The following is a 55,582-nucleotide window of genomic DNA, read 5'->3' as shown; positions in this document are numbered from 1 at the left end:
GGGGCGCAATCGCCATGGCCGCGGCGCCGGCCGCCGCCTGCTGGTCGCCGCCTGCTGGCGCGCCGGCGCGCAGCCTGCCCAAGCCGCGGGCTGCCGCCCGGGCCGGGCAGATCGGGACGCGGCCTCCCCGCCTCAGGCCACCGGCTGGTCCTGCCGCGGCAGCATCGCTTCCAGCGCCGCCTGGGTTTCCGCCGCCACCGCCAGCAGCACCGCCCGCCGCGCCGAGACCTCGGCCACCGGCAGGCTGCGCGCCTCCGACTGGAATTGACGTGCCACCGCCGCCAGGCGGCTGGCGCCCAGGGTGGCGGCGGACCCGGCCAGCCGATGCGCCGCGGAGAGCGCCTCCGCCATATCCTCCGGCGCCGTCACCCGCAGCCGTGCCGTCTGGTCGACGATCTCCTGCAGGAAGACCGGCGCCAGCCGCCGCGCCGTTTCCGCATCCAGCCCGGGGATGGCCAGGGCCCCGCCGCCGCGCCGCGCCAGCAGCGGCAGCGCCTCCGGCGCCGCCTGGTCGGCCGGGTCCTCCGGCTTGGTGGCAGGCTGGCCACGCACCAGCCGGGCCAGTGCCGCCACCAGCGCCTCCCGCTCAATCGGCTTGGCAAGATGCGCATCCATCCCGGCGGCCCGGCAGGCGGCGATATCCTCGGCGAAGGCGCTGGCGGTCACTGCCAGGATCGGCACCCGCCCGGCCGGGCCGGGAAGGGCGCGGATGCGGCGGGTCGCCTCCAGCCCATCCATCCCCGGCATCATCACATCCATCAGCACCACGTCGAAGCGGGGCACCGCCGCGGCAAGGGTCGCCGTCTCCCCCTCCTGGGCCACCGCCTCCAGCGCCGCCAGCGCCAGGGCGCCATCGGCCACGCAGGTCACCGTATGCCCGGCCGATTCCAGCAGCGCCCGCGCCACCGCGAGATTGGCCGGCACGTCATCCGCCACCAGCACGCGCAAGGACCGCTGCGTCACGGCGGGACTGGCGGCGGCGGCCGGCAGCGGCATCCGCACCCCCTGCAGCGGCAGCTCCACCCAGAAGATCGCGCCGGGGCTGCCGGGGGATTGCGGGTTGTCGGTGCAGCCGATGCTGCCCTCCATCTGGGCCGCGATCCCCGCCGCGATCGCCAGGCCCAGCCCGGTGCCGCCCGCCCGCTCATCCCGGGCGAGCTGGACGAAATCGCCGAAGACCGCGCGGCGCTTGGCCTCCGGCACGCCCGGCCCGGTGTCCCGCACCTCGATCCGCAGCATCGACCGGCCGTCCGGCAGCGGCCCGCCCACCGCCCGCGCCAGCAGCACGACGGAGCCCCCGGCCGGGGTGAATTTCACCGCATTGGACAGCAGGTTCAGCAGCAGTTGCCGCAGCCGGGTCTGGTCCAGCAGCGCCGCCTCCGGCAGCCCCTCGCCGAGCATGACCTGCAGGGAGACCTGCTTCTGCTCGGCCGCCGGGCGGACCAGCGTGGCGCTGCTGTCCAGCAGCGCATCCAGCCGTGCCGGCGCCAGCCGCAGCTCCAGCCGCCCGGATTCCACCTTGGCGAGATCCAGCACGTCATTGGCCACGGCCACCAGGTGGCGTCCGGCATCCTCCAGGGTGCGGGCCCGCGCCTGCTGCTCGCCGGTCAGCTTGGGGTCGCGCGCCAAGGCCTGGGCCAGGCCGAGCACGCCGTTCAGCGGCGTCCGCAGCTCATGGCTCATCTGCGCCAGGAAGCGGGACTTGGCGGCGGTGGCGGCGGCGGCCGAATCGCGCGCCTGGGCCAGCTCCGTCATCGCCCGCTTCAGCGCGGTGATATCGGTGCGGATGCCGACGGTGCCGCCGCCCGGCGTCTCCCGCTCCGTCACCATCAGCCAGCGGCCATCGGGCAGCAGCCGCTCCATGCTCGGCTGGTTGCTGCGGTGCCAGGCGGTGATCTCGGTGACGAAGCGCTCGATATCCTCGCCGACCTGCGGATATTGCCCGCGCCTGGCACCCTCCCGGATGATATCGGCGAATTTCGCCCCCGGCTTGATGAAGGGCGCGCTAACCGCATAAAGGTCGAGGTAGCGCTGGTTGCAGACCACCAGCCGGTCCTCGGCGTCGAACATGACGAAGCCGTCCGGCATGGTCTCGATCGCCCGCTCCAGCACGGCGCGGGCCCGCATGCGCTCGGCCTCCACCTTCTCGCGCTGCCGCAGCGCCAGGTGCAGCGCCAGGGCGAGGGCGGCCAGCAGCACGCCGAGGCTGCTGGAAACCAGCAGCAGGCGGCGGCGGTCCATCTCCCAGGCGGCGAAGGCCGCTTCCTCGTCGTAGCTGGCGACCACGAAGATGTCCCGGTAGAGGATGGGCCGGGCGGCGGCCAGCACCCGGCCGTCGTGGAAGCGGCCGTCGATGGCGACGGCGCTGCCATCCGTCGGCAGCGACCCGGCGACCCGCGTCAGCGACCGGCCCATGCGGGTCTCGTCATGCGGCAGCACGGTCAGCACCCGGCCATCGGCTCGCTCGACCGAGATCCGCACGCCCGGCAGCTCCCCGATCGGGGCCAGCAGGGTGGCGATCAGCGGCACCGGCACCTCCGCCACCGCGACCAGCGGCCCCACCCCCAGCAGTTCCATGGCGCGGAGGAACATCAGCGACCATTCGCCGGTCAGCGCATTGCGCGCCGGCCCGCTGAGCACCGCCGCCCCCATGGTCGCCGCCGCCGCCAGGACGCTTTCGTCGATCGGCAAAGCCCGGCTGCGGGAGGCGGCGAGCGCCGCCGCCCAGGGCCGCCCATCCGGCCGTACCACCACCAGGTCGCGGAAGCTGAAATTCTGGAAATTCAGTTCCCGCAGCATGCGGTTGGCCGAGGCCACGTCCACCTGGCCATCCCGCGCCAACTGGCCGAGCACCGCGGGCAGTCCCGCCAGCATCCCGTCCACCGCGAGGAAATGCCGGTTCACCGTGCTTTCGGCGACGCGGGTCACCCGCTGCACGGTCTGCCGCGCGGCCTGTTCGGCCGTGCCATGCAGGCGGTCCAGCAGCAGGGTGGTGCCGCCGGCCAGCGCCAGCAGCAGCAGCACGGCCACGAAGACGACGGCGAGGCGAATGCGACGAGGCTGCATGGCTAGATCCGGCGCCTGTTCCGCATGATGAGTCTCACGGGCCTATCCCTCGGGGGCAAGGATGCCCCGGACGGGGGCGATGGTAGCATTCCAGGCTTCGGCGCACTCGCTGCCGCAGCGCCGGACCCAGGCAGGCAATACCGCATCGCGCAGCAACTCGTCGCGCCGCCGCCGCTCCTGCGGCGAATCCTCGAGGAGAACCATGTGGCCGGGGGTGCCCAGCCGGCATTCAGGCCGGCCGGCGTTGCAGGCGAAGCCCTCCTCGGTCTCCTGCCCGGCCGCCTGCCAGATCTCCTCCTCCAGCTGCGCCAGGCCGCCCTGCAACTGGTCTCGCACCAGCCCCGGCAGGCCCTGCCAGATGGTCCGGTTGGCCCCGAAGGCGGTGACTCCCCAGCTGATGGCCTGGCGGGACAGATGCGAGGTGATCGTCTGTAGCCCCAGCGCATTGCCGGAAAGTGATCCGGTCACCGCGCAATCCACCACCTGGCGACGCATCGCCGGCATGATCTCGGCAAAGGGGATCACCACCGGAATCGCCCCCACCGCCTCCAGCAGCTCCGCCTGGCCGACCGAGGAGACGCGCACGCGGCGGCCCCGCAGGTCGTCCAGCCGGGCGAAGGCCTCGCGGCAGAAGACCACCTGGGCCGGATAGGTATAGACCGCCAGCAATTCCACCCCGTAGCGTTCGAGCAGCAACCGCGCGATCCGCGACCGCCAAAGCGCCAGCGACTGCCGCAGCGTGGCGAGGTCCGGGTTGAGCACCGGCAGGTCGATCGCATTCAACTCCGGCTCGTCCCCCGCCGCCATAGCCAGATGGATGTTGCCGAAGGGCACCACGCCCAGCCGTATCAGCGCCGGCATGTCCTGGCTGCGGATGCCGGAGCGGTCGAAGGGGGCGATCTCCGCCTGGACCCGGCCCTGGGTGAGGCGCGGGACCTGGGTGGTCCAGAAGGGTGCCTCGTAGCGGTCGTATTGCACCAAGCCGGCCAGCCCGCCGGCGACCTTCAGCAGGATCGGCGCTGCCTCCTGAGCCATGGCCGGCAGCCAGCCGGCCAGCAGCAGCAGCGCGGCGGCAAGCGCCGCCAGGCGGGATTTCGCTGGCCTGCGGCCCCGGGGGCTCCGGCCGGGCTGGTCCGGGATGGACGGCGGCATGACCATGGGTGCTGCACCTTTGCCGGCAGAAGGCCTGCGCCCCAGGGGGCCTTGTTCGGTGACCGCCGCAGCGGCGGCATGCCGATCAAGCAACTTGGCTCAATCCCTGGTTGTTTATCATTGCGTAAATCCAAGAGTTCAAGTTGCGGCCGTCTTCATGCCACAACGATCGCGGGAGCGGTCCAACACGGCTCTGAGAGCCCGCAGGGCATCCCCGGCCGTGGCCGCGGCTTCCGGTTCGGTCTCCGGCGGCAGGGCGCGGCCATTGGCCTCGGCCAGCAGCGCATCCAGCATGGCCAGGAGCCCGGTCGCCGCGCGCTCGATTTCCGCGGCATAGCCATGCGACCGGTGCCGCGCCGGCAGGTCCTGCTGCATCAACTGGGCGAAGCCGATGATCGGCGTCAGCGGCCCGCGCAGGCTGGCCGAGAGCATCGCCATGGGCGGATCGGCCGCCCGCGCCGCCGCCTGGCCCTGCAGCCAGCCCGGCCTTGCCGTGGCCGGCGTCCGGTCCGTACCCGGGCCCGGCCCGGCGATATCGAGCCCGGCGATATCGAGCAAGGTCACGTCCAGCCGCGTCGCGTCCAGCCAGGTAGCCGGCGCGGGGCACGGCGAGGGACAGGGGAGCGGCGGCGCTCCCGCCAGGGCGAAATCCTGCAGCATCACACTCTCCTGGTGGTCGCCGCGCCTCGGGGGGGAGGGTGCGGCGAAGCCTTTTGCTGCGGGCATCACCGCAAGGCCCGTGCCAGCCCCGGCTTGCATCCTGCGGCGCAGACTGCGACCGCGAGGCTGCTTACGGCGACAGGCGGACCCCGGTGCGGGCCACCACCTCGCGGTATTTCGCCACCTCCGCCTGGATGAAGCGGGCCGCTTCCGGCAGCCCATTGGGCGCCCGGAAGGCATCGTGCCCCGCCGCCATCAGCCGGTCGCGCAGCGGGTCCTCCGCCAGCGCCGCCACCAGGGCGCGGTTGAGGGCGCCTGCCACCGCCGGCGGCATGGCGGGCGGCCCGATCAGGATGAACCAGGTATCGAAGTCGAAATCCGGCACGCCGCTTTCCGCCATGGTCGGCAGCTCGGGATAGGTCGGGAAGCGGCGCGGGCCGGTGACGGCGATGCCGCGCACCAGCCCCTCCTTCACCATCGCATTGGCCGAGGCCAGGGCGGCGATGCCGAATTGCGCCTCCCCGGTATGGATCGCCTGCAGCATCTGGGCGCCGCTGCGATAGGGCACGTGCACGAAGCGGGTGCCGAGCTGCACCGCCAGCATCTCGGCCGCCAGATGCAGCACGCCGCCGACGCCCGAGGTCGCATAGGTGATGCTGTCGGGCGGCGCGCGGCGCAGCGCCTCCACCACCTCCGCCCCGCTGCGGGCGGGGAATTGGTTGTTCACGATCAGGATCAGCGGCGGGATGCCGATGATCCCGAGATGGGTGAAATCCGCCACCGGGTCATAGCGGTTCCAGCCGATCAGCGCATTCGGCGCGATGGCATGGGACCCGGTCTCGGCGACCATCAGGGTGAAGCCATCCGCCGGCTGGCGGCGGAGCCATTCGCTGGCGACGGCGCCCGCGGCCCCGGGCCGGTTCTCCACCACGATCCGCGTGCCGGTGCCGAGATGCGCCGCCAGCCTATCCGCCAGCAGCCGCGCCGCGATGTCGGTGGACCCGCCGGGCGAATAGCCGGTGACCAGCGTGATGGGCCGCTCGGCGAAGCCCTGGCCTTGCGCCAGGCTTGGCAACAGGGCAGGCGCCAGCAACAGGCTGCGGCGATGCATTCTTGTTTCCTCCCGGGGTCGTTGCCCGGGAGCAAAGCATGCCGCGCGCCCTGGGGCGAAGCGGAATCAGGCCCCCGGCAGCGCCACCCCGGCCGCGGCCCGCTCGCCGTAATTGGCGCCGGAGTATTCCTCCATGAACTGCGGATAGGTGAAGGGCCGGTAGCGGGCGGGGTTCTCCGCCGTCACGGTGGTCGGCACCGGCGCCATCACCGCGTCGTAGTCGCAGTCCATGAAGAAGGGGATGGCGTAGCGTTCCAGGCCGCTGCGGTTCGTCACGCGGTGCGGCGTCGCCAGGAAGGTGTGGTTGGTCCAGCGCCGCAGCATCATCCCGCCATTGACCAGGAAGCAGCCCTCCAGCGCCGGCGCATCGATCCAGCGCCCGCCCGGCAGCCGCAGCGACAGGCCGGGCACCTTGTTCTGCGCCAGGATGGTCATGAAGCTGGTATCGGCATGCGGCGCCAGGCCCCATTCATCCTCGGGCGAGGTCGCGTCCTGCTGCGGATAATGCGTCATCCGCAGGGTGAACATCGGCTCGCGGAACTTGTCCTCGAACCAATCCGCCGGCAGCCCCAGCGCCACGGCGTAGATGGGGACCAAGCGGCGTCCGAGATCCTCCATCGCCCCGGCATAGGCCAGCGCCGCCTCGCGGAAGCCGGGCAGGTTTTCCGGCCACTGGTTCGGCCCGCGGAAGCGCCGGCCGGAGCTGCGGTCCGGATGGTCCGGCGGCAGTTCGCGCTTGAAGAACACAGCCTCGTTGGCATTCGGCTTCTTGATGCCCTCCACCGCATTCATGCGGGAGGTATTCCCGCGCATCGGCAGGTAGCCGATGTTGTCGCGGTTGAAGGGCATGGCCAGCTTGGCCTCCAGCGGCTGCGCATGGAAGCGCGCCGCAGCCTCGAAACCGCTGTCGATCACCGCCTGCGGCACGCCATGGCCGCGGATGAAGTAGAAGCCGACCTCGGTGAAGGCACGGCGCAATTGCGCGCCCAGCGTATCGAGCGCACCCGGTGCGCCGGCGAAATAGGGCGCGAGATCGAGGATCGGGATTTCATCGGCCATCGGCGGGGTTCCCTGCAGCAGGCGGGAAGCCTAGGACGGGCATCGCTGCGCGGGAAGCGGGCAAGTGCCGCTGCCGTGCCCCTCGCCGGGGCAACGCCGGCGCCACTGGCGCGGAAAGCAGCGACGCGCCCCCTTGCGGGCCGGCCGCCCGGCGGCTTCACTCCCGGCCAAGAGAGCTTCGGGAGACCCGATCATGCGCCTTGGCGCCGCCCTGCTTGCCGCCGCGCTGCTCGCGGCCCCCGGCCTTGCCCCGGCCCCTGCCGCCGCGCAGCAGCAGCGCCCCATGGTCTGGGGCGATTCCCTGGTCGGCACGCTCGACCCCCATGCGGTCTTCGACGTGCCCAGCCAGTTCATCCTGCTGAATGCCTATGACGGGCTCTATCGCTACCAGGGCACCGAGCTGGTCCCCTGGCTGGCCGAGAGGCACACCACCTCGCCGGATGGCCTGACCTGGGAATTCACCCTGAAGGAAGGCATCAAATTCCACGACGGCAGCGCCATGACCGCGGCCGACGTCGTCTACAGCTTCCACCGCCTGCTGGCGATGAACCGCGCCCCCGCCGCCGCCTTCGCCCCGGTGCTGAAGCCGGAGGGCGTGACCGCGCCGGACGCCCGCACCGTGCGCTTCGTGCTGACCACCGCCTATGCGCCCTTCCTTTCGGCGCTGCCGCTGGTCGCCATCGTCAACCAGAAGCTGGTCGAGGCGAATGTCGCGGCCGGCGACTGGGGCGCCGCCTGGCTGGCGGCCAACGACGCCGGCTCCGGCGCCTACATGGTCGATTCCACCACCTACCGCGCCCGCACCGCGCTCGACCTCAACCGCTTCCCCGACCACTTCCTCGGCTGGTCGCACAACCGCCGCCCGCTGGAGCAATCCCGCACCCGGCCGATCATGGAGACCAGCACCCGCGTGCTCGCCCTGCTGCGCGGCGAGATCGACGCCGGCGACAGCTACCTGCCGACCGACCAGGTGGAGCGCGTCGAGCGCAATGCCCGCACCCGGGTGCAGCGGGACGAGACCATGCGGGTCTTCACCATCCGCATGAACAATCGCAAGCCGCCTTTCGACAACATCGACGCGCGGCTCTGCTTCGCCCATGCCTTCAACTACGAGGGCTTCAACAACGTCATCCTGAAGGGCCTCGTCGCCCGCAACGCCGGGCCCAACCCGAACAACCTCTGGGGCAACCCGCCCGACCTCGCCCCCTATACCTATGATCTCGCCAAGGCCAAGGAGCATTGCGACCGCGCCCGTGCCGCCGGCGCGCCGCTGGGCCGCGAGATCGAGATCCATATCCAGTCCGAGCTCGAGCAGACCGTGCAGGCGGCGCAGATGTTCCAGGCCGACCTGCGCAAGGTCGGCGTCACCTTGAAGATCGTGCCGAATACCTGGGTCAACATCACCGCTTCCACCGGCCGGCCGGAAACGACGCCGGATACCTGGATCCACTGGGTCAGCAGCTACTTCATCGACCCGGAGAACTGGATCGGCCAGATGTACGACAGCCGCTTCCACGGCACCTGGAAGGCCAGCAGCTGGTACGCCAATCCGGAGGTCGACGCCCTGCTGACCAAGGCCCGCGGCAGCCTGGACCAGGCGGAGCGCACCCGGCTGTATCAGGAAGCCACCCGCATCGTGGTGCGGGAAAGCCCCGACATCTGGGTCTACAACACGGTCAACCTGCGCGGCATGTCGCGCCGGGTACAGGGCTACAACTTCTCCCCGGTCGGATCGGGTGGGGAGCTGCGGACCATCTGGCTCGAGAATTAGGTGGCCCGCTACATCCTGCGCCGGGTGCTGCTCGCGCTCCCGGCGCTCTTCGGCCTCATCATCCTCACCTTCGTCCTCACCCGGGTCATCCCCGGCGATCCGGCCGCGACGCTCGCCGGCGACGCGGCGACGCCGGCGCAACTGGCCGAAATCCGCGCCCGCTACGGCCTCGACCGCCCCATCCTCGAACAGGCCTTCGTGCATGTGCGGCAGGTGCTGACCGGCGACCTCGGCAGCTCCATCTTCTCCGGCCGCCCGGTGATGGAGGAGATCGTCTTCCGCCTGCCCGCGACGCTGGAGCTGACCTTCGCCGCGATGTTCCTCTCGATCGGCATCGGCATCCCGCTCGGCCTGCTGGCGGCGCTGAACCACAACGGGCCGATCGACCACCTCATCCGCGTGGTCAGCGTCGGCGGCCTGGCGGTCGCCTCCTTCTGGCTGGCCATCATGTTCCAGCTGCTGTTCGCGATGGAATGGGACGTGCTGCCGCTGCGCGGCCGCTCCGACCTCGCCTATGGCGCGCCGCCATTCCATACCGGCTTCTACCTGATCGACAGCCTATGGGCGGGGCAGGGGGCGCTCTTCCTCGACAGCCTCTGGCACCTGATCCTGCCGGCCATCACCCTCTGCCTGCCCGGTCTTGCCAGCATCGCCCGCTTCACCCGCTCCGGCGTGCTGGAGGCCCTGCAGAAGGACTACGTCCTCTATGCCCGCGCCGCCGGCTACGGCCGCTTCCGCCTCGCCGCCATCTATGTCCTGCGCAACGCCATCACCGTCACGGTGACGCAGATCGGGTTGCTGTTCGGTGCGCTGATCTCCGGCGCCGTGGCGGTGGAGGCAATCTTCGACTGGCCCGGCCTCGGCACCTATGCGGTACAGGCCATCCTTTCCGCCGACTACAAGGCGCTGCTCGCCGTCACCCTCGTCGTCGGCGTGGTCTATGCCGTCATCAACGTGCTGGTCGACGTGCTGCAGGCGCTGATCGACCCGCGCGTGGCGGAGGACATCCGGTGAGCGCGCTGCGCCGCATCCTGCGCGACCCGGTGGCGACACTGGGCCTGCTGCTGGTCCTTTTCGCCGCCCTGGTCGCCCTCTTCGCCCCCTGGCTGGCGCCCTATCCGGACGACGCCTTCGACAGCCACCTGCTGCAACGCCTGCAGCCACCCTCCGCCGAATTCCCCTTCGGCACCGACAACCTCGGCCGCGACATCCTTTCCCGCGTCATCCTCGGCACCCGCAGCGCCATCACCGTGGCGGTCTCGGTGGTCGGCGTCTCGATGCTGATCGGCGTCCCGGTCGGCCTCTGGGCCGGCTGGCGCGACGGCTGGGGGTCGGAGGCGCTGATGCGTGTCACCGATGTCTTCCTCGCCGTGCCGCAGCTCATCCTGGCGCTGGCCCTCGGCCAGCTCATGGCGCCCGGACTCTTCACCGCCATGGTGGCGCTCTCGCTGACCTACTGGCCCTTCTTCGCCCGCACCGTGCATGCCGAGACCCGCCGCCTCCGCACGTCCCTTTTCGTCGATGCCCTGGCCGGCATCGGCGCCAGCACGCCGCGCATCCTGCTGGCGCATGTGCTGCCGAATGCCGCGCCGGCCATCCTGGTGCGCGCCACCATCGGCATGGGCTTCACCATCCTCACCGCCGCGCTGCTCGGCTTTCTCGGCGTCGGCGCCGCGCCGCCTTCGCCGGACTGGGGCTTGGCCGTCTCCGAAGCCCGCCAGCACCTGCCCGAAGCCTGGTGGTTCCCGACCTTCCCCGGCCTCGCCATCCTGTTCCTGGTGCTCGGCTTCAACCTGCTCGGCGACGGCCTCCGCGATGCGGCCGATCCGCGCCTGCGGCGTAGCAGACATTGACCCCCGTCCTCTCCATCGAGAACCTCTCGGTCCACATCGGCCCCGCCCGCATCCTGCAGGACGTGAGCCTGCAGGTGCCCCGGGCCGGCACGCTCGGCATCGTTGGCGAAAGCGGCTGCGGCAAGTCGACGCTGCTGCGCGCCGTGCTCGGCATCCTCCCCGGCGGCGCCAGCATCCCCAAGGGCGCCATCCTCTTCGACGGCGAGGATATCCTGACCGACCGCGCCGCCACCGTGCGCGGCCGCATCGGCTATGTCCCGCAGGACCCCTATCTCTCGCTCAACCCCGTCTTCCGCGCCGGCGACCAGATCTTCGAGGTCATGCGCCGCCACGCCCGCGGCACGCACGTCGACCACAAGGCCAAGCTGATCGAGTTGCTGCGCGCCGTGCAGCTGCCCGACCCGGAAGCCGCGCTGCGCAAATACCCGCACCAGTTCAGCGGCGGCCAACGCCAGCGCCTGCTGATCGCCGCGGCGCTGGCCTGCGACCCCGCCCTGGTCGTGGCGGACGAGCCCACCACCGCGCTCGACGTCACCACGCAGCGGGAGATCCTCGGCCTGCTCCGCCAGCTCACCGTGGAGCGGGGCCTCTCCCTCCTCTTCGTCACCCACGACTTCGGCGTGCTGGCCGCCGTCTGCGACCGGGTCGCCGTGCTTTACGCCGGCCAGGTGGTGGAACACGGCCCGACCCGCGCCGTGCTCGACGACCCGCAGCACCCCTATGCCCGCATGCTGCTCGCCTGCCACCCGGACCGCGCCACCGACCTCGGCGGCATCCCCGGCACCGTGCCCGCCGCCACCACCCAGCCGCCCGGCTGCCGCTTCCACCCCCGCTGCCCCCTGGCGCGCCCCGCCTGCGCCGAGGCCCCGCCACCCATGCTGCCGCTCATGTCCCCTGGCGGCGCCGGCCGCAGCGTCGCCTGCCCCTACCATGCCGAGGCCTTCGCCGATGCCTGAGCTCATCGGCGCCTCCCGCCTCACCGTCGAGCTCGGCGCCCGCCAGGGCCTGTTCCGCCGCCGCGCCGGGGTGCGCGCGGTGGATGGCGTCGACCTCTCGGTCCAGGCCGGCGAGATCTTCGGCATCGTCGGCGAAAGCGGCTGCGGCAAGACCACGCTGGCCCGCACCCTGCTCGGCCTGCAGCGCGAATCCGCCGGCGAGATCCGCCTGGAAGGCCACGGCGTCTCCGGCCAGGCCCCGTCGCTCGCCCGCCAGGCCCGCGCATCGGTGCAGTACGTCCACCAGGACCCCGGCGCCGCGCTCGACCCCTGGTGGAGGGTCGGCGCGACCCTGGCCGAGGGCCTCTCGATCCACGGCATCACCGACCGCGCCGAGCAGCGCGCCCGCATCGCCGAGACGCTGACCGCGGTCGGCCTCGATGCCGCCTTCGGCGACCGCTACCCGCATGAGCTCTCCGGCGGCCAGCAGCGCCGCATCGGCCTCGCCCGCATCCTGCTGCTGCGGCCGAAGCTGGTGATCCTGGATGAGCCCACCGCCGGCCTCGACCTCTCGGTCCAGGCGGCGGTGCTGCGGCTGCTGCGGGACCTGCGCGGGCGCTTCGGCCTGACCTACCTCTTCATCAGCCACGATCTCTCCGTCGTGCGCCGGGTCTGCGACCGGGTGGCGGTGATGTACCTCGGCCGCATCGTCGAGCAGGGCAGCGCGGCCGAGCTCTTCGAGGCCCCGCGCCATCCCTATACCCGCGCCCTGCTCGCCGCCGCGCCGCGGCTCGATGGCGCCGCCGCCGGGCCCTCGCTGCCGGGCGACCCGCCCAGCCTTCGCGCCATTCCCAGCGGCTGCCGCTTCCACCCGCGCTGCGCCCTGGCCGATGCCCGCTGCGCGGCGCAGGATCCGCCGGTGACGGAGATCGCGCCCGGCCATACCGTCGCCTGCCACCATTGGGATAAGGCCGCCTGATGCTCTGCGATCCCGTCTCGCTCGAGATCATCCGAGGCGCCGCCCGCGCCGCCCAGGCAGAGATGGAGGCGCTGCTGGAACGCACCGCCATGTCCGCCTTCATCCGCGAGAAGAAGGATTTCTACACCGCCCTCTTCGATGCCTCCGGCGCCATGGCGGTCGGCTCCGACCTGCCGATCTTCGGCGACATCGTCGGCCCGGTCACCGCCCGCTATCCGCTGGAGACGATGCAGCCCGGCGACCTCTACTGGTACAACGACTGCTACGGCAGCCGCGGCGCCGTCTCCCATTCCAACGACCAGGTCTTCCTCGCTCCCATCTTCCTCGGCACCACCCGCGTCGGCTTCGTCATGGGCTGGGCGCATTTCTCCGATATCGGCGGCCTCCGCCCCGGCTCGCTCAGCCCCGATGCCACCGACCACTTCCAGGAAGGCATCATCATCCCCCCCGTCCGCCTGGTCCGCGGCGGCGAGACCAACGAGGACCTCCTTCGCGCCTTCTGGCGCAACAGCCGCTTCCCCGTGCAGTCCCAGGGCGATACCAGCGCGCTGATGGCCGCCGTCCGCCTCGGCGAGAAGCGGGTCGAGGAGATCGCCGCCCGCTTCGGCGCCGAGGTCCTGGCCGATGCCTTCGCCCAGCTCCTCTCCCGCACCGAGACGCTGATCCGCGCCAAGCTGCGCGCCGCCTTTCCGATCGGCACCACCCGCTTCGCCGATACCATCGATACCGACGGCCACGGCAACGGCCCCTTCACCCTCCGCCTCGCGCTCACCCGCACGCCGGACGACCGCTTCATCCTCGACGCCACCGAGACCGACGACCAGGCCATCGGTCCGGTGAACCTGCTGATGCACCCGGACGTGCCCGGCATGGCGCTCGGCCTCTACTTCCTCCAGGGCGAGGCCGGGCAGGTGCTCAACGCCGGCGGTCCCCGCGCCATCGACGAGGTGCGCTTGCGGGAAGGCTCCCTCCTCTGGCCCCACTCGCCGGCACCGCTCGGCCTGCGCGGCATCACCATGATGCGGCTGCTGGCCGCCCTGCACGGCCTCGTCGCCGTCGCCCGCCACGGCGAGGCGCCGGCCGCCCATTCCGCCTATGTCATCATGGCGCTGCGCGGCGAGCATGACGGCAAGCGTTTCCTGATGACCGATGGCGTCGCCGTCGGTTATGGCGCCCGGCCCTTCGCCGACGGCGTCGATGCCGTCTACTTCGTCGCCCAGGAAAACTACCCGGTCGAGTTCATGGAACTCGCCTATCCCGTGCGGCTGCTCGCCTATGGCATCCACCGCGACAGCGGCGGCGCCGGCCAGCATCGCGGCGGCTGCGGCGTGGTGCGTGAATACGAGGTGATGGCGGAGACCGCCCAGGTCGCCATCCGCATCGACAGCGTGGTGAACCCACCCTGGGGCGTCGCCGGCGGGATGTGCGGCGGCAGCGGCCGCGCCGTGGTCAACCCCGGCCGCGCCGACGAACGGGTGCTGCCGCCGCTCTCCGACGGCACGGTGCTGAAGCGCGGCGACGTGCTGCGGCTGGAGACCGGCGGCGGCGGCGGCTGGGGCCATCCCTTCGACCGGCCGGAGGACCTGGTCCGCGCCGATATCCTCGGCGGCTTCATCACCGCGGAGGCCGCCGCCCGCGACTATGGCGTGATCCTGGACGACCCCGCCGCCACCGCCCGCCGCCGCGCCGACCGTGCCCCCACGAAACTCTTTCACCGCCGGGGCTACGTCGATGAAGTCGCCTGACCTCCTCGTCGCCGTCGACATCGGCGGCACCTTCACCGACATCACCCTGCAGGATGCCGCGACCGGCGAGGCCTGGACCGCCAAGACCCCCTCCACCCCGCGCGACCCCTCGGAAGCCTTCCTCACCGGCGTCGGCTTGGCGCTTGCCGGCGCCGGCCGCGATGCGGCGGAGATCGGCCGCGTCCTGCACGGCACCACCGTCGCCACCAACCTGATCCTCGAGGGCAAGACCGCCCCCACCGCCCTGCTGACCACGAAGGGCTTCCGCCATGTGCTGGAGATCGGTCGCGCCGACCTGCCGCGCCGCGACAACCTCTGGTCCTGGCAGAAGCCCCGCCGCCCGGTCCCACCCGCCCAGGTCTATGAAATACCCGGCCGCATCGCCGCCGATGGCAGCGAGCTCACCCCGCTCGATGAGGCCGCCGTCACCGCCGCCGCCCAGGCCGCCGTCGCCGCGGGTGCACGTGCCATCGCCATCTGCTTCCTGCACAGCTTCGCCAACCCGTCCCACGAGCGCCGCACCCTGGCGCTGGTCCAGGCCGCCGCCCCCGGCATCGCCGTCACCGCCTCGGCCGACGTGCTGCCCGTGGTCCGCGAATACGAACGCAGCATGGCGACCGTGCTGAACGCCGCCGTCATGCCCGCCGTCTCCACCTATGTGGAGAAGCTCGAGGCCCGCCTCGCCGCCGGCGGCATCGCGGCGCCGCTGCTGCTGATGAAATCGAATGGCGGCGTCGCCGGCGCCCCCGCCATCCGCCGCGCCCCGGTGCAGACCGCGCTCTCCGGCCCCGCCGCCGGGGTGGTCGGCGCTGCGGCGCTGGCCGTGGCCGCCGGCGTGCCCGACATCATCACCGTCGACATCGGCGGCACCAGCGCTGACATCGCCCTCATCGCCGGCGGCAAGCCGGGCCTGACCCAATCCGGCAAGGTCGGCCCCTGGCCGCTGCCGCTGCCGATGGTCGACATGGTCACCATCGGCGCCGGTGGCGGCTCCATCGCGCGTGTTACTGGCGGCGCCCTGACCGTCGGCCCGCAGAGCGCCGGCGCCGACCCCGGCCCCGCCTGCTACGGCCGCGGCGGCGAGGAACCGACCGTCACCGACGCCCATCTCGTCCTCGGCCACCTGCCGCCCGCCCTGCTCGGTGGCCGCATGGCGCTGGACCCAGCCCTGGCCGAGGCCGCCATCCGCGCCCGGGTCGCAACGCCGCTCGGCCTCTCGCTGGAGGACGCCGCCCGCGGCATCCTGGCCATCGCCGACAACACCATGGTCGGCGCCATCCGCATCGTCTCGGTCGAGCGCGGCCACGACCCGCGCGCCTTCGCCCTCGTCCCCTTCGGTGGCGCCGGCCCGCTGCATGGCACTGCGCTGGCCACCCTGCTCGGCATGACCCGGGTGCTGGTGCCGCCGACGCCCGGCGTGCTTTGCGCCCAAGGTCTGCTCGCCGCCGACCTCAAGGCCGAGTTCAGCCGCACCGTCGCCCGCAAGCTGGCCGGCGCCGACCCGGCCGCGCTGGAGGCCGCCTTCGCCGCCCTCGCCGCCGAGGCCGAAGCCTGGTTCGCCCAGGAAGCCGTCGCCCCCGCCGACCGCGCCAGCCGCCGCGTCGCCTTGCTGCGCTACGAGGAACAGGGCTTCGAGCTGCCCATCCCCTGGCCCGCCACCGCCGAGGCCTTCGCCGCCGCGCACCGCGCCCTCTATGGCTTCGACCTGCCCGGCGTGCCGATCGAGATCGTGACTCTCCGCCTCGAGGCCTCCGGCCGCCTGCCGGCCCCCGCCATGCCGCGGCCCGGCGGCGGCGCCGCGGCCGAGGCCATCACCGGCCACCAGAGCATCCGCCTGCCGGGTGGCCCGCTGCGGGCGCCGATCCTGGACCGCGCCCGCCTCGGCCCCGGCGCCCAATTCGAGGGCCCGGCCATCCTGGTGCAATTGGACGCGACCACCCTGGTCCCGCCGGGCTGGCGCGGCACCGTCCATTCTACCGGCGCCATTCTGCTGGAGGCCGCTACGCTGGCCTGAACCGCGCCGCGGTCAAGGCATCGCCCGCCAGCGCCTCGGCCAGCTGCATCCGCGCCGCCTCGCTGCCGGCCAGTGCCACCACCCGGGTGAACCAGCCGCAGCGCCCGCGCACCCGGGCCTGGAACAGCCGGTCCAGCGCCGCCGCAGCCGGGCTCCGCCCATTGCAGCAGGTGCAGGCGACGGCGTGCGGCATGTCGGCATCGAAGCTTTCCAGAGCCATGGCGCCCGGTACCGACAGGGCAGGGGCCTCCGCCAGCACCGCGGTCTCCCCCCCGGCCAACGCCGCCGCCAGCCCGGCCGCATCCGCCACCACCAGCAGCGGTATCCGTGCATCCACCGTCCAGGCCATGTCCCACTCCTCGGTTGCGACTAGACATAAGGATATCTTTATGTGATAGCCACCCCATGGAAGACCTGCTGGCCCAGTTGCGTGCCGCCGCCGAGCCGACCCGGCTCCGCCTGCTCGCCCTCTGCGCGCGTGGCGCCTTCTGCGTGTCCGATCTCTGCGCCGTCCTCGGCCAGTCTCAGCCCCGCCTCTCCCGCCACCTGAAGCTGCTGGTCGAGGCCGGGCTGCTGGAGCGCCTGCCGGAAGGGGCCAATGCCTATTTCCAGGTACCCGGCGAGGCCAGCCTCGTTCACCAATTATTGGCCCGCCTGCCCGAGGATGACGTCCAGCTGGCGGCGGACCGCCGGCAGGCGGCGCGGCTCGCGGCGGAACGCGCCCGCATCGCCTCCGATGCCTTCCGCCGCCACGGCGCCGATTGGGACGAGATGCGCGCCCTGGAACTCCCGGCCGAAGCGATCGAGGCCGCCCTGCTGGCCGCCCTGCCGCCCCGCGCCGGCCGCATCCTCGATATCGGCACCGGCACCGGCCGGCTGCTGGAGGTCCTCGCGCCGCGGGCGGAGAGCCTGCTCGGCGTCGATGCCAGCCGGGACATGCTGGCGCTCGCCCGCGCCCGGCTGGCCGAACGCGGCCTCGGCGCCCATTGCGCCGTCCGCCAGGCCGACATGTACCGCCTGCCGCTGCCGGACGCCGGCTTCGACGTGGTCACCCTGCAGATGGTCCTGCACTACGCCGAGGACCCCGCCGCCGCCCTGGCCGAGGCCGCCCGCGTGCTGCGGCCCGATGGGCTGCTGCTGATCCTCGACCTCGCCCCGCACGACCGGGGCGAGCTGCTCGACCGCCACGCCCATCGCTGGCCCGGCTTCGACGATGCCGGGATCGCCGGCTGGCTCGGCCCTGCCGGCTGCGCCGCCCTTGCCCCCACCCTGATCCCCGGCCCGCTCGCCGTCCGCCTCTGGCCCGCCCGTCGGCTGGCCGTGCCGGTCGCCGCCGTGCCCGCCCTGACCTTCTAGGAAGCCCCACATGGCGCGTCCCCATATTCTCGATGCCCTGGCCGACCGCGTGCTGCTGTGTGACGGCGGCATGGGCAGCCGGGTGCAGGCCCTCACCCTCGATGTCGACAAGGATTATTGGGGCAAGGAGAACTGCACCGACGTCCTGAACCTGTCGCGCCCCGACATGGTGCGGGAGATTCACCGCGGCTATTTCGAGGCCGGCGCCGACATGGTGCTGACCAATACCTTCGGCGGCAGCCCGGTGACGCTCGGCGAGTTCGAGCTGACCGACCGCGCCTTCGAGATCAACAAGCTGGGCGGCGAGCTGGCGCGCGAAGCGGCCGAGTCCTTCGCCGACGACCGCCACCGCTGGGTGATCGGCGACATCGGCCCGGGGACGAAGCTGCCCAGCCTCGGCCACATCAAGTACGACGAGCTGCAGGCCGCGCTCGAGGAACAGTGCCGCGGCCTGATCGCCGGTGGCGTCGATGCCATCCTGACCGAGACCAACCAGGACACGCTATTCATCAAGGCCGCGGTGAATGCCGCCAAGGCCGCGATCAAGCAGACCGGCGTCAGGATCCCGATCTTCGTCCAGGTCACGGTCGAGACCACAGGCACGCTGCTGGTCGGCCCCGACATCGCCGCCGCCGCGACGGTGGTGCATTCCCTCGACGTGCCGCTCATCGGGCTCAACTGCGCGACCGGCCCGCAGGAGATGGCCGAGCACGTCCGCTGGCTCAGCCAGAACTGGCCCGGCAAGATCAGCGTCCAGCCCAACGCCGGCCTGCCCGAGCTGGTCGACGGCCAAACCCACTACCCGCTGGAAGCCGCCGAGATGGCGAGCTGGATGGAGCGCTTCGTCCTCGAAGACGGCGTGAATCTCATCGGCGGCTGCTGCGGCACCTCCACCCCGCATATCGCCGCGCTGGATGCGATGCTGCGCAAGCATGACGCCTGGCGCCCGGCACCGGTGCGCCGCAAGTACCACTGGATCCCCTCCGTCGCCTCGCTCTACGGCGCCGTCTCGCTGCGGCAGGAGAATGCCTATTTCTCCATCGGCGAGCGCTGCAACGCCAATGGCTCCAAGGTCTGGCGCGCCCGGCAGGAAGCGCATGACTGGGACGGCTGCGTCGCCATCGGCCGCGAGCAGGTCGGCGAGGGCTCCAACAGCCTCGACGTCTGCACCGCCTTCGTCGGCCGCAACGAGATGGAGGAGATGAACGAGGTCATCACCCGCTTCACCTCCTCGGTGAATGCGCCTCTGGTGATCGACAGCACCGAGACCCCGGTGATCGAGGCCGCGCTGAAACTGCATGGCGGCAAGCCCATCATCAACTCGATCAACTTCGAGGATGGCGAGCAGGCCGCGATCGACCGCCTGGTGCTGGCCAAGAAGTTCGGTGCCGCCGTCATCGCCCTCACCATCGACGAAGTGGGCATGGCAAAGACCGCGGAGGACAAGCTCCGCATCGCCCGCCGCCTCATCGAATTCGCCTGCGACAAGTACGGCCTGCCGCAGTCCGACCTGCTGATCGACCCGCTGACCTTCACCATCGCGACCGGCAACGAGGACGACCGCAAGCTCGGCCAATGGACGCTGGAGGGGATCAAGATGATCCGGGACGAGTTCCCGGACGTGCAGATCGTCCTCGGCCTGTCCAACATCAGCTTCGGCCTGAACCCCGCGGCGCGGCACGTGCTGAACAGCGTCTTCCTGGATCACGCCGTGAAGGCCGGCATGACCGGCGCCATCGTGCATGTCAGCAAGATCAAGCCGCTGCACCTGATCCCGGCCGAGGAAGTGCAGGTCGTGGAGGACCTGATCTTCGACCGCCGTCGTGAGGGCTACGACCCGCTGCAGAAGCTGCTGGAGATCTTCTCCGGCCGCAAGGCCGCCGACAGCGTCAAGAAGGTCCGCGCCGAGACGGTCGAGGGCCGGCTCAAGGACCGTATCGTCGACGGCGACCGCAAGGGCCTCGGCGAGGAGCTGCAGGCCGCGCTCGACCAGGGCAACACGCCCCTGTCGATCATCAACGACGTGCTGCTCGACGGCATGAAGGTGGTCGGCGAGCTCTTCGGCGCCGGCAAGATGCAGCTCCCCTTCGTCCTCCAGTCCGCGGAGACGATGAAGGCCGCCGTCGCCTACCTCGAGCCTTTCATGGAGAAGATCGAGGGCCAGGAGAAGGGTACCATCGTCCTCGCCACGGTGAAGGGCGACGTGCACGACATCGGCAAGAACCTGGTCGACATCATCCTCACCAACAACGGCTACCGCGTCGTCAACCTCGGCATCAAGGTGCCGCTGGCCGACATGGTCGCGGCGGTGAAGGAGCACCGCGCCCATGCCATCGGCATGTCCGGCCTGCTGGTGAAATCGACCGTGGTGATGCGCGAGAACCTCGAGGAGATGAAGCGCCAGGGGCTCGAGGTCCCGGTGCTGCTCGGCGGCGCCGCGCTGACCCGCAACTACGTCGAGGACGACTGCGTCCGCGCCTATGCCAGCGGCGAGCCGACCGGCCGCGTCGCCTATGCCCGGGATGCCTTCGACGGCCTCCACCTGATGGACAAGGTCACCGGCAACGGCTTCGACGACTACCTCGCCGCGGTGCAGTCGAAGCGCAAGGGCAAGTCGAAGAACGAGAGCCGGACGCTCGGCAGCGCCGACCCGCGCGGCTTCGCCCCGGTCGACGTCGCCTATGCCGAGGAACGCCGCCGCCGGCTGACCGACGAGCTGCCCACCCCGGTGCCGCCCTTCTGGGGCGCCCGGGTGATCGAATCCGCGCCCAAGGCCATCATCCCCTTCATCAACGAGCGCAGCCTCTACCAATTCCAGTGGGGCTTCCGGAAGCAGGGCCGCACGCTCGAGGACTTCCTCGGCTGGGCCAAGCAGGAACTCCGCCCGGTGCTGAAGCGCATGCTGGCGCTCGCCGAGGCCGACAACATCCTCAAGCCGCAGGCGATCTACGGCTACTGGAAATGCGCCGGCGTCGGCAACGACGTGGTGCTCTTCGAGGAGGACGGCGAGACCGAGGCCGGCCGCTTCACCCTGCCGCGCCAGCCGAAGCAGGACGGCGAGTGCATCGCCGACTTCATCCGCGACATCGGCGACGGGCCGGCCAAGCGCGACGTCATCGGCCTGCAGGTCGTCACCGTCGGCCAGAAGGCGAGCGACATCGCCCGGGTCTGGTTCGAGGAGAACCGCTACCAGGACTACCTCTACCTGCATGGCCTGTCGGTCGAGATGGCCGAGGCCATGGCCGAATACGTCCACAAGCGTATCCGCGCCGAACTCGGCTTCGCCGCCGAGGACGACCGCGACATGGACAAGATGCTGTCCCAGTCCTACCGCGGCGGCCGCTATTCCTTCGGCTACCCCGCCTGCCCGCGGCTGGAGGACCAGGTGCCGCTGCTCCGCCTGCTGGGGGCGGAACGGATCGGCGTTTCCATCTCCGATGAGTGGCAACTTCACCCGGAGCAATCCACCAGCGCGATCGTGCTGCACCACCCCAAGGCGAAATACTTCTCGGTCTAGCCTCCGTCCGGTTCCATCGCTCCCGTTCCTTTGAACGGGGGCGGGCGCCGCGATGTTCCCGCGGCGCGCCGATCCCGGTAAAACTAGGACGAGCAGGCCTGAAGCCTGGGGAGCGGCAGGTGCCCGACGATGCCCGCGGTGCGGCGCCCGATATCGAATCCATTCGCGCCTTCGCCGAGGCCTCGCCGGCGGCGATCGTCGTGCTGGCCGGCCCGGCGCATCGGCTGCTCTATGCCAATCCCGCCTTTCTCGCGGCCGCCGGCCGGGATGCCGGCTCCCTGCTGAGCCGCCCGGTGGCGGAAGCCTTCCCGGAACTGGCTGCCGGTGATCATCTCGCATCGGTCGAGGCCGTCCGCACCACCGGCCAGCCCAGCCAGGCCAGCGCCAGGCCCATTCCGCTTGGGGCGCCCGGCCGCTGCTTCGACGTGGAAATCTCCGCCCTGCGTGGCCGCGACGGCACCATCCAGGGCGTGCTGGTGCAGTTGCGCGACGTGACCGAGACCGCCACCCGGCTGCGCCGGGCCGAGGCCGCGGCGGCGGTGCTCGATACCATCTTCGAACACGCGCCGGTCGGCCTGGCCCTCGCGGCCAGCCCGGATAGCCCCGGCCCGGGCAAGCAGACCATCCGGGTCAGCCGGCATGGCATGGGCCTGGCGGGGCGGGAACCGGCGGAGGTCCTGGCCGGCCTCGGCTCGCAGCGCGCCTCCGGCTGGGAGATCTACCACCGCGACGGCATGACCCCGGCCCGGCCGGAGGAATTGCCGCTCAGCCGCGCCCTCAAGGCCGGCGAGGCGACCTCCCGCCAGCCCTGGATCCTGCGCGGCCGCGGCGGCACCGCGCGGCGGGTGCAATGCAGCGCCGCGCCGGTCAGGGACCGCAGCGGGCGAATCGCTGGCGGCATCCTCACCTGGGGCGATCCCTCCGAGCCGCCGATCCCGCCCGATGCCCGCTACCGCGCCCTGGTCGAGGCCGGGGCCCTGGCGGTCTGGACCGCGGCGGCCGATGGCGCCCTGGTCAGCATCGGCGGCTGGGCGACGCTCACCGGCCAATCCCCGATGGAGGTCGTCGGCTGGGGCTGGCTGGATGCGGTGCATCCCGAGGACCGGGCGATGGTGCGGGAAAGCTGGGCCCGCGCCGCCGCCACCGGCCGCCCCTATGAGGCCGAGTACCGGCTGCGCGGCCCGCGCGGCGAATGCCGCTGGACCGCGGCCCGGGCCGCGCCGCTGCGCGACGCCAGTGGCACCATCCGCGAATGGCTCGGCGTGAATACCGATATCGACGACCGCAAGCAGGCCGATCGCGCGCTCCGCGACAGCGAGGCGCGCTTCCGCATCCTGGCCGAGGCCATGCCCCACTTGGTCTGGCAGACCGATGCCACCGGGGAGCCGGACTACGTCAATTCCCGCTGGCAGGAGATCACCGGCCTCGACCTCGCCGGGCTGCGCGGCGGCGGCTGGCTGGCGACGATCCACCCGGAGGACCGGCCGGGCCTCGCCGCCGCCTGGGCCCGCGCCCGGAAGGCGGGCGGCGACTACGATGCCGATGCCCGCATCCGCCACCGCGACGGCAGCTTCCGCTGGTACCGGGTGAAGGCGGCGCCGGCGCTGGCGGCCAATGGCACCATCCGCCAATGGGTCGGCACCTGCACCGACGTGGAGGAACGCCACGCCGCGGAAGCCCAGCTCCGGGAGGCCCTGGCCGCCCGCGAGCGGCTGGCGCGGGAGGCCGACCACCGCATCAAGAACAGCCTGCAGCTGGTCGCCGCGCTGCTGCGGCTCCAGGCCGGCCGGGTGACGGAGCCCGCCGCGCGGGAGGCGCTGGAAGCGGCCACCGCCCGGGTGCAGGCGGTGGCGGAAGCGCATAAGGCGCTCCAGCTCAGCCCGGATTTCCGCAACATCCGCCTGTCCGACATGTTCCGCGAACTGGCCGCCGGCGCCGGCGCGCAGCATCCGGGGGCGGATATCCGCATCGAGGCGGCGGATGGCCTGACGCTCGACGCCGAAAGGGCGATCCCGCTGGCGCTGATCCTGTCGGAGCTGGTGACCCATGCGCTGCGCCAGGCGGAGCCCCCGGGCGCGGTTCAGCGCGGGGGGCCGGTTTACCTGCTTGCCCGGCTGGAGGCCGACGCGATGCTGGCCGAGGTCGCCGGCGCCGGGCTGCGGCCCGCCGCCGCCTCGAGCCTGAGCGAGACGGTGATCCGCGCCCTGGCCAAGCAGATCGGCGCGCAGCTCAGCGCCGAGACTGACCCCGATGGCGGCAGCCGCGTCATCCTGCGGCTGGCGCAGGACGCCGCGGTCTAGGCCCTAGTCGGCGCAGCCCTCGTCGCGCAGCAGCCGTTCCACCTGCGCCAGCGGCACGTCGCCGGCGGTGAAGGCCTCGCCCGGGCCGCGCAGCAGCACGAAGCGCAGGCCCCCGTCGCGCACCTTCTTGTCCTTGCGCATCCGCCCGATCAGCGCCTCGGTCGAGAAGCCGCCCGGGCGGATCGGGGCCAGGTCGCCGATCCGCGCCGGCATGCCGCAGGCCTGCAGATGGGCGATCACCCGCCCCGGCAGCTCCTGGCTGCAATGGCCGAGCCGGGCCGAGAGGCTGGCCGCCAGCCCGAGGCCGATCCCCACCGCCTCGCCATGCAGCAGGCTGCCGTCGTAGCCGCATTCGGCTTCCAGCGCATGGCCGAAGGTATGGCCGAGGTTGAGCAGGGCGCGGCCGCCCTCGGCGCTTTCCTCCCGCTCGTCCCCCGCGACCACGGCGGCCTTCAGCTTGCAGCTTTCCAGCACGGCATGGACCAGGGCCGGGCCGTCGCCGCCGACCAGCGCCGGGCCATGCGCCTCGCACCAGTGCCAGAAGGCCTCGCCCGAGAGCAGCCCGTGCTTGGCCACCTCGGCATAGCCGGCGCGCAGCTCGCGCGGTGCCAGGGTCCGCAGGGTGCCGGTATCGGCCAGCACGATGCGCGGCTGGTGAAAGGCGCCGACCAGGTTCTTACCCAGCGCCAGGTTCACCCCGGTCTTGCCGCCGACCGAGCTGTCCACCTGGGCCAGCAGGCTGGTCGGCAGCTGCACGAAGGGCAGGCCGCGCAGTGCCACGGCAGCGGCGAATCCGGCGAGGTCGCCGACTACGCCGCCGCCCAGCGCCAGCACCGCCGTCTGCCGGTTGGCCCCGGCCGCCAGCATCTGCTCCAGCACCGATTGCAGCGTGGGGAAGCCCTTGCTGGCCTCGCCCGGCGTCACGGTGATCTCGGCGGCGATGGCGAAGCCGGCCTCGGCGAGCCCGTCCCGCAAGGTCGGCAGGTGCAGCGGCGCCACCGTCTCGTCGGTCACGATCACGGCACGCCGCGCCGGCAGGACGGGGGCCAGCAGCGCCCCGGCCCGGGCCAGCAGGCCCTCGCCGACCAGGATCTCGTAGCTGCGCTCGCCGAGCGTCACCGGCAGCCGGGCCGGGGGCGTCCAGCCATCCAGCGCCTCCAGCACGCGGCGGGTGGTGGTCTCGGGACTCTCGTCGGAACAGGCGATCACGATATCGGCCTCGGCATAAAGGGGGTGACGCGCCGCCATCAGCCGCTCCAGCACCTCGGCCGGATCGGCGTTGAGGAACATCGGCCGGTGCTCCCGCCCGGCGACGCGCTTCACCAGCGTCGCCATGCGGCATTGCAGCCAGACCGAGACGGCGCCGGAGGCGCGGATGGCGGCCCGGGTGCGGGCATCGGCGAAGGCCCCGCCGCCGGTCGCCAGCACGATCGGCGGCCCGGCCAGCAGCCGGGCGATCACCCGCCGCTCGCCGTCGCGGAAATGCGCCTCGCCGTAGCGGGCGAAGATATCGGTGATGGGCAGCCCGGCCGCCGCCTCGATCTCGGTATCGGCATCGAGGAAGGGCAGGCCGAGCCGCAACGCCATCCGGCGGCCGATGGAGGTCTTGCCCGCCCCCGGCATGCCGACCAGCACGATGCCCCGCCTGGCATGGCGCGGCAGCGGGCGGATGTGTTCGACCGGCCCCGGCCAGGGGGCCAGGTCGGGGTGCGGGGATGCCTCGGGTTGCGGACCCGGTGGGGGAAGGGCGCTGATGGTGTTGCGTGACACGATGCCCAAGGCTAGCACACCGCGGCCCCTATGCGATGGGGCCGGCTTCATTCCGCAAGCCGTGTATTTGAGTTCGATGTTTAGGAGCCTCAGCCGCATGTTCCGCCGCCCCATCCTGCTCCTGGCCGCGATCCTGATTGCCCTGGTCGCGGTGGGGCTGCTGGCGGTGGGCGCCTTCCCCCCGTCGGTGGACCCGACGCCGGTCGAACGCGTGCTGCCGAACGACCGCTTCCAGACCCGCTGACGCCCCCGACCGGTTGATCCCGGCGTGGCCGGCCATCTGCGGGAAGCCTTCCTGGAAATGCTGGCGGCCGAGCGTGGCGCCGCCCGCAATACCCTCGATGCCTATCGCACCGACCTCGAGGATTTCGCCGGCTTCTGCGCCCGCCGCGGCCTGGCCGAGGCTGCGGTCGGGCCGGAGCCGCTGCGCGACTATCTCCGCTCCCTCGCCGACCTCGGCCTCAAGCCCCGCACCGCGGCGCGGCGGCTCTCGACCCTGCGGCAATTCTTCCGCTTCCTCGCCCGCGACGGCATCCGCCCGGATGACCCGACGGAATTGCTGGAAGGGCCGCGGCCGACCCCGGCGCTGCCCAAGCCGATCACCGAGGACGAGGTCACCGCGCTGCTCGCCGGCGCCGCCAGCCTGCCGAAGCGGCGCGGCCCGCTGGCCGTCGCCGCCATCGAATTGCTCTATGGCGCCGGCCTCCGCGCCAGCGAGCTGGTGACCCTGCCGGCCGCCGCCCTGCGGGAGGACCAGCCGATGATCAGCGTCCGCGGCAAGGGCGGCAAGGAAAGGCTGGTGCCGATCTCGGCCGGGGCCCGGGCGGCGGCCAAGGCGGCGCGGGATGCGGATGAGCGCGCCGTCGCCGCCTCCCCGCGCGGGCTGCGCTGGCTGTTTCCCTCGCGGGGGGCGGCCGGGCACATGACGCGCCAGGGACTCGGCCTGCTGCTGAAGGAGGCGGCGGATGCCGCCGGCATCCCGGCCGAGCGGGTCAGTCCGCATGTCCTGCGGCATTCCTTCGCCAGCCACCTGCTGGCCCGCGGCGCCGACCTGCGCAGCCTGCAGATCCTGCTCGGCCATGCCGATATCGCCACCACCCAGATCTATACCCAGGTGATGGAGGAAAGGCTGCGCGCCCTGGTTGAAGCGCATCACCCCTTGGCCGACAGCCCGGACTGACCGGATCGCCCGCGTCCCCCGATGGCTGTCGGAACATTTCCGGCATTATGCCAATGCCGCGGCGAAATCTCCTGTATATGATTCGTTCCCTCGGGGCCCGACGGGTATGCGACCCGCTGTCCAGATACTGGTCGCCATTGCCCCGGGCATCCTGCCGCTGGGCGCGCCTCGAGGAGCCGCCGTGCCTGTCCTGAGCTCACTGGCCAGCCGCCTGGCCGATGACGATGCCGCCCAAGGCATGCCCTTCGGCACCCCGCTGGATTCGATCGAGACCATCCGCGCCGCCTATGACCGGGATGGCTTCGCCGTGGTGCCCCGCCTGGCGGATGCCGCGACGGTCACCGCCCTGCGGGAGACCTACGACCGGCTCTTCGAGAGCCGGGCCGGCTGGGGCCGTGGCGACTTCTTCGACATGCTGGCCGACGAGGGCGCGGGCGCCCCGCAGCAGATGAGCCTGCCGCAGCTCGCCTGGCCCTCGCGCTATGCGCCCGAACTGGCCGCCTCGCCGATTCGCCAGGCGGCCCAGGACATCGGCCGCGCCCTGCTGGGGCCGACGGCGGAGCTGGTCTGGGAATTCGCCATCATGAAGCCGCCGGGGATCGGCGCGCCCACGCCCTGGCACCAGGACGAGGCCTCCTTCACCCTCGGCACGCCCTATCGCACCGCGGTCTCGGTCTGGATCCCGCTGCAGGACACCGACGAGGCCAATGGCTGCATGCTCTACGTGCCGGGCAGCCAGCGCGAGCCGCTGCTCCGGCATGCCAGCGTGGACGGCATCGGCCGGGCCCATGCGCTGCATGCGGTCGGCGTTGATCCGTCGCGCGCCGTGCCGGTGCCGCTGCGGGCGGGCGACGCCGTGCTGCACCACTCGCGCACCCTGCATGCCGCCGGCCCCAACCGCTCGGCGGTGCCGCGCCGGGCGCTCACCCTGGAATTCGCGGTGAAGTCCCAGGCCGACATGGTGCGGCGCGACTTCGCCTGGAACCAGGGCAAGCGCATCGCGCATGAGGCGCGCGCCGCCCGCGCCACGCCGCTGGTCCAGCGGCTGCGGCGGGGGCTGCGGCACGGGATGATCCGGCTCGGCCTGCGCTGAGGGCGCGGGCGGCCGCTTTCCGCCGCCCCGCTTTTCCGCTAACCCGCGCGGCATGCGCCACTTCCTGGACTTCGAAAAACCGATCGCCGAGCTCGAGGGCAAGATCGAGGAGCTGCGGCGGACCTCGGATGCCGGCGGCATCGACGTGGCCGAGGAGGTCGCCAAGATGCGCGACAAGGCCCAGGCCCTGCTGCGCACCACCTACGGCAAGCTGACGCCCTGGCAGAAGACCCTGGTCGCCCGCCACCCGGACCGGCCCAAGTGCCTCGACTACATCGCCGCGCTGATCGAGGAATGGACCCCGCTCGCCGGCGACCGCGCCTTCGCCGACGATGCCGCGGTGGTCGGCGGCCTCGGCCGCTTCCGCGGCCGCGCCGTCGCGGTGCTGGGGACCGAGAAGGGCGCGGATACCGAGAGCCGCGTCATCCACAACTTCGGCATGGCCCGGCCGGAGGGCTACCGCAAGGCCCGCCGCATCATCGAGCTGGCCAGCCGCTTCAACCTGCCGATCCTCAGCTTCGTCGATACCGCCGGCGCCTTTCCGGGGATCGAGGCCGAGGCGCGCGGCCAGGCCGAGGCCATCGCCCGCTCGATCGAGGCCTGCCTCGACGCGCCGGTGCCCTTCGTCGCCACCATCATCGGCGAGGGCGGCTCGGGCGGCGCCATCGCCCTCGCCGCCGCCGACCGCATCCTGATGCTGGAGCACAGCATCTACTCGGTCATCAGCCCGGAAGGCTGCGCCAGCATCCTGTGGCGCGATGCCGCCCAGGCCTCGACCGCGGCCGAGGCGCTGAAGCTGACCGCCGAGGACCTCCGCCGGCTGAACATCGTCGATGCCGTGGTGCCGGAGCCGATGGGCGGGGCGCACCGCGATACCGCGGCGACGCTGACGGCGGTCGGCGACAAGGTCTGGGGGCTGCTGGAGCCGCTGCTGGCGCTCGACGGCGCCACGCTCCGCGCCCGGCGGCGGGAGAAGTTCCTCGAGATGGGGCGGAACAGCGTGGTCTGACCGCCGTGTCCGACCAGTGCATGAACCCCGCGGCGGAGCCGCGCATGAGTGCCGCCGAGATGCGGGCGGCCTTCTTCCGCACCTTCCCCGGCGTCGCCCCCGCCATCATCCTCTCGGCCATCGACCAGACCATCGTGGCGACGGCGCTGCCGGCCATCGCCGGCGCCCTCGGCGCGGTCGAGAGCCTGTCCTGGGTGGTCGTCTCCTACCTGATCTCGGCGACCATCGCGGCGCCGGTCTTCGGCCGGCTGGGCGATGTCTTCGGCCGGCGCAACCTGCTGCTGGTGGCGCTGGGCCTGGCCGGGCTGGGGGCGGCGATCTCGGCCACCGCGCCGGCCTTCGGCGTGCTGATCCTCGGCCGGCTGATCCAGGGCTTCGCCGGCGGCGGCATGGCGACGCTGGCCATGGCGCTGATCGGCGAGGCGGTGCCGCCGCGCGAGCGCGGCCGCTTCCAGACCTGGATCGTCGCCAGCTTCACCACCGCCTCCTGCCTCGGCCCCATCACCGGCGGCTATGTCACCGAGCATTTCGGCTGGCGCGCGGTCTTCTGGGTGCTGATCCCCTGGATCGCCCTGGCGGTGCCGCTGGCGCTGCGCATCCCGGCCCGGCCCGGGGCCCGCAGCGCCGGCTTCCGCTTCGACCTGCCGGGCGTGCTGCTGTTCGCCGGCTTCGTCGGCCCGGCGCTGCTGGCGCTGTCCCAGGTGCAGAAGCTGTCGCTCGCCGCCCTGCCGGCGGCGGTCGGGCTGGGGCTGCTGGCGGCGCTGGCCCTGCTGCTGCTGCTGCGCCAGGAACGCCGGGCACGCGACCCGCTGCTGCCGCTGCCCCTGCTGGCCGAGCCCACCATCCTGCGCAGCAACCTGATGACCGCCTGCGCCCATGGTGCGCTGATCGCCCTGCTGAGCTTCCTGCCGATCTACCTGCAGAGCGTCCGCGGCGCCTCGGCCGCGCAGGCCGGGGTGCTGCTGCTGCCGCTGTCGCTCGGCGGGGCGATCGGCGGGCTGACCGCCGGCCGGCTGATGACCCGGACCGGCATCGGCATGCCCTTCGCCACCTATGGCCTGGCGCTGTCGGCCGGCGCCCTGGCGGCGGTGGCGCTGCTGGCCGGGGCGCTGCCGGACTGGGGCGTGGCGGCGCTGTTCGGCCTGGTCTCGGTCGGCTTCGGCTGTTCCTACCCGGTGGTGCAGATCACCGTGCAGGTGGCGGGCGGGCCGGCGCGGCTCGGGGCGGCGGCGGCCTCCGTCCAGTTCTCCCGCACCCTGGGCGCGGCGGTGGCGACGGCGGTGCTGGGCGCCCTGCTGTTCGGCACCCTGGCGGCGGGGGATGCGACGGTCGCCGCGCTGTTCGCCCGGCTGGTGCAGACCGGGCCGGGGCTGCTGGCGACCCTGCCGCCGGAGGGCCAGGCCGCCCTGCGCGCCGGGCTGGCCGAGGCCTTCCGCACCGCCTTCTTCGGTGCGGCGGCGATGGCCGCGGCAGGAAGCTGGCTGGCCAGCCGGGTGCCCCTGCAACGCATCGCCTAGGCTGGCGCCGCCGCCAGCCCGAGTTCCGGCGGCTCCGGCCGTGGCGCCGGCGCCGCCACGGGCAGCGGCGCCGGGCCGGCCGCCTCGGTGGCGAGGTCCAGCGCCTCGGTCAGGCTCATCGCCAGCTGCAGCGGCGTGGTCTCGCCTTCGGTCCGCAGCGCCTTGGCCAGCACGCCGTCCGGCTCCGGCGACCAGGCCAGGGCGATGGCGGGGATGCCGGGCAGGCGGCGGCGGGCGCGGCGCAGCAGGTAGCGGGCGGTGGCGCTGCTGCTGCCGCCTTCCAGCAGGCAGAGGATGATCAGCCTGGGCTGGGCCGCCGGCTCCGGGCCGCCGGTCTGCACGCCGAAGCCGCGCCGGGCCAGGACCTGGGCCAGCATGTTGGCCGCCAGCGCATCGAAGGGGCCGCGGCCATGCAGGCAGAGCACCGCGCCCGGCGCATGCCACTCGGGCGGCAGCGGGGCGGGCGGGGCCTCGCCCTCGGCCGGATTCGGGTCGTCCTCCTCCTCCAGGTCCTCCACCAGCATCTCGATGCTGCGCTGCAGCGCCTCGCGCCGCTCCGGCTGCAGCGCGCCATGCACCGCATCGGCCTGGGCGAGGCGGAGCGCCGGCAGGGCGACGGCATCGAGGTAGTCCGCCAGCGGCTTCTCCTTCAGGCAGCGCTCGGCCTGTTCCGCCAGGGCATTGGCATCGCCGGCGAGCGCCCGCTGGTAGAAGGTCTCCTCCGGGTCCAGCGGCGGCCGGTCGCCCAGCATGACCTCGAGGAATTCCAGCCGTTCCACATGCTTGCCCAGCACCACCAGGCAGACCGTCAGCGGCACCGCCAGCAGCAAGCCGATGGGGCCCCAGAGCCAGGTCCAGAAGGTGGCGGCGGCGATGACGGCGATGGGCGAGAGGCCGGTCGAATGGCCGAAGACCAGCGGCTCGAAGACCTGGCCCATCAGCATCTCGCTGAGGCCGAAGAGCACCAGCACCCAGACCAGCATGGACCAGCCCGGGTCCACCGCCAGCGCCATCAGGATCGGCCCGGTGACGGTGACGAAGACGCCGATGAAGGGCACGAAGCGCATCAGCGCGGCGACGAAGCCCCAGAGCAGGGGGTTCGGCACGCCGATCAGCCAGAGCGCCCCGGCGATGAACAGGCCGAAGGCGGTGTTCATCCCGGTCTGCGCCAGGAAGAAGCGGGAGAGGCGATAGGCCGCGTCGTCCATCGCCGCCATGGTCCGGTGCAGGTCGCGGGCCCCGGCGAGGCGGATCAGCCGGTCCCGCAGGTCCTCCCGGTAGAGCAGGATGAAGATCACCAGGATGATGACGATGCCGGCGGTCGCCAGCGGGCCGAGCAGCGGTTCCGCCACGCGCCGCAGCATCTCCATGGCGGTCGGGTCCGGGGTGCGGACCTCGACCGGGATGGGCGCCTGGGCCTCGGTCCGGGTGGCGGGCCCGGCCGGCTTGGCCGTTGCCTCCGGCTCGGTGTTGATGCCGCGGCCCATGGCCTGGACCGCGCCGCTGACCCGGTCCAGCAGTCCGCCGGCGCTCTGCAGGCCAGACAGCTTGTGGCCGATGGTCGCCTGGTAGGTCGGCAGGTTCTCCGCCAGCAGGCTGGCCTGGCGGCCGACCAGCCCGCCGATGCCGAGGAAGAGGGTGCAGGCCAGCAGCACGGTGACGATCACCGCGACGGGGCGCGGAATGGCGATGCGGCGCAGGATCCGCACCAGCGGCGCCAGCACGAAGGACAGCAGCACCGCCAGCACCAGCGGCACCAGCAGCTCCTGCCCGAAATACAGCACGGCCATGACCAGCAGCGCGCCCTGCAGCATCTCCATCCCCGAGCCGGGCGCGCCGGCCGCGGCCAGCCCCCGGGTCAGCGACGGGCCACGGCTGGGGAGATTGGCAGGACGGGTATCTGACATGGGCCGGGGGTTCCGCGAAGGCAGGCCGGAAGCGACCTCCCGGGCGAAACGCCCCGGTTCGGTCATCGTTCGTACAGGTGCGCCGAACCGACGCTCACAGAAGCGCCGGCTCGGCGGTTTCGGCCCTGCGGCCGCTAGCGGGCGTGGCCCGTCAGCTCCTTCTCCACGACGGCGGCCAGGATGCCGGCGCCATAGGGGATGGCGGCGTCGTTGAAGTCATAGGCGGGGTTATGCACCTCGCAGCCGCCGGCCGCGCCCTCGCCGTTGCCGACCAGGATATAGGCGCCCGGCCGCTCGGCCAGCATGTAGGAGAAATCCTCCGAGCCCATGGCGGGAATGCGGGCGCGGTCCACCTGCGCCTCCCCCACCATCGCCGCGGCGGCATCGGCGATGAGCGCGGTCTGCTCGACGCCGTTCACCACCGGGACCGTCACCTCGCGGAAATCCAGCTCCGCCGTCGCGCCGAAGCCGGCGGCGATGCTGGACGAGAGCGCCCGCATGCGCGCCTCGATCAGCGCCATGGTCTCGGTGCGGAAGGCGCGGACGGTGCCGCGGAGCGAGACCTTCTCCGGGATGACGTTGTAGGCGGTGCCGGCGGAGAAGCCGGTGACGCTGACCACGCCGGTATCGTTCGGCGCCACGTTGCGGCCGATGATGGATTGAAACGCGGAGACGATGGCGGCGCCGCAGACCACCGGGTCGACGGTGCTTTCCGGCCGGGCGCCATGGCCGCCCTTGCCGTGGATATGCAGGTCGAAGAAGCCGCAGCCGGCCATCATCGCCCCGGCGCGGATGCCGTAGTGGCCGACCGGCATGCCGGGGCGGTTGTGCAGGCCATAGACCGAGTCGCAGGGGAAGCGCTCGAAGAGCCCGTCGGCCACCATCGCCTGGGCGCCGCCCTGGCCTTCCTCGGCGGGCTGGAAGATGAAGTGGACGGTGCCCTCGAAATTCCTGGTCTCGGCCAGGTAGCGGGCGGCGCCGAGCAGCATGGTGGTATGGCCGTCATGGCCGCAGCCATGCATCTTGCCGGGGTTGGTGGACTTGTGGGCGAAGTCGTTCGCCTCCGGCATGTCCAGCGCATCCATGTCGGCGCGGAGGCCGATGGCGCGGTTGCCGCGGCCGTTGCGCAGCACCCCGACCACGCCGGTGCGGCCGATGTTGCGATGGACCTCGATGCCCATGGCCTCCAGCCGCTCCGCCACCAGGGCGCTGGTGCGGTGCTCCTCGAAGCCGGTCTCGGGGTGGGCATGGAAGTCGCGGCGCCAGGCGGTGAGTTCATCCTGGTAGCGGCGGATCCGGTCGATCGGGCTCAAATGCATCTCCTGGGCTTGGGGCCTTGGGCTCCCGGCTTCGGCATGGTGGGCAAGGCCGGGTCTGGTGCGCTATGTCTATGGCAGGATTGGGTCAACTGCCGACCATGGAACACCATAGCGAGGAGATGGCGCGGCCCCAGCATGTGGTGCCGGCGCCGGCCGGGCTGGCCCGCGGGGCGCCGGTGCCCTGGTGGGTGAAGCTCGGCGTGAAGCTGGGGCTGGCGGCCATCGGCGTGCATGGCGGCCGGGCGCGGCGGATCGGGCTGGCGCGGCCGTCCTTCGATGCCGGCGACCCGGCGAAGCTGCTCGGCGCCCCGCCGGCCTGGCTGGCCGAGGCGACCCGGCTGATGGGGCGCCGGCCGCGCACCCTGCTGGAGGTCGGGCCGGGGCGGATGGTGCTGCGGGCGCCGGTGCTGGCGGGCCTCGGCCTCGAGCATGTCTGGTTCGTCGATCCCTCCGATGCGGCGCCGGCCGAGGCGGGGCCTTACCTCGCCGTCGCCGCGCTGGCGCGGAGCCATGGCGTGCCGGTGCCCGACCTGACCGGCTGCGCCGACCGCACCGCCATCCTCCGCCGCTGCCAGGCGAGCCTGCTGATCGGCGGGCCGGATGCCCTGGCCGCCATCCCGGACGGGGCGGTGGACCTGGTGGTGAGCGAGGCGGTGCTGGAGCATGTCCGGCGCGCCGATCTGGCGCCGCTGCTGGCGCAGCTGCGGCGGGTGACGGCGCCGGATGGCATCGGCATCCACCGGATCGACTTCCAGGACCACCTCGGCGGCGGGCTGCAGCACCTGCGCTTCAGCGACAGCTTCTGGGCCAGCGCGCTGGTGGGCAAGGCCGGGATCTACGTGAACCGGCTGGGGCTTTCGGCCATGGTCGGGCGCTTCCGCCGCGCCGGCTTCCAGGTGGACGTGCCGGAGGCGACGGTCTGGTCCCGCCGGCCGAAGGGCCCGGCGCGGCCGCATCCGGATGCGATGCGGCCGGGGACGGATGACCTGGTGGCGCGGGCAGTGCTCGAGGTGCGGGCGCGGCGGTGAGGCCTGGGTCCGGCCGTGGCCGGTAACGAAATCAATTCCGCTAAACCCTGCTCAATTCCGTAAAATTCGGCTAAATTTCCCTCAATTCGGTAAAATAATTCCCAATTTTATTGGCTCAAGTCTCTGAAAATGCTCGTTTTCGGGCGTGGGAAGGGTCGATTTCCGGGCCGTCCGGGTTTTGCCGGACGCGATGGCCAAAGCTTTTATTCCTATAGCGAATCGCCGGGCGGCAGCGCAAGGAATTTGCAGACATCCTGGCGGGCGAGCCGGGGGCAGGGGGAGGCGATGACGGCAGCATTCGCGCTGGAGGAATTCCTGCCCTACCGGCTCTCGGTGGTGACCAACCGTGCCTCCCGGCTCTTCGCCCGGCGCTATTCGGAGGCCTTCGGGATCAGCATCGCGGAATGGCGGGTGCTGGCGGTGGTGGGGCGCTTCGGCGGGCTCTCGGCCTCGGCGGTGGTCGAGCGCACGGCGATGGACAAGGTGAAGGTCAGCCGGGCGGTGCGCGGGCTGCTGGCCCGCGGGTTGCTGGTGCGGGAGGAGGATGCGGTGGACCGCCGGGTGCAGCGGCTGGCGATGACGCCGGCGGGGCAGGGCATCCATGGCCGGATCGTCCCCCTGGCGCGCGGGCTGGAGGCGGAGCTGCTGGCCGGGCTGGAGGCGGCGGATCGCGCGGCGCTGCACCGGCTGCTGGATGCGCTGGATGCGAGGCTGGCGGCGATGGGGGCGGGGCCGGGGACCGAGGGGCCGGACTAGCGCCACCCAACCACCGGTCGATGACGCAGGCGTGTTGTCGCGGCGGCATTGGCGACCTATGGCCGGAGCCATCCCTGACAGGTTAGGCTGGCCGCGCTTGCCTCTGGAGGATCCCATGTTGCGTCGCGTGCTGCTGGCCGCCCTGTTCGGTGCGCTGGCCTGGGTCGGGCCGCTCCGCGCCCAGACCAATGACCCGTCCTTTCGGGTGGTGAACAACACGCCGAATGTCATCAACGAGGTCTATGCCTCCCCCTCCAACGATCGGAGCTGGGGCCAGGACCGGCTTGGGACGGAGGTCATCGCGCCGGGCGGGCTGCATATCGTGCGGCTGCCGGCGGATGGGAACTGCAATTACGACGTGCGGATCGTCTACCAGGGTGGCAGCGCCGAGGAACGGCGCAACCTGAATACCTGCCAGATGGTGGACCTGGTGCTCGGGGGCGGCGCCGCGCCGCCGCCGCGGACGGCGGGGCCCCAGGGCGGCGGCAACCGCGCCCAGCCGGGCAGCCAGCAGCAGGGCAATCCCTCCTTCAACCTGGTGAACCAGAGCGGCCGGGTGATCGAGGAATTCTATGCCTCGCCCTCCGCGCAGCAGAACTGGGGTCCGGACCGGCTGGGCGACGAGATCGTGCAGCCCGGCGCCACCTTCGCGGTGCGGCTGCCGCAGGGCGACTGCAACTACGACATCCGCGTGGTCTGGCAGGGTGGCCAGTCGCAGGAGCGGCGGAACGTCAACATGTGCGCGCTCACCAACTACACGGTGCGCTAGGGGGCCGCGGCCCCGCTAGAGCTGCCGCATCCCGAGCTGCCCGAGCAGCGGCAGCAGCTGGTCCCGGGCCCGGGCGCGATGCGCCCGGGTGCGGTCCCGGGCGGCGGCGGCATCGCCGGCGCGGATCGCCGCGACGATGCCGGCATGGTCCTGGATGGACAGGCTCGGCAAGGGGCGCAGGCGGAGCGTCAGCATCCGCGCCCGGTGCGACTGGTCCATGATGGTGTGGAACATGCGGGCGAGGCGGCCATTGCCGCTGCCCTCGGCCAGCAGCTGGTGGAAGCGGCCATCGGCCTCGGCCCAGGCGACCAGGTCGGCGGCGGCCAGGGCGGCCTCCATCCGGGCATTCACCGCTTCCAGCGCCTCGGCGACCGGGGCGCGGCGCTCCGGCGGCAGCGCGGCGATCAGCTCGGCCGAGGCGGCCTCCAGCGCGATGATGACCTCGTAGATCTCGCGCATGTCGTCGGGCGAGATGGCGCAGACCAGTACGCCCCGCCGCGGCAGGATGCGGACCAGGCCTTCCTCCTGCAGGCGGATCAGCGCCTCGTGCACCGGGGTGCGGCTCATGCCGAGCTGGGTGGCGATCTCCTGCTCCGAGCCATGGTAGCCGGGGGCGAAGGCATTGCTCTGGATCGCCGCCTTCAGGGCGTCGTAGGCGCCCTCCACGAGGGAGGGCTTGCCCGCCGGGGTAGCGGTTGCGCTGCGCAGGCTGACCATCCGGATCCTTCTACCGCGTCGGCCGCAGGTTGCCAGGCCGGGCGATCGGCCGCCCGCCATTGACCGTCGGCCATTGACCGTCAGCCTGGGCCTGATCTAGTACCATCCCATCTTGCATGGAAGATGGCATGCCTGTTTTCGGCGGGACCATCGGCGGCCAGGGGGAAGACAGCATGCGCAGCTACCGGATCGCGGCCATGGGCGGCGATGGCATCGGGCCCGAGGTGATCGCGGCGGGGGTCGAGGTGCTGAAGATCTGCGCCGAGCGCGCCGGCGACTTCGCCCTGGAATTCACCGATTTCGACTGGGGGTCCGACTACTACCGCAAGCACGGCGTGATGATGCCGGCCGATGGCGCGGACCAGCTGCGGCGCTTCGACGCCATCCTGTTCGGCGCGGTCGGCGCGCCGGACATCCCCGACCACGTCACGCTCTGGGGCCTCCGGCTCGCCATCTGCCAGCCGCTCGACCAGTACGCCAATGTCCGGCCGACGCGGGTGCTGCCCGGCATCACCAGCCCGCTGCGCAACGTGAGCGGCCCCGAGCTCGACTGGGTCATCGTGCGGGAGAATTCGGAGGGCGAGTATTCCGGCGTCGGCGGCCGCGCCCACCGGGGGCTGCCGATCGAGGTGGCGCAGGATGTCTCCGTCATGACCCGCGCGGGCGTGCAGCGCATCATGCGCTATGCCTTCCGCCTGGCGCAGGGCCGGCCGCGCAAGCTGCTGACGGTGGTCACCAAGTCCAATGCCCAGCGCCACGCCATGGTGATGTGGGACGAGATCGCCGCCGAGGTCGCGGCCGAATTCCCCGACGTGACCTGGGACAAGATGCTGGTGGATGCCATGACCATGCGCATGGTCATCAAGCCGGCGACGATCGACACCGTCGTCGCCTCCAACCTGCATGCCGACATCCTGTCGGACCTCGCCGCGGCGCTGGCCGGCTCGCTCGGCATCGCGCCGACGGCGAACATCAACCCGGAGCGCGACGCGCCCTCGATGTTCGAGCCGATCCATGGCTCGGCCTTCGACATCACCGGCAAGGGCATCGCCAATCCCGTCGCCACCTTCTGGACCGCGGCGATGATGCTGGAGCACGTCGGCGAGCCGGCGGCGGCGGCGCGGCTGATGAAGGCGGTGGAGCGGGTGACCGCCAATCCGGCGCTGCATACGCCCGACCTCGGCGGCACCGCGACGACGCGGCAGGTGACGGATGCGGTCTGCGAGGCGCTGCGGCAGGCGAATGACTGAGCGGCGCCGAGAGGGGGATACGGGCATGGACCGACGCAGGCTGATCGCCGCCATTCCCGCCCTGCTGGCGGCGCCCGTGCTGCTGGCGGCGCCGGCGGTGCGGGCCCAGCCGGGCTTCCCGGACCGGCCGGTGGCGATCATCGTCCCCTTCGCGGCCGGCGGGCCGACCGACGTGATCGCGCGCCTCGTCGCCGAGGGCATGTCGCGCGACCTGGGCCAGCCCGTGGTGGTGGAGAATGTCACCGGGGCGGGCGGCACCATCGCCGCCGGGCGCGTCGCGCAGGCGCGGCCGGATGGCCATACCCTGCTGGCGCACCACGTCGGCCATGCCAGCAGCGCCACGCTGTACCGGCGCCTGCCCTATAGCGTGACGGAGAGCTTCGCGCCGCTCGGCCTCGTCTCCGACGCGGCGATGACGCTGGTGGCGCGGCCGGACTTCCCCGCCGCCGATTTCGCCGGCTTCATGGCCGAGATCCGCAAGCGGGGCGATGCGCTGAACCTGGCGCATTCCGGGCTCGGCGGGGCGAACCACCTCTGCGGGATGCTGCTGCAGCATGCGGCGGGCACGGCGCTGACCGGCGTGGTCTTCCGCGGCAGCGCGCCGGCCATCACCGACCTCATGGCCGGCCGCATCGACGTCTTCTGCGACCAGGCGACCAATACCGCGGCCTTCCTGCGCGACGGGCGGATCAAGGGCTATGCGGTGACCCTCGCGGAGCGGGTGCCCGGGCTCGACCTGCCGACCACGGCGGAGGCCGGCCAGCCGGGGCTGGCGATGAGCACCTGGCATGGGCTCTATGCCCCGCGCGGCACGCCGGAGGCGGTGCAGGAGCGGCTGGCGGCGGCGATCCGCGCGGCGCTGCGGGAGGACCGGCTGCGCCAGCGCTTCGCCGACCTGGTGACGGCGCCGGCGAGCGAGGCGCATGCGACGCCGGCCTACCATCGCCGCTTCCTCGGCGAGGAGGTGGCGCGCTGGCGGCCGGTCATCGAGGCGGCGGGGCAATACGCCGACTGAGGCGGGGCCCTGGCCCCGCCCTCGGTCAGGCGAAGATGAAATCCGCCGCCGCGAGCTGATGCACGCCGAGCAGGGTGAAGGCGGCATTGCCCTGGGCCGGGGCGCCGGGGAGGGTGAAGATGGGGGTGAAGATCTCCACCCGGGTATCCTCGCCGATGATGGAATAGCGGACCTGGAAGCTGGTGCCGTCGGCGAAGGCATCGGTGCCGAGGAAGACCGCATCCGGCGGCGTGTCGCCGAAGCTGTCGAGGAAGAGGCTGAGGTCCAGCTTGTCCTGGCCCTCGCGGAAGTCGGTGACGACATCGCCCTGGGTATCGAAGACGGGCATGCGGGCGCGGGTATCCATGGCGCCGAAGCGGAAGATGTCGGCGCCGCTGCCGCCGGTCAGGGTATCCGCGCCGACGCCGCCGTCGAGCACGTCGTTGCCGGTACCGCCGAGCAGGATGTCAGCGCCGCCGCCGCCATGCAGCGTGTCATTGCCGGCGCCGCCGACCAGCCGGTCGGCGAGGTCGCTGTCGCGCGCCTGGGCGCTGCGGATGGGATTGTCCTCGGCGAGGACGCCGTAGCCGAAGATCTCGTCGTCGCCGATGCCGCCGTCGGCCTGGTCGGCGCCGTAGCCCGCATAGATCGTATCGTTGCCGGCGCCGCCGATGAGGGTATTGCTGGCGATGGGGATGCCCGAGCCGGGTTCCGGGTAGATCGCGGGATAGGGGCCGGCGAGGCCGTCGCCGTACATCAGGTCGTCGCCGTCGTACCCGCGGATGATGTCGGAGCCGGCATCGCCGAGCAGCGTGTCGGCTTCGGCGGTGCCATAAATGTGGCGCGGCATATTTCCCCCTATAAGTGAATACAATCTACAATATTCACTTTATGGGAGGCTCCTCTCCGGCACACTGCACAAGCCGGAGAGAAGTATGTTGGTAGTCTTAACGGCGGAAGCGGAGCGACAGGCCCTTGCGGCGCCAGCCGGCTTCGATCGCGTCCAGGTCGATCCAGCCGGAGGGATTGGCGCGGCGGGGCTGGTCGCGCAGCCCGGGCTCGCGTTCGCGCCGCCAGATGCCGAGCAGGCGGTTCAGCTCCGCCAGCGGCTCCACATGGTCGTCGACGCGGAGGTTGATGTCGGGGAAATCCTCCGTCGTGGTCAGCAGCAGGGCGGCGGACTGGCGGCCGCGCTTGTCGCCGCCGACGGCATCGCCGGCTTCCAGCGCCGAGATGAGCCGCTCCGGCATGGGCCAGGAATCGCGGGTGACGAAGGCGGCGACGGTATCGGCGAGCACCGCTTCCCCGGCCAGCATGTTGCCGGCGACGGAGAAGCCCTGGCCGGCGCGGTCGCCGCACCACTCGACGCAGTTCTGGCCGGTCCAGGCGGCGCTGCGGCCATGCCGGTCCACGGCGTGGATCTGGCGGATCCCCCGCCCCTCGTCGCCGGCCAGGGCGCTCTCGATGGCGGCGGTGGGGGAGAGGCCGCGCTGCAGGCCGTCCAGCACGGCGGGGCCGAGGTAGCGGTTGGTCATCGACTGGGTCGAGACGGCGCCGACCCCGGCGCGGACGAAGGGGCAGCTTGCGCCCACGGCGAAGGCGCAGGTGGTGACGGCCACGGCGAAGGCGCCGGTGGCCGGGTCATGCGCGACGATGGACCAGGTCATGCGGGTTTCCTTGCGACTTCGGGCAGCGCGGCGCGAGCCTATTCGGCCGTTCGGGCCGCGGCTAGGGGGCCGGGGCCAGCCAACCGGAGCCAGGCAACCGAGGCCAGGCCGAGGTTGCGCCGCGGCAGGCCCGGCGGCAGTTTGGGCCCGAATATGCCGGAGGGGAATCGTCATGTTGGCACCAGCGCAGTTTGCAGGCTTCGGGCGTCGCGCCGGGCTCCGGGGGCTGGCCGCGGGACTGGCCATGCCCGGATTGGCGAGGGCGCAGGGCACCTGGCCGGACCGGCCGGTGCGGCTGGTGGTGCCCTTCGGCGCCGGCGGGGCGATCGACACGCTGTCCCGCACCGTGGCCAATGCCTTCCCCGCGCTGGCCAACGGGCAGACGCTGGTGGTGGAGAACCGCGGCGGCGCCGGCGGGACCATCGCCGGGGCGGTCGTCGCCCAGGCCAGGCCGGATGGCGCGACGCTGATGATGGCCGACCTCGGCGCCAATGCCATCGGCCGCGAATTGCAGCCCAGCCTGTCCTACGACCCGACGCGGGCCTTCACCCCGGTCTGCCACCTGGTGAACCTGCCGCTGGTGGTGGTGGTGCCGGCGGCGCTGCCGGTGACGGACCTGGCCGGGCTGATCGCCATGGCGCGGAAGCAGGGCGACATGGTCTATGCCCATCCCGGCATCGGCTATTCCGGGCATCTGGCGCAGGAGCTGATGCTGCAGCGGACCGGGGTGAAGATGACCCCGGTGCCCTACCGCAGCGGCGCCGAGGTGATCCGCAGCCTGCTGGCGAACGAGACCCAGAGCGCCATCATCACCGTCTCCACCACGCTGCCCTTCATCCGCGAGGGCAAGGTCCGCGCGCTGGCCGTCGCCAGCGGGCGCCGCATCGCGCTGCTGCCCGAGGTGCCGACGGTGGCGGAGGCGATGCCGGAGACGCTGGGCGGCTTCGAGGCCAATGTCTGGCACGGCATCGTCGGCCCGGCCGGGCTGCCGCCGGAGCTGGCGGCCACGGCCTCCCGCGTGTTCAACGCGGTGATGCAGCAGCCGGAGGTGCGGCGGGTGGTCGAGCAGACCCAGGCGGGCGAGGTGGTCGGCGGGACGCCGGAGCAATTCGCCGCCTTCATCACGGCGGAACATGCGCGCTGGGCGCCGCTGATCCGTTCGGTCGGCATCCGGACGGAGTGAGGCGATGAGCGACGCGCAACCGGCAACCCCCCGCCCGGCCTCCACCGTGCTGCTGCTGCGCGACAGCGCGGCGGGACCCGAGATCTTCATGGTGGTGCGGCATCGCGCCATCGAATTCGCCGCCGGCGCCCTGGTCTTCCCGGGCGGGCGGGTGGAGCCGGCCGATGCCGAGATCGCCGCCGGCCTCGCCCAGGGGATGGGAGGCGCGGCGGACCCGCTGGGCGCCTTCCGCGTCGCGGCGGTGCGGGAGACCTTCGAGGAATGCGGGCTGCTGCTGGCCCGCACCCTCGGCGGCGTGCCGCTCGACCCGGCCCAGGGTGCCGCGGTGGGGGCGGCGCACCGCGACGCGCTGAATGCCGGGGCGCGCGGCTTCGCCGCCTTGATGCAGGCGGAGGGGCTGGTGCCCGATGTCGGCGCGCTGGTGCCCTTCGCCCATTGGGTGACGCCGGCCGACCTGCCCAAGCGCTTCGACACCCGCTTCTTCCTGGCCCCGGCGCCGATGGGCCATGCCGCGGCGCATGACGGGCGGGAGGCGGTGGACAGCGTCTGGATCCCGCCCGCCCGGGCGCTGGAGGAGGCGGATGCCGGCCAGCATACCCTGCTGTTCCCGACCCGGATGAACCTCAAGCGGCTGATCGGCGCGGCGGATGTCGCCGGGGCCATGGCGACGGCGGCGGCCCGGCCGGTGGTGACGGTGCAGCCGCAGATCGAGACGGATGCCGAGGGCCGGAAGGTGCTGCGGATCCCGGTCGAGGCCGGCTACGGCGGGCCGCTGTTCCCGGCGGGAACGCGGGCGATGTGAGGCCCGCCGGGGGGCACCGTGCCCCCCGGCGGCGGTTGCTAGAGCCCGAGCTTGTGGGCGAGGTCCTGGAAGTCGCTGGCGACGACGTCCCAGGGGTCCTCGGCGCGGGTATCGGTCTTCTGGCCGGGGCCATGCTCGCTTGGGCGCAGGACGAAGGCCGTCGCCAGGCCGGCGGCACGCGCCGCGCGGAGGTCGCCGTTGTGGGCGGCGACGAGGCAGAGCTCATCCGGGCGGATGCCCAGCACCTCGGCGGTGCGGAGATAGGCCTGGGGGTCCGGCTTGTAGGCCTGGGCCACCTCGGCGCCGAGGATGGCGTCCCAGGGGATGCCGGCGCGCTTGGCCATGTTCAGCAGCAGGGCGATGTTGCCGTTCGACAGCGGCGCCAGGATGTACTTCCGCCGCAGCCGGGTGAGGCCGGCGACGGCTTCCGGCCAGGGGTCGAGGCGGTGCCAGGCGCGGTTGAATTCCTCCAGCGCGGCCTCGCCGATGGCGGCGGGGTCCAGGCCGTTGTCCTGGAGGACTGCCTCCAGGTTCTCCCGGTGCAGCACGTCGAGCCGGGTGAAGGGGCGGCGGCCGGCGCGGCATTCCTCCATGCCCGGCTGGTAGCGGCGGCGCCAGGCATCGGCGAAGGCGCGCGGGTCGAGGTCGCCGCGGCCGTGCCTGGCCAGGAAGGGCGCGGCCTCGCGCGCCACGCCCTCGCGCCAGTCGACGACGGTGCCGAAGACGTCGAAGACGAGGGCCTTGACCCCGGAAAAGCCGGTCACTGCTTCTTCTCCTCAGCCAAGGGGGAAATTTGGGCCCATTTCTTGTCGAAGTCCCAGACCTCGGGGAAGCCCATCAGCTCGCAGATGCGGCCGAAGCCGTAGCTCTCGCTGGCCGGCAGGCCGTTGCTGTCGCCGTGCTGCTTCAGGTGGGAGAAGGCGCGCTCGAGTGCCGCGGCGACGCTGAGGAAGCCGACCGCGGGGTAGATGGCGATGGCATAGCCGATCTCGGCCAAGCGGGCGGCAGGCAGGATCGGGGTGCGGCCGCCTTCCACCATGTTGGCCAGCAGCGGCTTGTCGATCGACTTGCCGATGGCCTGCATCTCCGCCTCGCTCTCGGGGCTCTCGATGAAGACCACGTCGGCGCCGGCATCGGCGAACATGCGGCCGCGGCGGATCGCCTCATCGAGGCCAAGCGTGGTGCGGGCATCGGTGCGGGCGACGATGAGGAAATTGGGGTCCCGCCGGGCCTCGGCGGCGACCTTGATCTTGAGGCACATCTCCTCGGCCGGGATCACCTTGCGGCCGGGGGTATGGCCGCATTTCTTCGGCATCTCCTGGTCCTCGAGCTGGATGCCGGTCACGCCGCCGGCCTCGTAGCCCATGACGGTGTGGCGGACGTTCAGCAGCCCGCCGTAGCCGGTATCGGCATCGGCGATGACGGGGGTCTTGCAGCCGCGGGCGAAGGTGGAGACGCGGCCGACCATGTCCGTGTAGGTGGCGATGCCGGCGTCCGCCACGCCGAGGTGGCTGGCGACGGTGCCGAAGCCGGTCACGTACAGGCTGGTGAAGCCCATGCCGTCCGCCACCTTGGCGGAGATCATGTCGAAGATGCCGGGGGCGACGATGAAGCGCTTCTCGGCGAAGGCGGTCTTGAGGCTGGCGTGGGCCATCGGTGGTGGGTCTCCTATTGCTGGCGTTGGATATGGCCGGCCGCGGCGGCGGCGGCCCAGAGGCGGTCCTCGCGCTGCATCGCCTCGAGCAGGGCGGGGCCGGGGCGGAGGTCGGGCTCGATGCCCATGGCGGTGAAGCGGGACTTCAGCGTGGCGTCGGCATAGGCCTGGACCAGCAGGGCGTTCAGCCGCTCGACGATGGCGGCCGGCAGCTTCGCCGGGCCGAGCAGCCCGACCCAGCCGGCGAGGTCGAACTCGGTCACGCCCTGTTCCTGCGCGGTCGGCACATCCGGGAAGAAGGGCGTGCGGGTCGCGGTGGAGACGGCGAGGATGCGGACGCGGCCGGTCTGCATATGCGGCGTGGCGCTGGCGGTGCTGGTCCAGCCGACCGGCAGGTGGCCGGCGACCACGTCGTTCATGAGCTGGCCGCCGGAGCGGTACTGCACGTCCGGCGTCTCGATATCCGTGCGGCGGGCGAGCTCCTGGCCGATGAAGGAGGAGAGCGCCTCGGTGCTGCCGGTGCCGACCTTGCCGGGATTGGCGCGGGCGAAGGCGACCATCTGCTTCAGGTCGGCGAAGGGCTGGGCCGCGCCGGCGGCGAGCACCATGGTGTTGCGGGACAGCATGGCGACGGGGGTGAAATCCGTCACCGGGTCGTAGGGCAGCTGCGCCAGGTGGTAGCGGTTCATGATGTGGGTGGAGACGACGGCGGTCAGCGTATGGCCATCGGGCTCGGCCCGGGCGACCAGCTCGGTGCCGACGACGCCGGCGGCGCCGGCGCGGTTCTCGACCACCACGGGGTGGGGCAGCAGCGGCCGCAGCGCCTCGGCGATCGCCCGCGCCAGCAGGTCCGTGCCGCCGCCCGTCGCATAGGGGATGATCAGGCGGACCGGGCGGGCCGGCCAGGTGGGTTGGGCCAGCGCGGGTTGGGCGAGGGCGGGCGACGCGAGGGCGATGGGTGCGGCCAGCAGGGTGCGGCGGCCGAGGCGCATGGGCGGGTTCCTCCGGGGATTTGGCCGGAGTATCGGCCGGGTGGCGCCATCCCGGAAGAGGCGGGATGCGCGGCGCCGGTCCGGCATGCCAGGATGCGCGACCCCAAGGAGGAGAAGACCATGCCCGATGCCAGTGGAAACCCCACCGCCCCGACCGCGGTGGCCGAGATCGAGCAGGTGATCCAGACCTATTTCGATGGGTTGTACGAGGGCGACGTGGCCAAGCTGGCCGCCGCCTTCCACCCCGTCTCCCACCTGTACTGGGAGAAGGACGGCGGGGTGGAGGACCTGCCGCGCGAACAGTGGTTCGAGATGGTGAAGAGCCGGCCCTCGGGCGCCAGCCGCGGTCTGAAGCGCGACGACCGGATCCTGCTGATGGACATCAGCGGGCCGGAGACGGCCCTGGTGAAGGTCGCCTGCCAGCTGCCGCCGCGCTACTTCACCGACTACCTGGTGCTGAACCGGACCAGCGAGGGCTGGCGGATCGTCAGCAAGGTCTATCGCTTCGACACGCGCGAGGGCTGAGCCGGGCTAGCCCGGCGGCCCGAAGCCGGCGCCCATGCGGATGGCCGGCGAGGTTGCCGAAGGCCGCCTCGGGCTCGATGCTGGTGCGGAGGCCGATGAGCGGCGCGGCTTCCCCGATGGCAAGCGGCGCCCGGCGACCGGGCTGCATCCGGCGAGTGTCGCCGGGGCGGGTTAGGCCGAAGTCAAGGTGGGCGTGGCAGGCGGGGCCCTTTCAGGGTTCCGGCTTCGCCCAGATGCCCTGGCGGGGCGCGGCGATGCGGTTCCAGGTGGCGGCGCAGTCCTGGCCGCAGCGGTGCAGCCAGTGCGGCAGCAGCACCGTCTCCAGCAGCCGGCGGCGCAGCGGTTCGTCCCAGCTTTCCTGCACCACGGTCATCTGGCCGCGGCTGCCGCCGGTGCAGCGGGGCAGGCCGGCATCGCAGGCGAAGCCGTCGTCGATCGCCGCCTCGGCGCTGTCCAGCACCGCCTGTTCCATCGCCGCCAGGCCTTCGGTCAGGGTGGTGCGGATCGGCGCCGGCAGGTTGCGCCAGATGGTGCCGTTCATCACCACCGCGGAGACGAACCAGTTGACCGGCAGCGTCGAGACATGGCTGGTGACGCGGTGCAGGCCGATGCGGTTGCCGGGCATGCTGCCGGTGATGGCGCAATCCAGGGCGCGGTTGCGGATGGCGCCGATCACCTCCGGCAGCGGCATCACCTGCGGGATGGCGCCCAGGGCCTCCAGCAGGTCGCCCTGGGCGACGGCGCCGACCCGGATGCGGCGGCCCTTGATGTCCTGCAGCCCGGCGAAGGCCTCCCGGCAGAAGATCACCTGGGTGGTGGGGATGAGCAGGGCGAGGAGCTGGATGTCGTAGCGGTCTTCCAGCACCTGGGCGAGGTGGCCGCGCCAATCGCCGAGGCTGTTGCGGAGCGCGGGCAGGTTCGGGTTGAGGCCGGGCAGGTCCACGACGCTGAGTTCCGGGTCGTCGCCCGCGGCCAGGGCCAGGGGCACCGTCGCGGCCGGCAGCACGCCGAGGCGGATGAGGGAGAGCAGCTCCGCCTCCCGGATGCCGGTGCGTTCCAGCGGGGCGATGCTGGGGCGGAGCCGGCCCTGGGTGAGGAGCGGGACCTGATGGGTCCAGAAGGGCTCCTCGAATTCGGCATAGAGGCCGGTATGGGTATAGAAGCCGACGACGCGCAGCGGGATGACCGCTTCCTGCGCGCCACCCTGGCCCGGCGCCAGGCCGATGGTCAGCAGGGCCAGCGCCAGGGCGGCCACCACGGGGGCCGTCATCGGCCGGCTGGTCCTGCGTGGCGGCCGCTGCGGCATCGCTTGCTATCCTTTGTCCCGGCCCCTGTCCCTGATGTTTCCTCGCCGGAAATCGCCGCGGATGCAATCAATGGTTGCGGATTTGCGTCAGTTGCCGGGGCCGGTCACTGATTCGGGCGCAGCAGGTAGGGCGCGCCGGCGCGGTCGCAGATGCCGCGGATCAGCTTGTCCAGGCTCTCCGGCACCGGGACGCCCTGGGCGAGGCGCTGGGCCCGCATCAGGTCCTCCGGCTCGCCGGCGACCATGACCGGCTCGGCCGGATTGGCCGGCGGCGTCGCGTGCAGCACGTCCAGCGCATCGTCGAGGTCGCTCTCGAAATCGCCGGGGTCGCGGAAGGCGGCGGGGTCGAGGGCCATGAAGAAGTGGCCGATGTTGTGCGGCTGGCCGGGCTTCTGGGTGCGGTTGCGGATGGGGGAGAAGCTGGCGCCGACCAGCGTGCCGCCGAGGATATGCACCAGCATCGCCAGGCCATAGCCCTTGGCGCTGCCCTTCGATTCCGTCCCGCCCACCGGGGTGATGCCGCCTTCGGGGCGGTTGAAGACGAAGTCGTTGCCATCGTGCGGGTCGGCGACGTTCTTACCCGCACCATCGACCACCCAGCCCTCCGGCAGCGGCGTGTCGTTCAGGTGGTGGACCTTCACCTTGCCGGCAGCGACGGTGGTGGTCGCCATGTCCAGCACGAAGGCGGGGTTGCGGCTGGCGGGGGCGGCGAAGGCCAGCGGGTTGGTGCCGAGCACCGGCATGGCGCCGCGGGTCGGCACCATGGTGACGCCGCGGGTGGAGGAGGTGACCAGGCCGATGACGCCGCGGGCGGAGGCGATCCGGGCATAGGCGCCGGCGGCGCCGAAGTGGTGGCTGTTCACCACGCCGACCACGCCGACGCCGAATTGCTTCGCCTTGTCCACCGCGAGGTTCATCGCCATGGCCGAGACCGGATGGCCGAGGCCATCGGCGCCATCCAGCAATGCGGTCGGGCCGGTATCGCGCAGCACCTTGGGCTGGGCGGTGATCTGGATGCGGTTTTCACGGACGCCCTCCTCGTAGGTCATCAGCATCGAGAGGCCGTGGCTGTCGACGCCCATCAGGTCGGTCTCGACCATGATGTTCGCGGTGGTGGCGGCATTGTCCTGCGGCATGCCCCAGGCGGTGAGGATGGCGATGATCTGGGCGCGGATGGCCTCGGCGGGGACGGGACGGCCGGAGGTGACGTTCTTGGCCATTGGTTTCTGCAGAAGGCCGGGGAGGGAAAACTATTCCCTCCCCAGACCCCTCCTTTCCTTTTTGTGGGTTTAAGAAGGACGGCGCTCGTTCAATCCACCCGCGCGCCCGTCGCCCGGACGATCGGCACCCAGCGATCGATCTCGGAGGCGATGAACGCCCGCGTCCGCTCCGGCGTCATGCCCTCCGGGATGGTATTGCCGAGGCCCAGCAGCCGGTCCCGCACCGCGGGGACCTTCAGCGCCTCGGCGATCTGCTCGTAGAGGAATTGGCGGATGGGGAGCGGCGTGCCGAGGGTGGTGGACCAGGGGGTCCAGGTGGTCGCCTGGTAGGCGGGCAGGCCGGCCTCGGCGCTGGTCGGGACCTCGGGTGCCATGGGGGAGCGGTCCGGCGTGGCGATGACGATGCCGCGCACGATGCCGGCCTTCAGCGGCTCCGAGAGGAAGGAGATGGTATCGGCCTGGAAGGCGGTGCGGCCGGCGGCGAGGTCGGCGAAGGCCGCCGCCGAGCCGCGATAGGGGACGTGCTGCGCCTCCACGCCCAGCAGGTTCACCAGCATGGCGCCGGCGATGTGCCCGGTGGTGCCGTTGCCGGAGGAGCCGTAGTCGTACTTGCCCGGGTTGGCCTTCAGCAGCGCGGTGAATTCGGCAAGCGTCCGGACATTGAGCGAGGGATGCACCGCGACGGCGATGGCCGAGTGGCTGCTGATGGTGATGTGGTCCACGCCCGTCAGGGGATGGACCCGCAGCCGGTCGCCGTAGAGGCCGACGTTCAGGGTGTGGGAGCCGAGCGCCCCGACCAGCAGCGTATAGCCGTCGGGGGCGGTCGCGGCGACGGTCTCGAAGGCGACGGTGCCGCCGCCGCTCGGGCGGTTCTCGACGATGAATTGCTGGCCGAGCTGCTGGCTGAGCTGCGTCGCCACGACGCGGGCGTTGATGTCGGCATTGCCGCCGGGGGCCAGCGCCACGACGATGCGGACCGGGCGGGACGGGTAGTCGGTGCCCGGGGCGCGCGGCTGGGCCTGAGCCTGAGCCTGAACCTGGGCCGGGGTCGTGCCGATGGCGAGCATGGCCAGGACGGCCGCAAGCAGGTGCTTCATTGGTGTTTCCCCCAGCGCATTCGGTGTCAGGCGATCTCGTGTTCGAGGATGCCGACCTTCTCGACTTCCAGCCGCATCCGGTCGCCCGGCTTCAGGTAGCGCGGCGGGCTGCGGAAATGGCCGGAGCCGGCGGGCGTGCCGGTGGCGATGACGTCGCCCGGCTGCAGCGCCATGTAGCGGGAAAGCCAGGCGATCAGCGCGGCGACGCTGAAGATCAGGTCGTGAGTATTGCCTTCCTGCACCAGCTCGTCGTTCAGCCAGCAGCGCAGGCCGAGCTGCCAGGGCTCGCCCACCTCGTCGGCGGTGACGAGATACGGGCCGAGCGGGCAGAAGCCGTCGAGGCCCTTGGCGAAGCTGGTCATGGCCAGCGGCTGGTCGAACTGGAATTCGCGGGCGGAGATGTCGTTCAGCACGGTATAGCCGGCGACGTGGTCGAGCGCGGCGCCCTCGTCCACCTGCCAGGCGGTGCGGCCGATGACGACGGCGAGCTCCACCTCCCAGTCCGGCTTGGTGACGCTGGCGGGGATATGCACCTGGCTGCCGGGGCCGCAGACGGAGGAGCCGGGCTTGAGGAAGATGCGCGGCGCGGTCAGCTTCGGCCCGCCGACTTCCTTGGCGTGGTCGGCATAGTTGCGGCCGACGCCGAGGATCTTGCCGGGCTGTAAGGGCGCGAGGAGGCGCACCGCGGCGAGCGGGCGGCGCAGCGAGGCATTCTCCGGCCGGGCGGCGAAGGCCAGCGCCCGGCTGGCCGAGACCAGCGCGGCCTCGCCGGCGGCGAGCAGGGCGCGCATGTCGACGGGGAGCAATTCGGCGGGCTGGTCGGCGGCGGCGCAGGCGGCATCGAGGGCGAGCTGCAGCGGGACGATGGAGTCATCCAGGACGGCGCCGATCTCGGTCATGCCATGGAGGACGAAGGTGGCGAGCTTCATGCTCAGGCGGCCTGGAGCATGGCGGCATAGTCGAGGGTCGCCATCACCTGCACCCGCAGGATGAAGCGCGGCTCATCCGGCCGGTAGTCGGCGACGGCATTGTGGCAGGTGCCGATATTGTCCCACATCAGCAGGTCGCCCGGCGTCCAGGCATGGCTATACAGGTATTTCTCCTGCGCCTGGTGGCGGAACAGGTACTCCAGCATGGCGTCGCTCTCGGCGCGCTCCAGGCCCTCGATGTGCATGGCGTAGCCGGGGTTGCAATACAGCACGCGGCGGCCGGTGATGGGGTGGATGCGGAAGATCGGCTGCCGCACCGGCGGCTTCTTCGCCTTCTGCGCCTCGGTCAGCGGGCCGCGGATGCTGCCCGGGCGCATCCGCATGACGTCCCAGAATTTCTCGAAGTCGTGGATCGCGACGCGGCCCTCGAGGCGCTGCACGACCTCGGGCGGCAGGTCGTCGTAGGCGGCGTGCATGTTGCGGAACTGGGTGTCGCCGAGCGGGCGGCCGTCGCGCGACGGCACCTGCTTGGCATGCAGCGCATTGGCCAGCGCGATCTCGGTCGAATAGGACATGTCGGTGTGCCAGCCCTGGCCGGCGTCGTTCAGGCCGATCGGGCGGCCCGCGGCATCCCGCTGGTTCGACAGGATCATCACTTCCGGGTGGTCCGGGGCGTGGAAGAGGTTGGCGACATTCACCTCGAGGTCGCCGAAGCGGCTGCCGAAGGCCGAGAGCTGCGGCGCGCCGAGGTCCTGGCCGGGGAAGCAGAGCACGCCGTACTGGCCGAGCGCGGCGAGCACGGTGCGGTAGTCCGCGGGCGACAGCGGCTGGGCGAGGTCGATGCCCTCGATCCGGGCGCCGAGGCCGGCATTGTTCGGGGTGATGCGCATCACGTGTCCTCCGGCTTCCTGGTCTGCCTTGGGGGCTGCCTTGTCGGGGGGCAGATTCCGCCGCGGGGCGGATGCGGTCAAGCTTGCGCCCCCGGACGTTGCGGCGGAGCATCGCCAGAACGGGGAGGCAGGACGATGCGCATCGGGCGACGGGCGGTGCTGGGCACGCTGGCGGCGGGGCCGGCCTTGGCGCAAGCGGAGTATCCGGGCCGGCCGGTGCGGCTGGTGGTGGGCTATCCCGCCGGCGGCAGCACCGACGTGGTGGCGCGGCTGCTGGCGGAACGGCTGGGACGCAGCCTGGGCCAGCCGGTGATCGTGGAGAACCGGCCGGGTGCCAGCGGGACCCTCGGCGCCGACGTGGTCGCGAAGGCGGCGCCGGATGGCCATACGCTGCTGGTGGGCGCCTCGGCCGAGATGGCGATCGCCCGGGCGACGCTGAAGAGCATCCCCTATGCGGCGGAGGATTTCACCCCGATCGCGCTGCTGACGGAGCAGCCCTTCCTGGTGCTGGTGAACGGGGCGCTGCCGGCAACGACGATGGCCGAGCTGGTGGCGCTGGCCAAGGCGCGGCCGGGGGCGCTGAACTACGGGTCCTTCGGCACCGGCACGGCGCCGCACCTGCTGGGGGAGCTGCTGAAGGCCGAGGCGGGGATCGAGGTGACGCATGTGCCCTACCGGGGCTCGGCGCCGCTGACGACCGACCTGCTGGCCGGGCAGGTGCAGTTCAGCTTCGACACCATCCCGGCGGCGCTGCCGCATCTGGCCAGCGGCAAGCTGCGGGCCCTGGCGCTCTGCCGGGAGGGGCGGGCGGCGGCGGTGCCCGCGGTGCCGACGGTGGCGGAGGCGGGGATGCCCTGGCTGCTGGGCGGCACCTGGGCCTCCCTGGTCGGGCCGGCGCGGCTGCCGGAGGCGATCCAGGCGCGGATCGGGGCCGCGGTGCAGCAGGCGATGCGGGAGGCCTTGACGGAGGCCTTCCGCGAGCGTGGCCTGGAGCCGGTCGGCGGCGATGCGGCGGCGGCGCGCGCCTTCTTCGCGCGCGAACAGGGGCGCTGGGCGGAGATCGCCCGGCGCGGGCATGTCCAGGCGGAGTGAGAACTGAATGCGGGTGATCGTGGTGGGCGCCGGGATCGTCGGGCTCTGCGTGGCTTGGCACTTGGCGCGGGGTGGGGCGGAGGTGCTGGTGCTGGACGGGCAGGCGCCGGGCAGCGGCGCGTCCTCCGGCAATGCGGGGGCGATCAGCGCCGGCTCGGTGGCGCCGCTGGCCATGCCCGGCGTGCTGAAGCAGGTGCCGCAGATGCTGCTGGACCCGGATGGGGCGCTGCATATCCCGGCCCGCTATGCGCTGCGCGCGGCGCCCTGGCTGCTGCGATTCGTCGGCAGCGCCCGGCCGGCGCGGGTGGCGGCGATCGCCGAGGCGCTGGCCGGGCTGCAGTTCGGGGCGATGGAGCAGCACCGGCTGATTCTGGCCGAGGAAGGCGCGCTCGACCTGATCCGGGAGACCGGGCAGCTCTACCTCTACCGGAACCGGGCGCAGTTCCAGAAGGATGCCGGCGGCTGGGCGCTGCGGCAGCAGCACGGGATGCGGGTGGAATTCCTCGAAGGGCTCGGCGCCATCCAGGAGCTGGAGCCGGATATCCAGGGCGACTACCAGCTCGGCCTCTTCATCCCCGACCAGGGCAGCAGCGTGAACCCGCTGCGCCAGGCGCAGGTGGTGGCGCGCGGGGTGGAACGGCTGGGCGGGACCATCCGGCAGGAGGCGGTGAGCGAGATCACCACCGAGGGCGGCCGGGTGACCGGGGTGATGACCGCGGCCGGGGCGATGGCCGCCGACCAAGTGGTGCTGGCGGCCGGGGCCTGGTCGGGGCGGCTGCTCAAGGCGCTCGGCATCGACGTGCCGCTGGAGACGCAGCGCGGCTACCACGTGATGCTGCCGGAGCCGGGGATCTCGCTGCGGCGGCCGGTGGTGCCCTCCGATCGCAAGGCCTTCCTCTCGCCGATGGAGGAGGGGCTGCGGCTGGCGGGGACGGTGGAATTCGGCGGGCTCGAGCATCCGCCGACGCCGCGGCGGGCGGAGCTGCTGCTGCGCGACCTGGCGATGGTCTGCCCCCAGGCGCGGACCGAAGGCATGCGGGAATTCTGGATGGGGCACCGGCCCTGCCTGCCGGACAGCCTGCCGGTGCTGGGGCCGGTGCGGCGCTGGCCGGGGCTGTGGTGCGCCTTCGGCCATGGGCACCTGGGGCTGACCGGCTCGGCGCCGACCGGGGCGATCCTCGCCAGGGCGATGCTGGGGCCGGCGCCGAACCTGGATCTGGCACCCTTCGCGGTGGAGCGTTTCGGCTGAATGGCGGTCAGGCGCCGGGGTCGCCTCAGCGGATATCCAGCGCGGCGATGAGCCCCTGGTCCAGGGTGAAGGCCTGCCGCAGCCGGACCGGGCTGTTCGGGAAGCGTCCGGCGACCTCGGCGGCGACCAGGATGCGCCCGGCCTCCTCGTGCCAGTCCAGCACCCGCGTGGCGAAGGGCGTCGCCGCCTGGGTGGCAAGACGCCAGGCGATGATCGCGGCGCGGCCGCGGTGGTCCTGCGCCGCGTCATGCACCGCGGCATCGGCGGCGAAGCAGGCGCCCAGCTCGGTCGCCTCGGTGCTGGCCTCGGTGGCGAAATAGGCGGCGATGGCGGGGGGCAGGCCGGTCATGCGGGATCTCCTCCGGGGGCGGCGGACGACGCCGCGCCTTGCGGTCCCGGGCAGATCGGGCCCAGATCCCGGCATGGCAAGAACGGACGAAAAGGTGGGGTCCTTACCCGCGGGTCAGCCCGAGGCCCATACCCCGGCCTCGGCCGCGGCCGGGATCGCCGGCGCCATCGGCATGCTGGAGGGGCGGTGGAAGCTGGTGATCCTGTTCCACCTGTTCGGCGGCCAGGTGCGGCGCTTCTCGGAGCTGGAGCGCGCCATCCCGGCGGTGTCGCAGAAGATGCTGATCCAGCAGCTCCGCCAGCTGGAGCGCGACGGCATCGTCGCCCGGACGGTGTATGCTGAGGTGCCGCCCAGGGTGGAATACCGGCTCACCGCCTGGGGGCAATCGCTCTGTCCGGCACTGGACGCGCTGCTGCGCTGGGCGGAGCGGCGCGAGGCCCGGGCCGAGGCCGGCTAGGGGCTGCCCGGCGCCGCGGCGCCGGGCGTCATGATCCCGGGCGTCGTGGCTTCAGCGCAGCCGCTCGGCCGGCGTCGTCATGTAGCCCTGGCGGCGGACGAAGATGCTGCCCTCGCTTGTGACGGCGCCGGTCGTCATGTTCCGCTCGGAATTGCCGATGGGGGTATCCGGCTGGCCGGAATACTCGCCACCGGCCATCAGGCCGCCGGGACCGCAGGCGGCCAGGGACAGGGTGAGGATCGCGCAGGCGGTCGCCAGGAACTTGTTCATGCGACAGTGTTGGGCCGCCATCGCAACGCCGGCAAGCATTGCGATGGCAACGAAACATTGCGGCCTATTGCGCGGCCGCGAGGGCCGGCCCAGGCGCGGCAACCGGCGCCTTGGGCGTCAGGTGGGACACCCGCGGCAGCACCTCCTGCTGCAGCAGCCGCAGCGAGTTCTTCCAGGCACCGGGATTGTCCTGGTAGTCGAAGCCGAAGACCAGCAGCTGGCCGAAGCCGCCGACCTCCTCGTAGATCGACTCCAGCCGCTCGGCGACCGTCTTCGGCGAGCCGACCAGCCAGTTGCGGCGGGCGCAATACTCGACCGTGACGTCGCTGTCGGGCACCTCGGGGCTGTGCTTCAGGTAGTCCTTGAAGCCGAATTGGCTGAGCAGCGGCAGGAAGTAGTCGCCCATCATGCGGCCCATCATGGAGCCGACGGACAGCCGCCAGGCTTCCTCGTCGGTGTCGGCGACGAAGACCTCCCGCACCAGGCGCCAGTCGCGGCGGTTGGCGGTGCGGCCGGACTTGCGGGCGCCGGCCTCGACGCTGTCCCAGTGGCTGGTGACGTAGCCGGGGTTGAGGTTGAGGCTCATCGGCAGGAAGCCGTGCTCGCCGGCCATCTTCAGCGTGTCGGAATTCTTGGAAAGCCCGGCGACGCCGATCGGCGGATGCGGCGCCTGCAGCGGCTTGATGTGGGGCTTGAGGAAGCCGAACATCGTATCGGGACGGTCGACCTTCCAGTACTTGCCGTCGTAGTGGAAGGGCTCGGTCGCGGACCAGAGCCTGAGGATGATGTCGAGGGCTTCCCGCGTCATCTCGCGGTTGGTGCCGGACATGCCGTCGACGTTGAACATGGCCCAGTCGCTGGGCAGGCCGCTGGCGGCGATGCCGAAGTTGAGCCGGCCTTCCGAGAGATGGTCGAGCATGGCGACGCGGTTCGCCAGCTCCGCCGGGTGGTGGTAGGGCAGCAGGAAGCCGCCGGGCCCCATCCGCAGCCGCGTGGTCTCGCGCAGCGCCTGGGCGATCAGCAGGTCGGGGGCGGGGTGGGGCTCCGATGGGACCATGCGGGCAAAGACGCGA

Annotated in this window: 50 protein-coding genes; 27 read left to right on the top strand and 23 right to left on the bottom strand. The window is 72.1% G+C overall.

Annotated features, from left to right (window positions below; genetic code table 11):
- Positions 1–132 precede the first annotated feature (132 nt).
- The 5 genes from AC0IW9_RS15435 to AC0IW9_RS15415 all read right to left on the bottom strand — a co-directional run bounded on the left by AC0IW9_RS15435 (position 133) and on the right by AC0IW9_RS15415 (position 7,048).
- The gene (locus AC0IW9_RS15435) at positions 133–3,066 is read right to left on the bottom strand and encodes a PAS-domain containing protein (protein WP_471649162.1); all 2,934 of its coding nucleotides are present in this window, start codon (positions 3,064–3,066) and stop codon (positions 133–135) included.
- Between the two features lie 42 nt (positions 3,067–3,108).
- Positions 3,109–4,224, bottom strand: a complete 1,116-nt coding sequence (locus tag AC0IW9_RS15430) for a TRAP transporter substrate-binding protein (protein WP_471649161.1) — start codon at positions 4,222–4,224, stop codon at positions 3,109–3,111.
- A 132-nt stretch (positions 4,225–4,356) separates the two neighbouring features.
- The gene (locus AC0IW9_RS15425) at positions 4,357–4,878 is read right to left on the bottom strand and encodes a hypothetical protein (protein WP_471649160.1); all 522 of its coding nucleotides are present in this window, start codon (positions 4,876–4,878) and stop codon (positions 4,357–4,359) included.
- Between the two features lie 130 nt (positions 4,879–5,008).
- Positions 5,009–5,989: a Bug family tripartite tricarboxylate transporter substrate binding protein gene (locus AC0IW9_RS15420; RefSeq protein WP_471649159.1), complete on the bottom strand. Its 981-nt coding sequence runs from the start codon at positions 5,987–5,989 to the stop codon at positions 5,009–5,011.
- A gap of 66 nt (positions 5,990–6,055) precedes the next feature.
- Positions 6,056–7,048 carry an isopenicillin N synthase family dioxygenase gene (locus tag AC0IW9_RS15415; RefSeq protein WP_471649158.1) on the bottom strand — a complete coding sequence of 331 codons (993 nt, stop codon included), beginning with the start codon at positions 7,046–7,048 and terminating at the stop codon, positions 6,056–6,058.
- Between the two features lie 193 nt (positions 7,049–7,241).
- Here AC0IW9_RS15415 and AC0IW9_RS15410 point away from each other — a divergent pair, with 193 nt between their 5' ends.
- Genes AC0IW9_RS15410 through AC0IW9_RS15380 form a run of 7 tightly spaced genes read left to right on the top strand, consistent with a single transcriptional unit; the run spans position 7,242 to position 16,345 of the window.
- Positions 7,242–8,819 carry an ABC transporter substrate-binding protein gene (locus AC0IW9_RS15410; protein WP_471649157.1) on the top strand — a complete coding sequence of 526 codons (1,578 nt, stop codon included), beginning with the start codon at positions 7,242–7,244 and terminating at the stop codon, positions 8,817–8,819.
- Positions 8,820–9,833 (top strand): ABC transporter permease, encoded by a 1,014-nt coding sequence (locus AC0IW9_RS15405; protein WP_471649156.1) that lies wholly within the window; start codon positions 8,820–8,822, stop codon positions 9,831–9,833.
- Positions 9,830–10,672, top strand: a complete 843-nt coding sequence (locus tag AC0IW9_RS15400; protein WP_471649155.1) for an ABC transporter permease — start codon at positions 9,830–9,832, stop codon at positions 10,670–10,672. The genes AC0IW9_RS15405 and AC0IW9_RS15400 overlap by 4 nt, the downstream gene beginning before the upstream one ends.
- Positions 10,669–11,628 carry an ABC transporter ATP-binding protein gene (locus tag AC0IW9_RS15395; RefSeq protein ID WP_471649154.1) on the top strand — a complete coding sequence of 320 codons (960 nt, stop codon included), beginning with the start codon at positions 10,669–10,671 and terminating at the stop codon, positions 11,626–11,628. Before AC0IW9_RS15400 ends, AC0IW9_RS15395 begins: the two co-directional genes overlap by 4 nt.
- A complete protein-coding gene (locus AC0IW9_RS15390; RefSeq protein WP_471649153.1) occupies positions 11,621–12,586 on the top strand; it encodes an oligopeptide/dipeptide ABC transporter ATP-binding protein in 966 nt (321 codons plus the stop codon). Before AC0IW9_RS15395 ends, AC0IW9_RS15390 begins: the two co-directional genes overlap by 8 nt.
- Complete coding sequence (locus AC0IW9_RS15385; protein ID WP_471649152.1) at positions 12,586–14,331, top strand: hydantoinase B/oxoprolinase family protein; 1,746 nt, start codon at positions 12,586–12,588, stop codon at positions 14,329–14,331. The genes AC0IW9_RS15390 and AC0IW9_RS15385 overlap by 1 nt, the downstream gene beginning before the upstream one ends.
- Positions 14,318–16,345: a hydantoinase/oxoprolinase family protein gene (locus AC0IW9_RS15380; RefSeq protein ID WP_471649151.1), complete on the top strand. Its 2,028-nt coding sequence runs from the start codon at positions 14,318–14,320 to the stop codon at positions 16,343–16,345. The genes AC0IW9_RS15385 and AC0IW9_RS15380 overlap by 14 nt, the downstream gene beginning before the upstream one ends.
- Here AC0IW9_RS15380 and AC0IW9_RS15375 read toward each other — a convergent pair.
- Complete coding sequence (locus tag AC0IW9_RS15375) at positions 16,332–16,694, bottom strand: hypothetical protein (protein WP_471649150.1); 363 nt, start codon at positions 16,692–16,694, stop codon at positions 16,332–16,334. The two genes, AC0IW9_RS15380 and AC0IW9_RS15375, sit on opposite strands and share 14 nt — an antisense overlap.
- 56 nt (positions 16,695–16,750) lie before the next feature.
- Here AC0IW9_RS15375 and AC0IW9_RS15370 point away from each other — a divergent pair, with 56 nt between their 5' ends.
- The 3 genes from AC0IW9_RS15370 (at position 16,751) to AC0IW9_RS15360 (ending at position 23,518) form a co-directional block, all read left to right on the top strand.
- Positions 16,751–17,701, top strand: coding sequence for an ArsR/SmtB family transcription factor (locus tag AC0IW9_RS15370; RefSeq protein ID WP_471649149.1), 951 nt, complete (start codon positions 16,751–16,753; stop codon positions 17,699–17,701).
- 10 nt (positions 17,702–17,711) lie between these two features.
- Positions 17,712–21,218: a methionine synthase gene (metH, locus tag AC0IW9_RS15365; RefSeq protein ID WP_471649148.1), complete on the top strand. Its 3,507-nt coding sequence runs from the start codon at positions 17,712–17,714 to the stop codon at positions 21,216–21,218.
- A gap of 119 nt (positions 21,219–21,337) precedes the next feature.
- Positions 21,338–23,518: a PAS domain S-box protein gene (locus AC0IW9_RS15360; RefSeq protein ID WP_471649147.1), complete on the top strand. Its 2,181-nt coding sequence runs from the start codon at positions 21,338–21,340 to the stop codon at positions 23,516–23,518.
- Positions 23,519–23,521: 3 nt separating this feature from the next.
- Here the strand turns inward: AC0IW9_RS15360 and aroB are convergent, their stop codons facing one another.
- Entirely contained in the window at positions 23,522–25,288 is a 1,767-nt protein-coding gene (aroB, locus tag AC0IW9_RS15355) for a 3-dehydroquinate synthase (RefSeq protein WP_471649146.1), read from the bottom strand.
- A gap of 97 nt (positions 25,289–25,385) precedes the next feature.
- Between aroB and AC0IW9_RS15350 the strand changes: the two genes are divergently transcribed.
- The 5 genes from AC0IW9_RS15350 to AC0IW9_RS15330 all read left to right on the top strand — a co-directional run bounded on the left by AC0IW9_RS15350 (position 25,386) and on the right by AC0IW9_RS15330 (position 30,087).
- A complete protein-coding gene (locus AC0IW9_RS15350; protein ID WP_471649145.1) occupies positions 25,386–25,532 on the top strand; it encodes a hypothetical protein in 147 nt (48 codons plus the stop codon).
- A gap of 24 nt (positions 25,533–25,556) precedes the next feature.
- Complete coding sequence (locus AC0IW9_RS15345) at positions 25,557–26,468, top strand: tyrosine recombinase (protein WP_471649144.1); 912 nt, start codon at positions 25,557–25,559, stop codon at positions 26,466–26,468.
- Positions 26,469–26,649: 181 nt separating this feature from the next.
- On the top strand, positions 26,650–27,561 hold the full coding sequence (locus AC0IW9_RS15340; RefSeq protein WP_471649143.1) for a phytanoyl-CoA dioxygenase family protein: 912 nt from the start codon (positions 26,650–26,652) through the stop codon (positions 27,559–27,561).
- Between the two features lie 52 nt (positions 27,562–27,613).
- Positions 27,614–28,570: an acetyl-CoA carboxylase carboxyltransferase subunit alpha gene (locus AC0IW9_RS15335; RefSeq protein WP_471649142.1), complete on the top strand. Its 957-nt coding sequence runs from the start codon at positions 27,614–27,616 to the stop codon at positions 28,568–28,570.
- A 44-nt stretch (positions 28,571–28,614) separates the two neighbouring features.
- Entirely contained in the window at positions 28,615–30,087 is a 1,473-nt protein-coding gene (locus tag AC0IW9_RS15330) for an MFS transporter (RefSeq protein WP_471649141.1), read from the top strand.
- Here the strand turns inward: AC0IW9_RS15330 and AC0IW9_RS15325 are convergent.
- Both AC0IW9_RS15325 and AC0IW9_RS15320 read right to left on the bottom strand, forming a co-directional pair.
- Positions 30,084–31,994: an AI-2E family transporter gene (locus AC0IW9_RS15325; protein WP_471649140.1), complete on the bottom strand. Its 1,911-nt coding sequence runs from the start codon at positions 31,992–31,994 to the stop codon at positions 30,084–30,086. The genes AC0IW9_RS15330 and AC0IW9_RS15325 overlap by 4 nt on opposite strands.
- Before the next feature lie 134 nt (positions 31,995–32,128).
- On the bottom strand, positions 32,129–33,313 hold the full coding sequence (locus tag AC0IW9_RS15320) for a M20 aminoacylase family protein (protein ID WP_471649139.1): 1,185 nt from the start codon (positions 33,311–33,313) through the stop codon (positions 32,129–32,131).
- 98 nt (positions 33,314–33,411) lie between these two features.
- Between AC0IW9_RS15320 and AC0IW9_RS15315 the strand changes: the two genes are divergently transcribed.
- The 3 genes from AC0IW9_RS15315 to AC0IW9_RS15305 all read left to right on the top strand — a co-directional run bounded on the left by AC0IW9_RS15315 (position 33,412) and on the right by AC0IW9_RS15305 (position 35,866).
- Positions 33,412–34,341, top strand: coding sequence for a class I SAM-dependent methyltransferase (locus AC0IW9_RS15315; RefSeq protein ID WP_471649138.1), 930 nt, complete (start codon positions 33,412–33,414; stop codon positions 34,339–34,341).
- 285 nt (positions 34,342–34,626) lie between these two features.
- Complete coding sequence (locus AC0IW9_RS15310) at positions 34,627–35,097, top strand: MarR family winged helix-turn-helix transcriptional regulator (RefSeq protein ID WP_471649137.1); 471 nt, start codon at positions 34,627–34,629, stop codon at positions 35,095–35,097.
- A 115-nt stretch (positions 35,098–35,212) separates the two neighbouring features.
- Positions 35,213–35,866 carry a hypothetical protein gene (locus AC0IW9_RS15305; protein WP_471649136.1) on the top strand — a complete coding sequence of 218 codons (654 nt, stop codon included), beginning with the start codon at positions 35,213–35,215 and terminating at the stop codon, positions 35,864–35,866.
- Positions 35,867–35,881: 15 nt separating this feature from the next.
- On the opposite strand, the gene AC0IW9_RS15300 is transcribed toward AC0IW9_RS15305, so the two are convergent.
- A complete protein-coding gene (locus AC0IW9_RS15300) occupies positions 35,882–36,583 on the bottom strand; it encodes a GntR family transcriptional regulator (RefSeq protein ID WP_471649135.1) in 702 nt (233 codons plus the stop codon).
- Between the two features lie 173 nt (positions 36,584–36,756).
- Between AC0IW9_RS15300 and AC0IW9_RS15295 the strand changes: the two genes are divergently transcribed.
- Together AC0IW9_RS15295 and AC0IW9_RS15290 are read left to right on the top strand one after the other, a co-directional pair.
- Positions 36,757–37,833 (top strand): tartrate dehydrogenase, encoded by a 1,077-nt coding sequence (locus tag AC0IW9_RS15295; protein ID WP_471649228.1) that lies wholly within the window; start codon positions 36,757–36,759, stop codon positions 37,831–37,833.
- 25 nt (positions 37,834–37,858) lie between these two features.
- Positions 37,859–38,848 carry a tripartite tricarboxylate transporter substrate-binding protein gene (locus tag AC0IW9_RS15290; RefSeq protein ID WP_471649134.1) on the top strand — a complete coding sequence of 330 codons (990 nt, stop codon included), beginning with the start codon at positions 37,859–37,861 and terminating at the stop codon, positions 38,846–38,848.
- 25 nt (positions 38,849–38,873) lie between these two features.
- Here AC0IW9_RS15290 and AC0IW9_RS15285 read toward each other — a convergent pair whose 3' ends face one another.
- Positions 38,874–39,677 (bottom strand): calcium-binding protein, encoded by an 804-nt coding sequence (locus AC0IW9_RS15285; RefSeq protein WP_471649133.1) that lies wholly within the window; start codon positions 39,675–39,677, stop codon positions 38,874–38,876.
- 97 nt (positions 39,678–39,774) lie between these two features.
- Positions 39,775–40,494 (bottom strand): DUF1028 domain-containing protein, encoded by a 720-nt coding sequence (locus tag AC0IW9_RS15280; RefSeq protein ID WP_471649132.1) that lies wholly within the window; start codon positions 40,492–40,494, stop codon positions 39,775–39,777.
- Positions 40,495–40,738: 244 nt separating this feature from the next.
- Here AC0IW9_RS15280 and AC0IW9_RS15275 point away from each other — a divergent pair, with 244 nt between their 5' ends.
- Complete coding sequence (locus AC0IW9_RS15275; RefSeq protein ID WP_471649131.1) at positions 40,739–41,677, top strand: Bug family tripartite tricarboxylate transporter substrate binding protein; 939 nt, start codon at positions 40,739–40,741, stop codon at positions 41,675–41,677.
- Between the two features lie 4 nt (positions 41,678–41,681).
- Positions 41,682–42,479, top strand: a complete 798-nt coding sequence (locus tag AC0IW9_RS15270; RefSeq protein ID WP_471649130.1) for an NUDIX hydrolase — start codon at positions 41,682–41,684, stop codon at positions 42,477–42,479.
- A 38-nt stretch (positions 42,480–42,517) separates the two neighbouring features.
- Here AC0IW9_RS15270 and AC0IW9_RS15265 read toward each other — a convergent pair whose 3' ends face one another.
- From AC0IW9_RS15265 to AC0IW9_RS15255, 3 genes are read right to left on the bottom strand one after another with little or no spacing between them, the layout of a single operon-like run.
- The gene (locus AC0IW9_RS15265; RefSeq protein ID WP_471649129.1) at positions 42,518–43,243 is read right to left on the bottom strand and encodes a haloacid dehalogenase type II; all 726 of its coding nucleotides are present in this window, start codon (positions 43,241–43,243) and stop codon (positions 42,518–42,520) included.
- A complete protein-coding gene (locus AC0IW9_RS15260) occupies positions 43,240–44,133 on the bottom strand; it encodes an isocitrate lyase/PEP mutase family protein (RefSeq protein ID WP_471649128.1) in 894 nt (297 codons plus the stop codon). The genes AC0IW9_RS15265 and AC0IW9_RS15260 overlap by 4 nt, the downstream gene beginning before the upstream one ends.
- Before the next feature lie 14 nt (positions 44,134–44,147).
- Entirely contained in the window at positions 44,148–45,125 is a 978-nt protein-coding gene (locus AC0IW9_RS15255; protein ID WP_471649127.1) for a Bug family tripartite tricarboxylate transporter substrate binding protein, read from the bottom strand.
- 93 nt (positions 45,126–45,218) lie between these two features.
- On the opposite strand from AC0IW9_RS15255, the gene AC0IW9_RS15250 reads away from it, so the two are divergent.
- Both AC0IW9_RS15250 and AC0IW9_RS15245 read left to right on the top strand, forming a co-directional pair.
- Positions 45,219–45,650, top strand: coding sequence for a nuclear transport factor 2 family protein (locus tag AC0IW9_RS15250; RefSeq protein WP_471649126.1), 432 nt, complete (start codon positions 45,219–45,221; stop codon positions 45,648–45,650).
- Between the two features lie 34 nt (positions 45,651–45,684).
- The gene (locus AC0IW9_RS15245; RefSeq protein WP_471649125.1) at positions 45,685–45,825 is read left to right on the top strand and encodes a hypothetical protein; all 141 of its coding nucleotides are present in this window, start codon (positions 45,685–45,687) and stop codon (positions 45,823–45,825) included.
- Between the two features lie 36 nt (positions 45,826–45,861).
- On the opposite strand, the gene AC0IW9_RS15240 is transcribed toward AC0IW9_RS15245, so the two are convergent.
- The 5 genes from AC0IW9_RS15240 to AC0IW9_RS15220 form a co-directional block, all read right to left on the bottom strand.
- On the bottom strand, positions 45,862–46,920 hold the full coding sequence (locus tag AC0IW9_RS15240; protein ID WP_471649124.1) for a type 2 periplasmic-binding domain-containing protein: 1,059 nt from the start codon (positions 46,918–46,920) through the stop codon (positions 45,862–45,864).
- A gap of 140 nt (positions 46,921–47,060) precedes the next feature.
- Entirely contained in the window at positions 47,061–48,176 is a 1,116-nt protein-coding gene (locus AC0IW9_RS15235; RefSeq protein ID WP_471649123.1) for an Ldh family oxidoreductase, read from the bottom strand.
- Between the two features lie 89 nt (positions 48,177–48,265).
- Entirely contained in the window at positions 48,266–49,273 is a 1,008-nt protein-coding gene (locus tag AC0IW9_RS15230) for a Bug family tripartite tricarboxylate transporter substrate binding protein (RefSeq protein WP_471649122.1), read from the bottom strand.
- A gap of 26 nt (positions 49,274–49,299) precedes the next feature.
- Positions 49,300–50,202, bottom strand: coding sequence for a fumarylacetoacetate hydrolase family protein (locus AC0IW9_RS15225; protein ID WP_471649121.1), 903 nt, complete (start codon positions 50,200–50,202; stop codon positions 49,300–49,302).
- A 2-nt stretch (positions 50,203–50,204) separates the two neighbouring features.
- Positions 50,205–51,092 carry a TauD/TfdA dioxygenase family protein gene (locus tag AC0IW9_RS15220; RefSeq protein ID WP_471649120.1) on the bottom strand — a complete coding sequence of 296 codons (888 nt, stop codon included), beginning with the start codon at positions 51,090–51,092 and terminating at the stop codon, positions 50,205–50,207.
- A 135-nt stretch (positions 51,093–51,227) separates the two neighbouring features.
- Here AC0IW9_RS15220 and AC0IW9_RS15215 point away from each other — a divergent pair, with 135 nt between their 5' ends.
- Together AC0IW9_RS15215 and AC0IW9_RS15210 are read left to right on the top strand one after the other, a co-directional pair.
- The gene (locus AC0IW9_RS15215) at positions 51,228–52,184 is read left to right on the top strand and encodes a Bug family tripartite tricarboxylate transporter substrate binding protein (protein ID WP_471649119.1); all 957 of its coding nucleotides are present in this window, start codon (positions 51,228–51,230) and stop codon (positions 52,182–52,184) included.
- Between the two features lie 7 nt (positions 52,185–52,191).
- Positions 52,192–53,433 carry an NAD(P)/FAD-dependent oxidoreductase gene (locus AC0IW9_RS15210; protein ID WP_471649118.1) on the top strand — a complete coding sequence of 414 codons (1,242 nt, stop codon included), beginning with the start codon at positions 52,192–52,194 and terminating at the stop codon, positions 53,431–53,433.
- 25 nt (positions 53,434–53,458) lie between these two features.
- On the opposite strand, the gene AC0IW9_RS15205 is transcribed toward AC0IW9_RS15210, so the two are convergent.
- Positions 53,459–53,782, bottom strand: a complete 324-nt coding sequence (locus AC0IW9_RS15205; RefSeq protein ID WP_471649117.1) for a nuclear transport factor 2 family protein — start codon at positions 53,780–53,782, stop codon at positions 53,459–53,461.
- Between the two features lie 94 nt (positions 53,783–53,876).
- Here AC0IW9_RS15205 and AC0IW9_RS15200 point away from each other — a divergent pair, with 94 nt between their 5' ends.
- Positions 53,877–54,239, top strand: coding sequence for a winged helix-turn-helix transcriptional regulator (locus tag AC0IW9_RS15200; RefSeq protein ID WP_471649116.1), 363 nt, complete (start codon positions 53,877–53,879; stop codon positions 54,237–54,239).
- 51 nt (positions 54,240–54,290) lie between these two features.
- Here the strand turns inward: AC0IW9_RS15200 and AC0IW9_RS15195 are convergent, their stop codons facing one another.
- Both AC0IW9_RS15195 and AC0IW9_RS15190 read right to left on the bottom strand, forming a co-directional pair.
- Complete coding sequence (locus AC0IW9_RS15195) at positions 54,291–54,509, bottom strand: hypothetical protein (protein ID WP_471649115.1); 219 nt, start codon at positions 54,507–54,509, stop codon at positions 54,291–54,293.
- A gap of 64 nt (positions 54,510–54,573) precedes the next feature.
- On the bottom strand, positions 54,574–55,582 hold a 1,009-nt coding region (locus tag AC0IW9_RS15190; protein ID WP_471649114.1), incomplete at its 5' end, for an LLM class flavin-dependent oxidoreductase.

It is taken from the genome of Belnapia sp. AC561, from assembly GCF_979252845.1.
Note: the sequence above shows the minus strand (reverse complement) of the source record. Positions and strands in the feature narration are given on the sequence as shown.

Excerpts from the sequence above, each read along its gene's own strand:
- AC0IW9_RS15210 (WP_471649118.1), top strand. The coding sequence starts at position 52,192 with ATGCGGGTGATCGTGGTGGGCGCCGGGATCGTCGGGCTCTGCGTGGCT.
- AC0IW9_RS15370 (WP_471649149.1), top strand. The coding sequence starts at position 16,751 with ATGGAAGACCTGCTGGCCCAGTTGCGTGCCGCCGCCGAGCCGACCCGG.
- AC0IW9_RS15325 (WP_471649140.1), bottom strand. The coding sequence starts at position 31,994 with ATGTCAGATACCCGTCCTGCCAATCTCCCCAGCCGTGGCCCGTCGCTG.
- AC0IW9_RS15225 (WP_471649121.1), bottom strand. The coding sequence starts at position 50,202 with ATGAAGCTCGCCACCTTCGTCCTCCATGGCATGACCGAGATCGGCGCC.
- AC0IW9_RS15220 (WP_471649120.1), bottom strand. The coding sequence starts at position 51,092 with ATGCGCATCACCCCGAACAATGCCGGCCTCGGCGCCCGGATCGAGGGC.
- AC0IW9_RS15380 (WP_471649151.1), top strand. The coding sequence starts at position 14,318 with ATGAAGTCGCCTGACCTCCTCGTCGCCGTCGACATCGGCGGCACCTTC.
- AC0IW9_RS15285 (WP_471649133.1), bottom strand. The coding sequence starts at position 39,677 with ATGCCGCGCCACATTTATGGCACCGCCGAAGCCGACACGCTGCTCGGC.
- AC0IW9_RS15235 (WP_471649123.1), bottom strand. The coding sequence starts at position 48,176 with ATGGCCAAGAACGTCACCTCCGGCCGTCCCGTCCCCGCCGAGGCCATC.
- AC0IW9_RS15375 (WP_471649150.1), bottom strand. The coding sequence starts at position 16,694 with ATGGCCTGGACGGTGGATGCACGGATACCGCTGCTGGTGGTGGCGGAT.
- AC0IW9_RS15240 (WP_471649124.1), bottom strand. The coding sequence starts at position 46,920 with ATGACGGCCCCCGTGGTGGCCGCCCTGGCGCTGGCCCTGCTGACCATC.
- AC0IW9_RS15215 (WP_471649119.1), top strand. The coding sequence starts at position 51,228 with ATGCGCATCGGGCGACGGGCGGTGCTGGGCACGCTGGCGGCGGGGCCG.
- AC0IW9_RS15290 (WP_471649134.1), top strand. The coding sequence starts at position 37,859 with ATGGACCGACGCAGGCTGATCGCCGCCATTCCCGCCCTGCTGGCGGCG.
- AC0IW9_RS15195 (WP_471649115.1), bottom strand. The coding sequence starts at position 54,509 with ATGAACAAGTTCCTGGCGACCGCCTGCGCGATCCTCACCCTGTCCCTG.
- AC0IW9_RS15335 (WP_471649142.1), top strand. The coding sequence starts at position 27,614 with ATGCGCCACTTCCTGGACTTCGAAAAACCGATCGCCGAGCTCGAGGGC.
- AC0IW9_RS15435 (WP_471649162.1), bottom strand. The coding sequence starts at position 3,066 with ATGCAGCCTCGTCGCATTCGCCTCGCCGTCGTCTTCGTGGCCGTGCTG.
- AC0IW9_RS15320 (WP_471649139.1), bottom strand. The coding sequence starts at position 33,313 with ATGCATTTGAGCCCGATCGACCGGATCCGCCGCTACCAGGATGAACTC.
- AC0IW9_RS15260 (WP_471649128.1), bottom strand. The coding sequence starts at position 44,133 with ATGGCCCACGCCAGCCTCAAGACCGCCTTCGCCGAGAAGCGCTTCATC.
- AC0IW9_RS15275 (WP_471649131.1), top strand. The coding sequence starts at position 40,739 with ATGCCCGGATTGGCGAGGGCGCAGGGCACCTGGCCGGACCGGCCGGTG.
- AC0IW9_RS15295 (WP_471649228.1), top strand. The coding sequence starts at position 36,757 with ATGCGCAGCTACCGGATCGCGGCCATGGGCGGCGATGGCATCGGGCCC.
- AC0IW9_RS15270 (WP_471649130.1), top strand. The coding sequence starts at position 41,682 with ATGAGCGACGCGCAACCGGCAACCCCCCGCCCGGCCTCCACCGTGCTG.
- AC0IW9_RS15205 (WP_471649117.1), bottom strand. The coding sequence starts at position 53,782 with ATGACCGGCCTGCCCCCCGCCATCGCCGCCTATTTCGCCACCGAGGCC.
- AC0IW9_RS15350 (WP_471649145.1), top strand. The coding sequence starts at position 25,386 with ATGTTCCGCCGCCCCATCCTGCTCCTGGCCGCGATCCTGATTGCCCTG.
- AC0IW9_RS15385 (WP_471649152.1), top strand. The coding sequence starts at position 12,586 with ATGCTCTGCGATCCCGTCTCGCTCGAGATCATCCGAGGCGCCGCCCGC.
- AC0IW9_RS15390 (WP_471649153.1), top strand. The coding sequence starts at position 11,621 with ATGCCTGAGCTCATCGGCGCCTCCCGCCTCACCGTCGAGCTCGGCGCC.
- AC0IW9_RS15420 (WP_471649159.1), bottom strand. The coding sequence starts at position 5,989 with ATGCATCGCCGCAGCCTGTTGCTGGCGCCTGCCCTGTTGCCAAGCCTG.
- AC0IW9_RS15230 (WP_471649122.1), bottom strand. The coding sequence starts at position 49,273 with ATGAAGCACCTGCTTGCGGCCGTCCTGGCCATGCTCGCCATCGGCACG.
- AC0IW9_RS15415 (WP_471649158.1), bottom strand. The coding sequence starts at position 7,048 with ATGGCCGATGAAATCCCGATCCTCGATCTCGCGCCCTATTTCGCCGGC.
- AC0IW9_RS15410 (WP_471649157.1), top strand. The coding sequence starts at position 7,242 with ATGCGCCTTGGCGCCGCCCTGCTTGCCGCCGCGCTGCTCGCGGCCCCC.
- AC0IW9_RS15300 (WP_471649135.1), bottom strand. The coding sequence starts at position 36,583 with ATGGTCAGCCTGCGCAGCGCAACCGCTACCCCGGCGGGCAAGCCCTCC.
- AC0IW9_RS15250 (WP_471649126.1), top strand. The coding sequence starts at position 45,219 with ATGCGCGACCCCAAGGAGGAGAAGACCATGCCCGATGCCAGTGGAAAC.
- AC0IW9_RS15425 (WP_471649160.1), bottom strand. The coding sequence starts at position 4,878 with ATGCTGCAGGATTTCGCCCTGGCGGGAGCGCCGCCGCTCCCCTGTCCC.
- AC0IW9_RS15330 (WP_471649141.1), top strand. The coding sequence starts at position 28,615 with ATGAGTGCCGCCGAGATGCGGGCGGCCTTCTTCCGCACCTTCCCCGGC.
- AC0IW9_RS15280 (WP_471649132.1), bottom strand. The coding sequence starts at position 40,494 with ATGACCTGGTCCATCGTCGCGCATGACCCGGCCACCGGCGCCTTCGCC.
- AC0IW9_RS15310 (WP_471649137.1), top strand. The coding sequence starts at position 34,627 with ATGACGGCAGCATTCGCGCTGGAGGAATTCCTGCCCTACCGGCTCTCG.
- AC0IW9_RS15430 (WP_471649161.1), bottom strand. The coding sequence starts at position 4,224 with ATGGTCATGCCGCCGTCCATCCCGGACCAGCCCGGCCGGAGCCCCCGG.
- AC0IW9_RS15245 (WP_471649125.1), top strand. The coding sequence starts at position 45,685 with ATGCGGATGGCCGGCGAGGTTGCCGAAGGCCGCCTCGGGCTCGATGCT.
- AC0IW9_RS15315 (WP_471649138.1), top strand. The coding sequence starts at position 33,412 with ATGGAACACCATAGCGAGGAGATGGCGCGGCCCCAGCATGTGGTGCCG.
- AC0IW9_RS15255 (WP_471649127.1), bottom strand. The coding sequence starts at position 45,125 with ATGCGCCTCGGCCGCCGCACCCTGCTGGCCGCACCCATCGCCCTCGCG.
- AC0IW9_RS15305 (WP_471649136.1), top strand. The coding sequence starts at position 35,213 with ATGTTGCGTCGCGTGCTGCTGGCCGCCCTGTTCGGTGCGCTGGCCTGG.
- metH (WP_471649148.1), top strand. The coding sequence starts at position 17,712 with ATGGCGCGTCCCCATATTCTCGATGCCCTGGCCGACCGCGTGCTGCTG.